The sequence below is a fragment of the Streptomyces albireticuli genome (assembly GCF_002192455.1).
Taxonomy (GTDB): domain Bacteria; phylum Actinomycetota; class Actinomycetes; order Streptomycetales; family Streptomycetaceae; genus Streptomyces; species Streptomyces albireticuli_B.
The window spans coordinates 6,586,779-6,642,082 of the sequence record NZ_CP021744.1 but is presented as its reverse complement, the minus strand read 5'-3'; the positions used below and the strand labels follow the sequence as shown (position 1 = coordinate 6,642,082).

At 74.6% G+C, this 55,304-nt stretch carries 52 protein-coding genes, 2 pseudogenes and 1 riboswitch (2 of these 55 cut by a window edge); of the genes and pseudogenes, 28 read left to right on the top strand and 26 right to left on the bottom strand.

Going from position 1 to position 55,304, the window contains the following annotated elements:
• The 7 genes from SMD11_RS28835 to SMD11_RS28805 all read right to left on the bottom strand — a co-directional run.
• Window positions 1-1,003: the 5' portion of an alpha/beta hydrolase gene (locus SMD11_RS28835; protein ID WP_234366198.1), read on the bottom strand. The gene continues 596 nt to the left of window position 1, outside the view; 1,003 of the gene's 1,599 nt are visible here — the first part of the coding sequence; its start codon is at window positions 1,001-1,003; the stop codon falls past the left edge of the window.
• A gap of 165 nt (window positions 1,004-1,168) precedes the next feature.
• Entirely contained in the window at window positions 1,169-1,966 is a 798-nt protein-coding gene (locus tag SMD11_RS28830; protein ID WP_234366197.1) for an urease accessory protein UreD, read from the bottom strand.
• Window positions 1,963-2,655: an urease accessory protein UreG gene (ureG, locus tag SMD11_RS28825; RefSeq protein ID WP_087929228.1), complete on the bottom strand. Its 693-nt coding sequence runs from the start codon at window positions 2,653-2,655 to the stop codon at window positions 1,963-1,965. Before ureG ends, SMD11_RS28830 begins: the two co-directional genes overlap by 4 nt.
• A gap of 87 nt (window positions 2,656-2,742) precedes the next feature.
• On the bottom strand, window positions 2,743-3,516 hold the full coding sequence (locus tag SMD11_RS28820) for an urease accessory protein UreF (protein WP_087929227.1): 774 nt from the start codon (window positions 3,514-3,516) through the stop codon (window positions 2,743-2,745).
• A 10-nt stretch (window positions 3,517-3,526) separates the two neighbouring features.
• Window positions 3,527-5,248 carry an urease subunit alpha gene (locus tag SMD11_RS28815; RefSeq protein ID WP_087929226.1) on the bottom strand — a complete coding sequence of 574 codons (1,722 nt, stop codon included), beginning with the start codon at window positions 5,246-5,248 and terminating at the stop codon, window positions 3,527-3,529.
• Window positions 5,241-5,552 carry an urease subunit beta gene (locus SMD11_RS28810; RefSeq protein ID WP_087929225.1) on the bottom strand — a complete coding sequence of 104 codons (312 nt, stop codon included), beginning with the start codon at window positions 5,550-5,552 and terminating at the stop codon, window positions 5,241-5,243. Before SMD11_RS28810 ends, SMD11_RS28815 begins: the two co-directional genes overlap by 8 nt.
• Window positions 5,553-5,565: 13 nt before the next feature.
• Window positions 5,566-5,868, bottom strand: coding sequence for an urease subunit gamma (locus SMD11_RS28805; protein WP_087929224.1), 303 nt, complete (start codon window positions 5,866-5,868; stop codon window positions 5,566-5,568).
• Between the two features lie 828 nt (window positions 5,869-6,696).
• Window positions 6,697-6,896, top strand: a riboswitch (cyclic di-AMP (ydaO/yuaA leader).
• 4 nt (window positions 6,897-6,900) lie between these two features.
• On the opposite strand from SMD11_RS28805, the gene SMD11_RS28800 reads away from it, so the two are divergent.
• The gene (locus SMD11_RS28800; RefSeq protein ID WP_087929223.1) at window positions 6,901-7,371 is read left to right on the top strand and encodes a C40 family peptidase; all 471 of its coding nucleotides are present in this window, start codon (window positions 6,901-6,903) and stop codon (window positions 7,369-7,371) included.
• 111 nt (window positions 7,372-7,482) lie between these two features.
• Here the strand turns inward: SMD11_RS28800 and SMD11_RS28795 are convergent, their stop codons facing one another.
• The gene (locus SMD11_RS28795) at window positions 7,483-7,920 is read right to left on the bottom strand and encodes an ATP-binding protein (RefSeq protein WP_087929222.1); all 438 of its coding nucleotides are present in this window, start codon (window positions 7,918-7,920) and stop codon (window positions 7,483-7,485) included.
• Between the two features lie 273 nt (window positions 7,921-8,193).
• On the opposite strand from SMD11_RS28795, the gene SMD11_RS28790 reads away from it, so the two are divergent.
• Together SMD11_RS28790 and SMD11_RS28785 are read left to right on the top strand one after the other, a co-directional pair.
• Window positions 8,194-9,063, top strand: coding sequence for a helix-turn-helix domain-containing protein (locus SMD11_RS28790; RefSeq protein WP_087929221.1), 870 nt, complete (start codon window positions 8,194-8,196; stop codon window positions 9,061-9,063).
• 9 nt (window positions 9,064-9,072) lie between these two features.
• The gene (locus tag SMD11_RS28785) at window positions 9,073-9,315 is read left to right on the top strand and encodes a DUF397 domain-containing protein (protein ID WP_087929220.1); all 243 of its coding nucleotides are present in this window, start codon (window positions 9,073-9,075) and stop codon (window positions 9,313-9,315) included.
• Between the two features lie 19 nt (window positions 9,316-9,334).
• Here the strand turns inward: SMD11_RS28785 and SMD11_RS28780 are convergent, their stop codons facing one another.
• Complete coding sequence (locus SMD11_RS28780) at window positions 9,335-10,504, bottom strand: 8-amino-7-oxononanoate synthase (RefSeq protein WP_087929219.1); 1,170 nt, start codon at window positions 10,502-10,504, stop codon at window positions 9,335-9,337.
• Between the two features lie 245 nt (window positions 10,505-10,749).
• Between SMD11_RS28780 and bioB the strand changes: the two genes are divergently transcribed.
• The 11 genes from bioB (at window position 10,750) to mug (ending at window position 22,220) form a co-directional block, all read left to right on the top strand.
• Window positions 10,750-11,985 carry a biotin synthase BioB gene (gene bioB / locus SMD11_RS28775; RefSeq protein WP_087929218.1) on the top strand — a complete coding sequence of 412 codons (1,236 nt, stop codon included), beginning with the start codon at window positions 10,750-10,752 and terminating at the stop codon, window positions 11,983-11,985.
• Window positions 11,978-13,279, top strand: coding sequence for an adenosylmethionine--8-amino-7-oxononanoate transaminase (locus tag SMD11_RS28770; RefSeq protein WP_087929217.1), 1,302 nt, complete (start codon window positions 11,978-11,980; stop codon window positions 13,277-13,279). The genes bioB and SMD11_RS28770 overlap by 8 nt, the downstream gene beginning before the upstream one ends.
• 46 nt (window positions 13,280-13,325) lie before the next feature.
• The gene (gene bioD / locus SMD11_RS28765; RefSeq protein WP_087929216.1) at window positions 13,326-14,066 is read left to right on the top strand and encodes a dethiobiotin synthase; all 741 of its coding nucleotides are present in this window, start codon (window positions 13,326-13,328) and stop codon (window positions 14,064-14,066) included.
• Window positions 14,067-14,292: 226 nt separating this feature from the next.
• Window positions 14,293-14,985, top strand: a complete 693-nt coding sequence (locus SMD11_RS28760; protein ID WP_087929215.1) for a class I SAM-dependent methyltransferase — start codon at window positions 14,293-14,295, stop codon at window positions 14,983-14,985.
• Between the two features lie 159 nt (window positions 14,986-15,144).
• The gene (locus SMD11_RS28755) at window positions 15,145-16,026 is read left to right on the top strand and encodes an LLM class F420-dependent oxidoreductase (RefSeq protein ID WP_087929214.1); all 882 of its coding nucleotides are present in this window, start codon (window positions 15,145-15,147) and stop codon (window positions 16,024-16,026) included.
• A 219-nt stretch (window positions 16,027-16,245) separates the two neighbouring features.
• Window positions 16,246-17,601: a hemolysin family protein gene (locus tag SMD11_RS28750; RefSeq protein ID WP_087929213.1), complete on the top strand. Its 1,356-nt coding sequence runs from the start codon at window positions 16,246-16,248 to the stop codon at window positions 17,599-17,601.
• Window positions 17,598-18,611: a hemolysin family protein gene (locus SMD11_RS28745; protein WP_087929212.1), complete on the top strand. Its 1,014-nt coding sequence runs from the start codon at window positions 17,598-17,600 to the stop codon at window positions 18,609-18,611. The genes SMD11_RS28750 and SMD11_RS28745 overlap by 4 nt, the downstream gene beginning before the upstream one ends.
• Before the next feature lie 99 nt (window positions 18,612-18,710).
• Window positions 18,711-19,484 (top strand): SGNH/GDSL hydrolase family protein, encoded by a 774-nt coding sequence (locus tag SMD11_RS28740; protein ID WP_087929211.1) that lies wholly within the window; start codon window positions 18,711-18,713, stop codon window positions 19,482-19,484.
• 72 nt (window positions 19,485-19,556) lie between these two features.
• A complete protein-coding gene (purB, locus tag SMD11_RS28735; protein WP_087929210.1) occupies window positions 19,557-20,999 on the top strand; it encodes an adenylosuccinate lyase in 1,443 nt (480 codons plus the stop codon).
• A gap of 171 nt (window positions 21,000-21,170) precedes the next feature.
• Entirely contained in the window at window positions 21,171-21,614 is a 444-nt protein-coding gene (locus tag SMD11_RS28730) for an MscL family protein (protein ID WP_087929209.1), read from the top strand.
• Window positions 21,615-21,716: 102 nt separating this feature from the next.
• A complete protein-coding gene (gene mug / locus SMD11_RS28725; protein WP_087930784.1) occupies window positions 21,717-22,220 on the top strand; it encodes a G/U mismatch-specific DNA glycosylase in 504 nt (167 codons plus the stop codon).
• 31 nt (window positions 22,221-22,251) lie between these two features.
• Here the strand turns inward: mug and SMD11_RS28720 are convergent, their stop codons facing one another.
• A complete protein-coding gene (locus SMD11_RS28720; RefSeq protein ID WP_087929208.1) occupies window positions 22,252-22,995 on the bottom strand; it encodes an ABC transporter permease in 744 nt (247 codons plus the stop codon).
• A gap of 84 nt (window positions 22,996-23,079) precedes the next feature.
• A pseudogene (locus SMD11_RS28715) lies at window positions 23,080-23,730 on the bottom strand (ATP-binding cassette domain-containing protein); the annotation flags it as partial.
• Window positions 23,731-23,838: 108 nt separating this feature from the next.
• Here SMD11_RS28715 and SMD11_RS28710 point away from each other — a divergent pair.
• From SMD11_RS28710 to SMD11_RS28700, 3 genes are all read left to right on the top strand, one after another.
• Window positions 23,839-25,119 carry a sensor histidine kinase gene (locus SMD11_RS28710; RefSeq protein WP_087929206.1) on the top strand — a complete coding sequence of 427 codons (1,281 nt, stop codon included), beginning with the start codon at window positions 23,839-23,841 and terminating at the stop codon, window positions 25,117-25,119.
• Window positions 25,120-25,128: 9 nt separating this feature from the next.
• On the top strand, window positions 25,129-25,779 hold the full coding sequence (locus SMD11_RS28705) for a response regulator transcription factor (protein WP_087929205.1): 651 nt from the start codon (window positions 25,129-25,131) through the stop codon (window positions 25,777-25,779).
• Between the two features lie 104 nt (window positions 25,780-25,883).
• The gene (locus SMD11_RS28700) at window positions 25,884-27,050 is read left to right on the top strand and encodes an ROK family protein (RefSeq protein WP_087929204.1); all 1,167 of its coding nucleotides are present in this window, start codon (window positions 25,884-25,886) and stop codon (window positions 27,048-27,050) included.
• A gap of 316 nt (window positions 27,051-27,366) precedes the next feature.
• On the opposite strand, the gene SMD11_RS28695 is transcribed toward SMD11_RS28700, so the two are convergent.
• Window positions 27,367-28,101 carry a GntR family transcriptional regulator gene (locus SMD11_RS28695; protein WP_087929203.1) on the bottom strand — a complete coding sequence of 245 codons (735 nt, stop codon included), beginning with the start codon at window positions 28,099-28,101 and terminating at the stop codon, window positions 27,367-27,369.
• Window positions 28,102-28,267: 166 nt separating this feature from the next.
• Here SMD11_RS28695 and SMD11_RS28690 point away from each other — a divergent pair, with 166 nt between their 5' ends.
• A complete protein-coding gene (locus SMD11_RS28690) occupies window positions 28,268-29,014 on the top strand; it encodes an SDR family oxidoreductase (RefSeq protein ID WP_087929202.1) in 747 nt (248 codons plus the stop codon).
• Window positions 29,015-29,028: 14 nt separating this feature from the next.
• On the opposite strand, the gene SMD11_RS28685 is transcribed toward SMD11_RS28690, so the two are convergent.
• On the bottom strand, window positions 29,029-29,913 hold the full coding sequence (locus SMD11_RS28685) for an RNA polymerase sigma-70 factor (protein ID WP_087929201.1): 885 nt from the start codon (window positions 29,911-29,913) through the stop codon (window positions 29,029-29,031).
• Window positions 29,914-30,098: 185 nt separating this feature from the next.
• Between SMD11_RS28685 and SMD11_RS28680 the strand changes: the two genes are divergently transcribed.
• On the top strand, window positions 30,099-30,929 hold the full coding sequence (locus SMD11_RS28680; RefSeq protein WP_087929200.1) for an alpha/beta fold hydrolase: 831 nt from the start codon (window positions 30,099-30,101) through the stop codon (window positions 30,927-30,929).
• Between the two features lie 46 nt (window positions 30,930-30,975).
• Here SMD11_RS28680 and SMD11_RS36580 read toward each other — a convergent pair.
• Window positions 30,976-31,392: pseudogene (locus SMD11_RS36580) on the bottom strand (VOC family protein); the annotation flags it as partial.
• Between the two features lie 148 nt (window positions 31,393-31,540).
• Between SMD11_RS36580 and SMD11_RS28670 the strand changes: the two are divergent.
• From SMD11_RS28670 to SMD11_RS28655, 4 genes are all read left to right on the top strand, one after another.
• Window positions 31,541-33,121, top strand: coding sequence for an alkaline phosphatase D family protein (locus SMD11_RS28670; RefSeq protein WP_087929199.1), 1,581 nt, complete (start codon window positions 31,541-31,543; stop codon window positions 33,119-33,121).
• 63 nt (window positions 33,122-33,184) lie between these two features.
• Window positions 33,185-34,570, top strand: coding sequence for a dihydrolipoyl dehydrogenase family protein (locus SMD11_RS28665; protein WP_087929198.1), 1,386 nt, complete (start codon window positions 33,185-33,187; stop codon window positions 34,568-34,570).
• A gap of 134 nt (window positions 34,571-34,704) precedes the next feature.
• Window positions 34,705-36,096 (top strand): GNAT family N-acetyltransferase, encoded by a 1,392-nt coding sequence (locus tag SMD11_RS28660; RefSeq protein ID WP_087929197.1) that lies wholly within the window; start codon window positions 34,705-34,707, stop codon window positions 36,094-36,096.
• A gap of 75 nt (window positions 36,097-36,171) precedes the next feature.
• Window positions 36,172-37,857 carry a DUF885 domain-containing protein gene (locus tag SMD11_RS28655; RefSeq protein ID WP_087930783.1) on the top strand — a complete coding sequence of 562 codons (1,686 nt, stop codon included), beginning with the start codon at window positions 36,172-36,174 and terminating at the stop codon, window positions 37,855-37,857.
• 86 nt (window positions 37,858-37,943) lie between these two features.
• On the opposite strand, the gene SMD11_RS28650 is transcribed toward SMD11_RS28655, so the two are convergent.
• Together SMD11_RS28650 and SMD11_RS28645 are read right to left on the bottom strand one after the other, a co-directional pair.
• Complete coding sequence (locus tag SMD11_RS28650; protein ID WP_087929196.1) at window positions 37,944-38,315, bottom strand: toxin Doc; 372 nt, start codon at window positions 38,313-38,315, stop codon at window positions 37,944-37,946.
• The gene (locus SMD11_RS28645) at window positions 38,315-38,545 is read right to left on the bottom strand and encodes a hypothetical protein (protein WP_087929195.1); all 231 of its coding nucleotides are present in this window, start codon (window positions 38,543-38,545) and stop codon (window positions 38,315-38,317) included. Before SMD11_RS28645 ends, SMD11_RS28650 begins: the two co-directional genes overlap by 1 nt.
• A 218-nt stretch (window positions 38,546-38,763) precedes the next feature.
• On the opposite strand from SMD11_RS28645, the gene SMD11_RS28640 reads away from it, so the two are divergent.
• Both SMD11_RS28640 and SMD11_RS28635 read left to right on the top strand, forming a co-directional pair.
• A complete protein-coding gene (locus SMD11_RS28640; RefSeq protein WP_087929194.1) occupies window positions 38,764-39,855 on the top strand; it encodes an isoaspartyl peptidase/L-asparaginase family protein in 1,092 nt (363 codons plus the stop codon).
• A 99-nt stretch (window positions 39,856-39,954) separates the two neighbouring features.
• Window positions 39,955-41,001: an aldo/keto reductase gene (locus SMD11_RS28635; RefSeq protein WP_087929193.1), complete on the top strand. Its 1,047-nt coding sequence runs from the start codon at window positions 39,955-39,957 to the stop codon at window positions 40,999-41,001.
• Between the two features lie 30 nt (window positions 41,002-41,031).
• Here the strand turns inward: SMD11_RS28635 and SMD11_RS28630 are convergent, their stop codons facing one another.
• Entirely contained in the window at window positions 41,032-41,535 is a 504-nt protein-coding gene (locus SMD11_RS28630) for a rhodanese-like domain-containing protein (RefSeq protein WP_234366196.1), read from the bottom strand.
• A gap of 94 nt (window positions 41,536-41,629) precedes the next feature.
• On the opposite strand from SMD11_RS28630, the gene SMD11_RS28625 reads away from it, so the two are divergent.
• A complete protein-coding gene (locus tag SMD11_RS28625; protein WP_087929192.1) occupies window positions 41,630-42,076 on the top strand; it encodes an Lrp/AsnC family transcriptional regulator in 447 nt (148 codons plus the stop codon).
• A 218-nt stretch (window positions 42,077-42,294) separates the two neighbouring features.
• On the opposite strand, the gene SMD11_RS28620 is transcribed toward SMD11_RS28625, so the two are convergent.
• The 4 genes from SMD11_RS28620 to SMD11_RS28605 all read right to left on the bottom strand — a co-directional run bounded on the left by SMD11_RS28620 (window position 42,295) and on the right by SMD11_RS28605 (window position 49,463).
• Window positions 42,295-45,375 (bottom strand): AAA family ATPase, encoded by a 3,081-nt coding sequence (locus SMD11_RS28620; protein ID WP_087929191.1) that lies wholly within the window; start codon window positions 45,373-45,375, stop codon window positions 42,295-42,297.
• Window positions 45,372-46,538, bottom strand: a complete 1,167-nt coding sequence (locus tag SMD11_RS28615) for an exonuclease SbcCD subunit D (RefSeq protein ID WP_087929190.1) — start codon at window positions 46,536-46,538, stop codon at window positions 45,372-45,374. The genes SMD11_RS28620 and SMD11_RS28615 overlap by 4 nt, the downstream gene beginning before the upstream one ends.
• 263 nt (window positions 46,539-46,801) lie before the next feature.
• Window positions 46,802-47,950, bottom strand: a complete 1,149-nt coding sequence (locus SMD11_RS28610; protein WP_087929189.1) for a L,D-transpeptidase family protein — start codon at window positions 47,948-47,950, stop codon at window positions 46,802-46,804.
• A 229-nt stretch (window positions 47,951-48,179) separates the two neighbouring features.
• Window positions 48,180-49,463, bottom strand: a complete 1,284-nt coding sequence (locus SMD11_RS28605; RefSeq protein WP_087929188.1) for an MFS transporter — start codon at window positions 49,461-49,463, stop codon at window positions 48,180-48,182.
• Window positions 49,464-49,740: 277 nt separating this feature from the next.
• Between SMD11_RS28605 and SMD11_RS28600 the strand changes: the two genes are divergently transcribed.
• Complete coding sequence (locus tag SMD11_RS28600; RefSeq protein ID WP_087929187.1) at window positions 49,741-50,982, top strand: ATP-grasp domain-containing protein; 1,242 nt, start codon at window positions 49,741-49,743, stop codon at window positions 50,980-50,982.
• A gap of 70 nt (window positions 50,983-51,052) precedes the next feature.
• Window positions 51,053-51,823 carry a class I SAM-dependent methyltransferase gene (locus SMD11_RS28595; RefSeq protein ID WP_087929186.1) on the top strand — a complete coding sequence of 257 codons (771 nt, stop codon included), beginning with the start codon at window positions 51,053-51,055 and terminating at the stop codon, window positions 51,821-51,823.
• A 30-nt stretch (window positions 51,824-51,853) separates the two neighbouring features.
• On the opposite strand, the gene SMD11_RS28590 is transcribed toward SMD11_RS28595, so the two are convergent.
• From SMD11_RS28590 to SMD11_RS28570, 5 genes are all read right to left on the bottom strand, one after another.
• The gene (locus tag SMD11_RS28590) at window positions 51,854-53,266 is read right to left on the bottom strand and encodes an aldehyde dehydrogenase family protein (protein WP_087929185.1); all 1,413 of its coding nucleotides are present in this window, start codon (window positions 53,264-53,266) and stop codon (window positions 51,854-51,856) included.
• Window positions 53,263-54,090 (bottom strand): DUF3050 domain-containing protein, encoded by an 828-nt coding sequence (locus tag SMD11_RS28585; RefSeq protein ID WP_087929184.1) that lies wholly within the window; start codon window positions 54,088-54,090, stop codon window positions 53,263-53,265. Before SMD11_RS28585 ends, SMD11_RS28590 begins: the two co-directional genes overlap by 4 nt.
• 70 nt (window positions 54,091-54,160) lie before the next feature.
• A complete protein-coding gene (locus SMD11_RS28580; RefSeq protein WP_234366195.1) occupies window positions 54,161-54,733 on the bottom strand; it encodes a cupin domain-containing protein in 573 nt (190 codons plus the stop codon).
• On the bottom strand, window positions 54,730-54,993 hold the full coding sequence (locus SMD11_RS28575; RefSeq protein ID WP_087929183.1) for an indolepyruvate ferredoxin oxidoreductase subunit alpha: 264 nt from the start codon (window positions 54,991-54,993) through the stop codon (window positions 54,730-54,732). The genes SMD11_RS28580 and SMD11_RS28575 overlap by 4 nt, the downstream gene beginning before the upstream one ends.
• A gap of 49 nt (window positions 54,994-55,042) precedes the next feature.
• A protein-coding gene (locus tag SMD11_RS28570; protein ID WP_087929182.1) for a Rieske (2Fe-2S) protein crosses the window boundary here: on the bottom strand, window positions 55,043-55,304 show its 3' portion. Its footprint extends 14 nt past the window's final position; the window shows 262 of its 276 coding nt (coding positions 15-276); its start codon lies off the right edge, out of view; it ends in the stop codon at window positions 55,043-55,045.

Genomic DNA, 55,304 nt, shown 5'->3' with positions numbered 1-55,304 from the left:
AGAAGTTGATCAGCTCGGCCGGGCCGACGACCCCGCCGATGGGCTTCTTCTTGGCGGTGGCCCGGATCTTCTCCCAGCCCTTCTGGACCTCGGCCTGGGTCTTGCCGAGGTGGAAGACGCTGTCGTACTTGGCGACCCACGCCTCCCAGTCCTTGAAGCGGCCCTCGAAGGCGACGTCCTGCTCCAGGTTCGCCTCGTACCAGATGTTGTCCGTGGCCGGGTTGACGACGCTGTCGACGACCATGCGGCGGACGTGGGACGGGAAGAGGGTGCCGTAGACGGCGCCCAGGTAGGTGCCGTACGAGACGCCCAGGTAGTTCAGCTTCTTCTCACCGAGCGCGGCGCGCACGACGTCGAGGTCGCGGGCCGTGTTCGGGGTGGTGAGGTACGGCAGCAGGTCGCCGCTGCGCTCGGCGCAGCCGTCGGCGTACTGGCGGGCCAGCTTGCGCTGGGCGCGCTTGTCGGCCTCGCTGCCGGGCACCGGGTCGGCCTTGGGGGCGGAGACGAACTTCTGCGGGTCGACGCAGGAGATCGGCGCGGAGTGGCCCACGCCGCGCGGGTCGAAGCCGACGAAGTCGTAGGCCTTCGCGGTCTTGGCCCACAGCGGGCTCTTGGTCGTGATCCGCTTCGGGAAGCGCATGCCCGAGCCACCGGGGCCGCCCGGGTTGTAGATCAGCGAGCCCTGGCGCTCGGCCGAGGTGCCGGTGGAGCGCGCGCGGTCCACGGCTATCTCGATCTTCCGGCCGTCGGGCTTGGCGTAGTCGACCGGGACGGTCACGAAACCGCACTGGATCGGCTTCTCCAGGCCCCAGGCGGCCGGGCAGTCCTGCCACTTGATGCCGGTCTTGGCCGCGCGCTCGGCGGCTATGCGCACACCGCGCGCCTCGGCGGCGCCGCCCGGCACGCGCTCACCGGCGCTGGCGGCCGGGGCGGTCAGAAACCCGGCCACCAGCGCGCCGGTCACCAGAGTGCCGGCCGCGCCGAGTATGGATGTAGCTCTCACGTAGGAATCCCCCTGCTGGGTGCGCCGCTTGGAGCGGCGTGATCGCAATGCACTGCTGGCGGGGATCCTTCCGTCTCCCATGCCACATAGGACAGGTCGCACGGGTGTTTCTTTACTAATTCGTAAGGATGACGTCACAAAAAGCGGCACACGTGCCGCTGTTCATCACTCCTGCTCCCAAATACCCCCATCGCGGCATTCCCCGGCAAACTCCCCCCATCCCCGCTCCAGGGCCCCGCGCAGCTCCAGACCGTCCCGCGCCACCGCGGCCACCACCGCGGCCGGGCCCGCGAGCGGCATCAGCGCGGCGCCCTCGCCCAGCGCCCGGGACGTCATCGGACGCGCCTCGAAGGCCGGGTCGACGACGAGCAGTTGGCCGGCCGCCCGGAGGCCGCCCAGGACCGCCCCGCCGTCCCAGCCGGGCACCCCGGGCCCGTACGCCAGCTCCTGGTCGTACAGCACCCGCCCGGCCCGGAGGACGGTCAGCCGGGACCGGAGCCGCCCCGGCTCCTCCCCCGCCCGCCCGAGGATCTGCTCCTCCCGCAGCGCCAGCCGGGCCGTCGGCGCGAGCTCGACGCGGGTGGTGGCCCGCAGATCGCTGCCGCGCGCGGAGATCAGCGGCTCCGGCAGCCAGCGCAGCGTGGCACCGTCGCCGACCCGGATCCGGGTGTCGTACGTGGCCGGTTCGCCGGTGCGGCCGGGCAGGGCGAGGGTGGCGGCTGTGGTGGTGAACGTCAGCGCCGTGCCGTCCCCGGCCTCGGCGGTGAGCGCGAGCCGGTCACCGCCCAGCGGCGCGCTCATCGCCCCGACGAGCGCGACCCGCGCCCCCGGTCCGTACGGCCGCAGCCTGCGCAGCGCGAACGGGCCCGCGCCGTCGAGGACGGGCAGCGCCGTGCCGCCCCGGCCGTCCGCGGCGGCGACGATCCGGGCCGTCGCCCGGAGTCCGGCGCCGGGGCCCGTCACGGCTTGACGGCCCAGTCCGCGAGCCGCGCGCGCACCCACTCGACCACCGGTGCCACGCCGCCCTCGGTGACGAGGGAGGTGAAGGCGACGGGCAGGTCGCCGCGCTGCGCCTTCGCGTCGCGCGCCATGCCCGCCAGGTCGGCGCCGACGTAGGGGGCGAGGTCCGTCTTGTTGACGACGAGCAGATCGGCGGTGGTGACGCCGGGGCCGCCCTTGCGGGGGATGTCGTCGCCGCCCGCGACGTCGATGACGAAGATCTGCGCGTCGACCAGGCCCTTGGAGAAGGTCGCCGTGAGGTTGTCGCCGCCGGACTCGACGAGGATCAGGTCCAGCGGGCCGACCGCGTCCTCCAGGTCCTCGACGGCTTCGAGGTTGGCGGAGATGTCGTCGCGGATCGCGGTGTGCGGGCAGGCGCCGGTCTCCACGGCGGTGATGCGCTCGGGCGGCAGCACGGCGTTGCGCAGCAGGAACTCCGCGTCCTCACGGGTGTAGATGTCGTTGGTGACGACCGCGAGCGAGAGGCCGTCGCGCAGTTCGCGGCAGAGCGCGGCGACGGTCGCGGTCTTGCCGGATCCCACGGGCCCGCCGAGACCGATGCGCAGGGCGCGGCGGGTGCCGTCGGGGCGGTGGGGGTCGGCGGCGCTGTAGGTGTGCCGGTGGGGGAAGGCGTCGGCGTGGTCGAGGTGCACGGGGGTCTCCCAGGGGTCGGGTGAGGTGGGTGGGATCGGGGCCGGGGTCGCGGACGGGAGGGGCCGGGTGTCCGCCGCGTACGCCCGCTACGAGGCGAAGAGCCGTACCGGCCAGGCCGCGTGCTGCTCCGCCATGAGGTCCAGGAGCGGCGCCGAGGCCGCCGGGAGGGCGTCCGGGCCCTCACTCAGGGCCCGCCGCGCGGCCTCGGCGGCCCGGGCCGCCACATGATCGAGTTCGGGCGCGAGGCGGGCCAGCACGGCCGTCGCGTCGAACGGGTCGAGGCCGAGCAGCCGTACGGCCGCCGTGGTGGCGCCGCTGACCGTCTCGTGGCCGGCGGCGAGGGCGGCGTCCGGCGGCCCCAGGCCCGCGGCGCGCGCGGCGAGGCCGAGGACGACCGGCTGGTGGGCGCCGCGCGGCCGGGCGGCGGCCAGGGCGTCCAGTTCGGGCGACGGCCAGGTGGCGCGGGCGGCGCGCATCAGCTGGCGGCCGAGCCTGCGGGCCGCGGTCCGCAGGGCGGGCGCGGGGGTGCGGGCGTCGGCGGCGTCGTCCAGGCCGAGCGGGTCGGCGCCGGCGGCCGCCGCGGCGGCGAGGGCCGCCGCCGTCAGCCCGGCCGTGTGCAGGCGCCCCCGGCAGAACTCCTCCAGCGTCCGGGCGTCGTGGATCCGCCCGGCCCGGACGGCCGCCTCGGCGCCGCCGGAGTGCGCGTGGCCGCCGGCGGGGAACCGGCCGTCGGCGAGGACGAGCAGCGCGGCGCGGGCCCCGGCGGACGCGGAAGCCGGTGCCGGTACGGGCACGGGTACGGGTACGGGTACGGCCGCCGGCGCGGGCGCGCCGTACAGGACGCCGTGAGGAAGACCCATCAGTCCCCCATCAGAAGAGGAAGTAGCGCTGGGCCATGGGCAGTTCCGCCACGGGGTGCGGGTCGACGGGATCGCCGTCGATGGAGACGGTGAAGGTGTCGGGGTCCACCTCGACGCGCGGCCGGGCGTCGTTGTTGCGCATGTCCGCCTTGGTGAGGCCGCGGGTGCTGCGTATGGGGACGAACCGCTTGCCGAGGCCGAGCCGCTCGGGCAGGCCGTCGTCCAGGGCCCACTGGGTGGTGAAGTTCAGCGAGTTGGCGGCCGGGGCCCTGCCGAGGGCGCCGAACATGGGGCGCGGCAGCACCGGCTGCGGGGTGGGGATCGAGGCGTTGGCGTCGCCCATCTGCGCGTACGCGATCTGCCCGCCCTTGAGCACCAGCAGGGGGCGGACGCCGAAGAAGGCCGGTTCCCACAGCACGAGGTCGGCGAGCTTGCCGGACTCGACGGAGCCGATCTCGTGGTCGAGGCCCTGGGCGACGGCCGGGTTGATGGTGTACTTGGCGACGTAGCGGCGCGCCCGCCTGTTGTCGGCCGGCCCGTCGCCCGGGAGCGCGCCGCGCCGCCGCTTCATGACGTGGGCGGTCTGCCAGGTGCGCAGCACGACCTCGCCGATGCGGCCCATGGCCTGCGAGTCGGAGGAGATGATCGAGATGGCGCCGAGGTCGTGCAGGATGTCCTCGGCGGCGATGGTGCCGGGCCGGATGCGGGACTCGGCGAAGGCGAGGTCCTCGGGGACGGCCGGGTTGAGGTGGTGGCAGACCATCAGCATGTCGAGGTGTTCGTCGACGGTGTTGACGGTGTGCGGGCGGGTCGGGTTGGTCGAGCTGGGCAGGACGTTGGCCGCGGAGACGACCGTGATGATGTCGGGCGCGTGCCCACCGCCCGCGCCCTCGGTGTGGTACGCGTGGATGGAGCGGCCTGCTATGGCGGCGAGGGTGTCGCCGACGAAGCCCGCCTCGTTGAGGGTGTCGGTGTGGATGGCGAGCTGGGCGCCGCTCTCCTCGCACACGGCCAGACAGGCGTCGATCACGGCCGGGGTCGCGCCCCAGTCCTCGTGGATCTTGAAGCCGACGGCCCCGGCGCGCAGTTGGGCGCGCATGGAGTCGTACGAGACGGTGTTGCCCTTGCCGAGGAGGCCGATGTTGACGGGGTACCCCTCCATCGCCTCGAACATCCGGGCGAGGTGCCAGGAGCCCGGGGTGACGGTGGTGGCCTTGCTGCCCTCGGCGGGGCCCGTGCCGCCGCCGACGAGCGTGGTGACGCCGGAGGCGAGGGCCTCGTCGGCGAGCTGCGGGCAGATGAAGTGGACATGGGCGTCGACGGCGCCCGCGGTGAGGATCCGGCCGTTGCCCGCGATGACCTCGGTCTCGGGGCCGATGACGAGGTCGGGGTGGACGCCGTCCATGGTGTCGGGGTTGCCGGCCTTGCCGATGCCGGTGATCCGGCCGTCGCGGATGCCGATGTCGGCCTTGACGACGCCCCAGTGGTCGAGGACGACGGCGCCGGTGACGACCGTGTCGGGGGCGCCCTCGGCGCGGGTGACGCGGGACTGGCCCATCGACTCCCGGATCACCTTGCCGCCGCCGAAGACCGCCTCGTCGCCGGCGTGGCCGGGGCCGCCGCTGCGGTCCTCCTCGATCTCGACGAACAGATCGGTGTCGGCGAGCCGGATCCGGTCGCCGGTGGTCGGCCCGTAGAGCTCTCCGTAGGCGGCGCGGCCGAGCTCAGTCATCGAGCGGCCCCCCGCACTCGCCGCGCAGCCCTTCGACGACGCGCTTGCCGCCGATGGGCACGAGCTCGACCTCGACGGGGATGCCGGGCTCGAAGCGCACGGCGGTGCCGGCGGCGACGGAGAGCCGCTTGCCGTGCGCGGCGGCACGGTCGAAGACCAGGCCGGGGTTGGCCTCGGCGAAGTGGTAGTGGGAGCCGACCTGGACGGGCCGGTCGGCGGCGTTGAGGACGGTGAGCCGGGTGCGCGGCAGTCCTTCGTTGAGGCGTACGGGCGCGTCGGCGGCCAGGATCTCGCCGGGAATCATCGCGGTGCCCCCGTCAGCCGATGGGGTCGTGGACGGTGACGAGCTTGGTGCCGTCCGGGAAGGTGGCCTCGACCTGCACCTCGTGGATCATCTCCGGGATGCCCGCCATGACCTGGGCCCGGGTGAGCACCTTGCGGCCGGAGGACATCAGCTCGGCCACGGTACGTCCGTCGCGGGCGCCTTCGAGGACGTGGACGGTGATGAGGGCCACCGCCTCCGGGTGGTTGAGGAGCAGCCCCCGGGCACGGCGCTTGTCCGCCACGTCGGCGGCCACATGGAGGAGCAGGCGTTCCTGCTCATGCGGGGAGAGTTGCATGGGTCCACCTCACTGACGAACCGGGGTCCCGGCCGAACGCACCAGGGGCACAGTCGAGTTCAACACACTGTTGACCTGGGGTTCTTCTTCCGGTGACCAGGGATTGCAGATTAGGGCGGAACCTTTTCCAACGCGTTAACTGACCCTTTGCACATCCATGGCCAGAGCTATCCCGCCCGCCCCGGTCCGGCGGAACGCCCCACGGAGCCGGCGCGGACACGGGACACTCTCACCCCACCCCTCTCCCCCGCCCGTCCCGCCCCGGGCGGAAGCGAAGTGATCGGCTGCCGTCTGCAACTACGGGATCTCCTGGGCCGGATCAACTCCGCACGCGCGCATGACACGTACGGCCGTCTACGGGCCGCGCAGACCTTGGTCGTCGCCGCCGCGCGGCCGCCGGACGCGCCCGAACCGGCGTTCGCCCGGGGCCGTCGGGAGTGGCGCGCGGTGCGCCCTGACGCGGACGGTGCCGGTGCCGGCCGGGGTGCGACGGGCGCGTCAGGGCGCCGTCCCGCTCACGCTCCCGCCCGCGCCCACGGCACCCGGGTCGGCGGGCGGATAAACACCGCTCCCGCAGACGCCGGACGGTGTCGTAGACGGCGCGCGGTGATCGATTTCAACCGGGCACGCACACCGCGCCGGAGCAGGTGCGACGGCCCGCAGGCCAGGACCTCAACAGGGGAACCCGGACATGATCAAATCGCCGCGTGTCCACCGGAATCACCCAGGAGTGATCAGGCTCACATACCTTTGGTTCCGCTCGGAATCCGTACCAGGGCTGCGCCAAGATCCGGTCGACGACAAGACCCCGCCATCCCGGCGGGGCGGTCCAGGCGGACGCCGAACCCCGCCGCTGTCTGGATGCCGGGTCGACCGAACGCATCGGTGGGGATGGAGGACCCAAGCACGGTGGGACGACCAAGAGTAGTGCGGTCGGCCCTTGGGGTGAAGCCGTTGACACGGCCGGGCAACCTTCGCCTGCCCGAACCCGACAGGTCATCCTTCACAGGCGGCTGACGAAGGGTTGGCACCATGGGCGCGCACAAACGTCCGTCAAAGCTCTCCAAGGCCGGCGCCGCCTCGGCCCTCACGCTCGCCGCCGTCGGCGCCACAGTGCTGGTACCGGGTGGCGCGGCCGACGCGGAAGCCTCGTCCGTCTCGACCCAAGCGCTGAGCATCGCGGCCTCGAAACAGGGCTCCCCCTACCAGTGGGGCGCGACCGGCCCCCACCGCTTCGACTGCTCGGGCCTGACGCTCTACTCCTTCAAGCGGGTCGGGAAGTCCCTGCCCCGCACCGCCGCCCAGCAGTACAACGGGACCAGCCACATCCCGCGCGCCGCCCGGGAACGCGGCGACCTCGTGTTCTTCGTCTCCGGCCGGGGGATCTACCACGTCGGGATATACGCGGGGAACGGCAAGATCTGGCACGCTCCCAAGACCGGCACCGTCGTCCGCCTGGAGCGGATCTGGACGAACAACGTCCTTTACGGCCGGGTGAACTGACCGACGACGGCCCCGCCCCGGCCCGCCCGGCGACCAGGCGTCGCCCCGGCCCCCGCGCGCCACGCGGGGGCCGGCCCCGGCGGGGCGGGGCCTCGCCCCGCGCCGCGGGGCTCAGCGCTCGGCGACGACCGACGCCGTCCAGGGCAGCGAGATCCAGACCGTCTTGCCGCCGTCCGAGGTCGGGGTGAAGAACAGCCTCCCGCCGTACTCCGCGGTGAGACAGCGGATGATGACCAGACCGCGGCCGTTGTCCTGCTGGACGGCCGCGGGCAGCCGGCGCGGGTAGCGCGGATGGCTGTCGGTGACGCCGATGCGCAGCTGCTGCTCCTGGTCGAGCCGGATGTCGACGGTGAAGGTCGGCGACTGGCCGCGGGTGTGCTGAACGGCGTTGGTGGCGAGCTCCGAGACGATCAGCCGTACGGTCTCCGCGGTTTCCGTGCCACCCGGCAGCCCCCAGTCCGCGAGCACACCCGCCACATAGCGGCGGGCCGTGGAGACCGAGGCGGGAGCGCTCGGCAGAGTGACGGTGGCTTCTTGATGGTCTGCCATGACCTGTCCCTTTCCCACCGAGACCGGGCTCCGACGCATCGCGTAGCGACGATTGCCGAAAGTGGAGAGCGGTTCTCGGACGGCTCTTCGCGACAGAGTGCCACTGATAACAGCAGTGATGGGAGCGATCCACCGAGATATGCATATATCTGTCGCCCGAAGCGGTGAACTCTGGGCCGGAAGACCGGATTTGGACGGCACACTGGTCTATCGACACCGACGTGACGTGTTCACCCCGTTCACCTCATTCACCTCGGGCGGTAGGGAGGGCAGATGCGATACGGACCCGCGGTACGCCGCCGCAAACTCGGTGCGGAGCTGCGCCGCCAGCGCGAGCTCGCCGGGCTGACGAGCCTGGAGGCCGCGCGTGCGGTGGGCTGGCACCAGTCGAAGGTCAGCCGGATCGAGACAGGCAGCAGCGGGGTGAAGTCCGCGGACGTCGCCCTGTTGCTGGACGCCTACGGAGTGACGGACCCCGAGCTGCGCGCCCTGCTGGGGGCGCTGTGCGGTGCCGGGTCGGCCGATGCCGAAGGCGCCCGCCGGGGCTGGTGGTACGCCTACCGCAATCTGCTGCCGTCCGCCTATCTGGACTTCATCAGCCTGGAGTCGGAGGCCTCGCGGTTACGGACCCTGGAGACCACGGTGGTGCCGGGGCTGTTGCAGACTCCCGCCTACGCCCGTGCCGTCACCCGCGCCGCCCTCCACGACCCACCGCCGGAACAGGTGGAGGAACTGGTGCGGGTGCGCATGGCGCGGCAGTCGGTGCTGCGGGGCAGGCAGCCGCTGGAGCTGTGCGCGGTGCTGGACGAAGCGGTGCTGCGCCATGAAGTGGGCGGACGGCAGGTGATGGCCGGGCAGTTGCGGCACCTGGTGGAGACGGGGGCGCAGCGGCATGTGCGGCTGCATGTCCTGCCGTTCACCAGTGGTGGCCATCTCGGCATCACCGGACCTTTTGTTATCTTCTCATTTCCGCGCATTGCTGATCTGGATGTGGTTGTTCTCGACCACTTGACGAGTAGCCTCTACTTGGAGCGGAAAGAAGACCTCCGGGCGTACGCCACGGCATTCACCACGCTTCAGGCGCACGCCCTCTCGCACGAGAAGTCGTTGGAATTCATCGCCGGGATCAACGACGGCGCGTAAGGAGGCACCATGTCCGCAATGCCTCGGTACGTTCCCTCTACACCGACCCTGGGCGCCGCAGCGTGGCGGCGCAGCAGCTACAGCACCGGAATGAACAACTGCGTCGAGACGGCGGAGCCCGCCCCGGGGTTCCTGGCCGTGCGCGATTCCAAGCGCGCGGCGGGCCCCGCCCTGCTGTTCACCCCGACGGCCTGGTCGGCGTTCGTCGGAGGGCTGAGCGAAGGGGTGCTCCGCCCCCTCGCCGGTCACTGAGCGAGCGGCTCCGGGCACCTCAGGCGGCCGGCGCGGTCCTCACGACCGTGGCGGCCGCCTCTTCGATCTGCCGGTCCGACAGGTCCGCGCGGGCGGTGAGCCGCAGCCGGGAGACGCCGTCGGGCACGGACGGCGGCCGGAAGCAGCCCACCGCGAGCCCCTCGGCCCGGCAGTCGGCCGCCCAGGCGACCGCGGCCTCCGGTGACGGCGCCCGCACGGACACCACCGCGGCGTCGGGCCGTACGGACACCCGGCCCGCCGCCGTCACCGCGCCGTGCAGCGCGTCGGCCACGTACCGGGCGCGGGCCGCCCGTTCCGGCTCGCGGCGCAGCACCGCGAGGCTCGCGAGTGCGGCGCCGACGGCGGCCGGGGCGAGGCCGGTGTCGAAGATGAACGTCCGGGCGTTGCTGACGAGGTGGCGGATCACCCGGGCGGGGCCGAGGATCGCGCCGCCCTGGCTGCCCAGCGACTTCGACAGGGTGACGGTCGCGACGACGTCCGGGGAGCCCGCGAGGCCCGCGGCGTGGACGGCGCCGCGGCCGCCGGCCCCGAGGACGCCCAGCCCGTGCGCGTCGTCGACCAGGAGCGCGGCGCCGTACGCGCGGCAGGCGTCGGCGAGGGCGGCGAGCGGCGCGGCGTCACCGTCCACGGAGAAGACGGAGTCGGTGACGGCGAGCGCGGGACCCCCGTGGGCCTCCAGCGTCTTGCGCACCGCCTCCGGGTCGGCGTGCGGGACGACGGCCGTGCCGGCGCGGGCGAGCCGGCAGCCGTCGATGAGCGAGGCGTGGTTGCCCGCGTCCGAGACCAGCAGGGTGCCGGGCCCGGCGGCGTCGGCGGGGGCCGCGAGCGCGGTGACGGCGGCGAGGTTGGCCGCGTAGCCGGAGGAGAAGACGAGCGCGGCCTCGAAGCCGCAGAAGTCGGCGAGCTCCGTCTCCAGGCGGGCGTGCAGTTCGGTGCTGCCGGTCACCAGCCGGGAGCCGGTCGCGCCGGCGCCCCAGCGGCGGGCGGCCTCGGCGGCCGCGGCGGTGACCTCGTGGTGGCGGGTGAGGCCCAGGTAGTCGTTGCCGGCCAGGTCGATCAGGGGCGAGTCGGCGGGGCGCGGGCGGAGGGTCCGCACCAGCCCGGCGGCGCGGCGCCGCGCGTGGTGCCGGTCGATCCAGTCGAACGGGTCCTGAGCCAGCGGAGCCATCTGCCGCCCTTCGCGTCGTGTCGTGCCCGGCCGTGCCCCGGCGCCTTCCGTGCCGCCGCGCTGTCGCGATCTTCGTGGTGGACCGGGTCGCGTTCTGTGCGGTCCCACCAGAACGCACGGGATCTTCCTAGAACCTAGCCCCGGTCCCGCCTGGTCAGGGTGTGGCAATACACACACCTCGAACACCGGGTGTTGTGTGATTCCTCCCTGGCCCAGGGTGGTGGGGGTGGGGAAGGATCTCCGTCATGGACCTGCTGAACACGCTGGTGGACAAGGGGCTGCGGCGGGAGCTGCCGACCCGCGAAGAGGCGCTCGCCGTGCTGGCGACCTCCGACGACGAGCTGCTCGATGTGGTGGCCGCCGCGGGCAAGGTGCGCCGCAGGTGGTTCGGGCGCCGAGTGAAGCTCAACTATCTGGTCAACCTCAAGTCCGGGCTCTGCCCCGAGGACTGCTCGTACTGCTCGCAGCGGCTGGGCTCCAAGGCCGAGATCCTGAAGTACACCTGGCTCAAGCCGGACGAGGCCTCGAAGGCCGCGGCCGCCGGTGTCGCCGGTGGCGCGAAGCGGGTCTGCCTGGTGGCGAGCGGGCGCGGCCCGACGGACCGGGACGTCGACCGGGTGTCGAAGACCATCGCGGCGATCAAGGAGCAGAACGAGGACGTCGAGGTGTGCGCGTGCCTCGGCCTCCTCTCCGACGGGCAGGCCGAGCGGCTGCGCGCGGCCGGCGCCGACGCCTACAACCACAACCTCAACACCTCCGAGGCCACCTACGGCGGCATCACCACGACCCACACCTACGCGGACCGGGTCGAGACCGTGCAGCAGGCCCAGGCGGCGGGCATGTCCGCCTGCTCCGGGCTGATCGCGGGCATGGGCGAGAGCGACGCGGACCTGGTGGACGTGGTCTTCTCGCTGCGTGAGCTGGACCCCGACTCGGTGCCGGTCAACTTCCTGATCCCCTTCGAGGGGACGCCGCTGGCCAAGGAGTGGAACCTCACCCCGCAGCGCGCGCTGCGCATCCTGGCGATGGTCCGGTTCGTCTGCCCCGACGTCGAGGTCCGGCTCGCGGGCGGCCGCGAGGTGCACCTGCGCTCGATGCAGCCGCTCGCCCTGCACCTGGCCAACTCCATCTTCCTCGGCGACTACCTCACCAGTGAGGGCCAGGAGGGCAAGGCCGACCTGGCGATGATCGAGGACGCGGGCTTCGAGGTGGAGGGCGCGGGCACCACGACGCTCCCGAAGCACCGGGCCGACGTGGCCGCCGAGGCGGCCGGTTCGCCCTGCGGCGGGCACGGCGGTGGCGGCTGCGGGCCGTGCGGTGACGGTGGCGCGGAGTCCGCCGGGACCGCTGAGGCCCCCGAAGCCGCCGAGGTCGCGGTCGCCGAGGCGGCCGAGGTGCCCGTGCCGGCCGGTGAGGTCCGTACGGACCTGGTCGCCGTGCGGCGCCGGGGCGCGGGGACGGACCTGCCGCCCAATGCCTGACCTCACCCCCCGGCAGCTGCTCGCCCTCGACCGGCAGCACGTCTGGCACCCCTACGGCCCGATGCCGGGCCGGCAGGAGCCGCTGGCCGTCGCCTCCGCGTCGGGGGTGCGGCTGCGGCTCGCCGAGCCCGCCGCCGGGCGGTCGGAACTGATCGACGGGATGTCGTCGTGGTGGTCCGCCGTCCACGGCTACAACCACCCGGTGCTCAACGAGGCGGTGCGGGCGCAGCTGGGGCGGATGAGCCATGTGATGTTCGGCGGGCTCACCCATGAGCCCGCCGTGCGGCTGGCCGCCCGGCTGGTGGAGATCACCCCCGAGGGGCTGGAGCACGTCTTCCTCTCCGACTCCGGCTCGGTGTCGGTCGAGGTGGCCGTGAAGATGTGCCTCCAGTACTGGCGCTCGCTCGGCCGGCCCGCCAAGCGCCGCCTGATGACCTGGCGCGGCGGCTACCACGGGGACACCTGGCAGCCGATGGCGGTGTGCGACCCGGACGGCGGGATGCACGAGCTGTGGTCGGGGGCGCTGCCCCGGCAGGTCTTCGCGGACGCCCCGCCGGACGGTTTCGACGCCGGTACGGACCCGGCGTACGCGCAGCACCTGTGGGACCTGGTCGGCCGGCACGCCGACGAGCTCGCGGCCGTCATCGTCGAGCCGGTGGTGCAGGGCGCGGGCGGCATGCGCTTCCACGACCCGGGGTACCTGCGGGTGCTCCGGGAGGCCTGCGACGCGCACGACGTGCTGCTGGTCCTCGACGAGATCGCGACCGGCTTCGGCCGTACGGGCGCGCTGTTCGCGGCCGACCACGCGGGCGTCACCCCCGATGTGATGTGCGTGGGCAAGGCGCTGACCGGCGGTTATCTGTCGATGGCGGCGACCCTGTGCACACCGCGCGTGGCGGACGGCATCTCGCGCGGCGAGGTCCCGGTGCTGGCGCACGGCCCGACGTTCATGGCCAACCCGCTGGCGGCCGCCGTGGCGAACGCCTCGATCGAGCTGCTGCTGTCCCAGGACTGGCGCGCGGAGGTCGAGCGGGTCGGGACCGGGCTGCGGGACGGTCTGGCGGACGTCGCCGGCCTGCCCGGCGTACGGGACGTCAGGGTGCTCGGCGCGATCGGCGTCGTCCAGCTCGACCACCCGATCGACATGGCGGCGGCGACCGCGGCCACGGTCCGCGAGGGCGTCTGGCTGCGGCCGTTCCGGGACCTGATCTACACCATGCCGCCCTACGTCACGGCCGACGAGGACGTGGCGCGGATCTGCGCGGGCGTCCGCGCGGCGGCACAGGCCGGCTGACGGCGCCCGGGCAAGGGACACGGACCGGAGAACGGGAGCGGAGAGCGTGAGCGCAAAGGGAATTCTGATCGTCAGCGGCACCGGCACCGAGGTCGGCAAGACCGTCGTGACGGCGGCGGTCGCGGCGGCGGCGCTGGCCGCGGGCCGCACCGTCGCGGTGCTCAAGCCCGCCCAGACCGGGGTCGCGCCCGGCGAGGACGGTGACGTCGCGGAGGTGCGGCGGCTGGCCGGCGAGGTCACCGGCGTCGAACTCGCCCGCTTCCCGGAGCCGCTCGCCCCGGCGACCGCCGCCCGCCGGGCGGGCCTCCCGCCCGTACGCCCGGAAGAGGTGGCGAAGGCGGCGGCCGCACTCGCGGACACGCACGACCTGGTGCTCGTCGAGGGCGCCGGCGGCCTGCTCGTGGAGATGGACGAGGCGGGGTCGACGCTCGCCGACGTCGCACGGCTGCTGGACGCTCCCGTACTGGTCGTCGCCCAGGCCGGGCTGGGCACGCTGAACGTGACGACGCTGACCGCGGAGGCGCTGCGCTCGCGCGGGCTGCGCTGCGAGGGCGTCGTCATCGGCAGCTGGCCGTCCGGGCCCGACCTGGCGACCCGCTGCAACCTGGCGGACCTGCCCCGGTCGGCGGGGGCCGCGCTGCTGGGGGCGGTGCCGGAGGGGGCGGGGGCGCTGGGGGCCGCCGAGTTCCGCGCGGCGGCGCCGGGGTGGCTGGCGGCGGGGTTGTCGGGGACGTGGTCGCGGGAGCGGTTCGCTTCGCGGTACGCGGAGGGGCCGTTCGGCGGGTGATAGGCGGGGGCCCGTACGCGGCTGAGGCCGGGGAGCTTTCCCCAGCCCCGCCCCTTCCCGGAACCGGGGCTCCGCCCCGGACCCCGGTCCTCAAGCGCCGGACAGGCTGGAAAATCCAGCCTGTCCGGCGCTTGAGGACATTCGGGAAGGGGCGGGGAGGGGAAAACACCCCCCGTCGCGGGAACAATCGCCGTAGCCGTCGGTTCCCTTCACGAAAGGGTGTGCCATGCCGCTCCGCCCCCGCACCTCGAACGACCTCGTCCATCACCCCGTCTTCGCCCGCGCCTACGCCGCCCTCAGCCCCCTCGTCGACGCCCGCGCCGGTGTCGCCGCGCACCGGCGGGAGTTGCTGTCCGGGCTGTCCGGCCGGGTGATCGAGATCGGTGCGGGCAACGGGCTGAACTTCGCGTACTACCCGGGGACCGTCTCCGAGGTGGTGGCGATCGAGCCCGAACGGCGGCTGCGGAGACTGGCCGTGGAGGCCGCGGTGCGGGCCGGTGTGCCCGTGGACGTGGTGCCGGGCGTGGCGGAGGCCCTGCCGGTGAAGAGCGAGGCGTTCGACGCGGCGGTGCTGTCGATGGTGCTGTGCTCGGTCCGGGACGTGCGGCGGGCCCTCGCGGAGTTGCGACGGGTCGTCAAACCCGGCGGTGAGCTGCGGTTCTTCGAGCACGGCCGGGCGCCGGGGCAGGTGCTGGCGACGGTTCAGCGGGCGCTGGACGCCACGGTGTGGCCGACCCTGTTCGGCGGCTGTCACACGGCGCGGGACCCGCTGCGGTCGATCACCACCGCCGGGTTCGACATGGGGGCGTACCGGCGGCTGCGGGTGCCGGAGAGCAGGGTGCCGCTGCCCGCGTCGGTGTTCGTGCTGGGCACGGCCCGGCGGCCGGTCGCCGGGCCGGAGGATCCCCGGTCGCCGTGAGCGGCCCCTGTCCGTGAGTTCGGTCACGGCGTTTTCGGGCGAACGGCGGGAATACGGATCGTGAGCGCACGCCTCCGCGAGGGCCGGCGGACCCGGGCGACCTAAGCGGAGTGACCCTCCGATAAATTGGCCGCAGCATTGTCGATCTTGGGGGACCCGATGACACGACCGTTCCGCTTCGCCGTCAACATGCTCACGCCCGGCTCCGCCGCCGAGTGGCGCGAGAAGTGCCGCAAGGCCGAGTCCCTCGGCTACGACGTCATCCTCGTGGCCGACCACCTCGGCATGCCGGCGCCCTTCCCCTCCCTGGTCGCCGCCGCGGAGGCCACCGAGCGCCCGCGCCTCGGCACCTTCGTGCTCAACGCCGGTCTGTGGAACCCGACCCTGCTCGCCCGCGAGGTGGCGACCACGGACCAGCTCACCGGCGGGCGTCTGGAGCTCGGCCTCGGCACGGGCTATGTGAAGGAGGAGCACGACCGGGCGGGGCTGCCCTTCGGCTCGCCGCGCGAGCGCGTGGACCACCTGGAGCGCACGGTCACGGAGCTCGACCGCGTACTGGCCGACCCCGGGCACGTACCGGCGCCCGCGCAGGCGCCGCGCCCGCCGCTGCTGCTCGGCGGCAACGGCAAGCGCATGCTGCGGCTGGCCGCGCGGCACGCCGACATCGCCGCGTTCAGCGGGGCCGGGACCTCGGCCTCGGGTGCGCTGAGCCTGCTGCGGCCGTCCGTCCTGGAGGAGCGGATGGCCCTCTACCAGAGCTTCGCCGCCGAGCGCGCGACGCCCGCCGAGCTGAACATCCTGGTGCAGGTCGTGGCCGTCGACGCGGACCGCCGGGCCACCGCGCGCGAGCTCGCCGAGCACGGCCAGGACCTCACCGAGGACGAGCTGCTGGAGCACCCGGTCGTGCTGGCCGGTTCGGTCAAGGACATCGCCGACCAGGTGCGCGCCCACCGGGAGCGGTACGGGTTCACCTATCTGACCGTCCTGGAGCCGAACCTGGAGGCGTTCGCGCCGGTGATGGAGGAGCTGCGGGGCTCCTGACCGGGCCCCCTGCCGCCCGGGGCGCGGAGCCGTCCGCCCGCGCCCACGGCGACCTGGCGTTTTGCTGGTCCTTTACCATGGGTGGCAGTCATTGCCACCCGGTACCCCCGAGTACCCCCCGTTTGAAAGGTGTGAGCGTCCGCCCATGGGCGAGCCTCCCAGTAGCCGACACCGCGCGATCCTTCCGCCTCTGCCCGACCATGGGACGGAGGTGAACCGATGACCGAAGTGCTCCTTCTGGTGGCGGCCCTGGTGCTGACCCTGGCCTGCGCCGTCTTCGTCGCGGCGGAGTTCTCGCTCACCACCGTCGAGCGCGCCGAGCTGGAGCGGGCCGTCGAGAACGGCGACCGGGGCGCGGACAGCGCCCTCAAGGCCGTCCGCAGCCTCACCTTCCAGCTCTCCGGCGCCCAGCTCGGCATCACCGTCACCGGCCTGATCATCGGCATGATCTCCAAGCCGTCCATCGCCGCCCTGCTCACCGGGCCGATGGAGGCACTCGGCCTCGGTGCCTCGGCGGCGTCCACCACCGCGCTGGTGCTGGGCACCGTGCTGTCCACCGTCGTCCTGATGGTGGTCGGCGAGCTGGTCCCGAAGAACTGGGCGATCTCGCGGCCGCTGCCCATGGCGAAGAAGGTGTCGGGCGCGCAGCGCGCGTTCAGCGCCGCCTTCGGGCCGCTGATCCGGCACCTGAACAACACCGCGAACCGCACCCTGCACCGCATGGGCCTGGAGCCCGCCGAGGAGCTGGCCACCGCGCGCGGCCCGCAGGAGCTGGCCGCGCTCGCCCGGCACTCCGCCAAGGAGGGCACGCTGGAGGCGGACACCGCCGAGCTCTTCGTGCGGACCCTGAGCCTGGCCGGGCTGACGGCCGAGAACGTGATGACCCCGCGGGTCCAGGTCACGGCGCTGGACGCGCAGTCCACCGCCGAGGACGTCGCGAACGCCACGCGCGCGACCGGCCTGTCCCGCTTCCCGGTGTACCGCGGCAATCTGGACACCGTCATCGGCATCGCGCACATCAAGGACGTCCTGGCGATACCCGCCGAGCGGCGCCCGCACCACCCCGTCACCACGATGCTGCGCGAGCCGCTGCTCGTACCGGAGTCGCTGACCGTGGACCGGCTGCTGGACCGGCTGTCCGGCCGGCGGACCATCGCCGTCGTCATCGACGAGTACGGCGGCACGGCCGGGGTCGTGACCCTGGAGGACATCGTGGAGGAGGTCGTCGGCGAGGTCCGCGACGAGCACGACCCCGACGAGCTGCCCGACCTGGCACCGGCCGGCACGGACGCCGAGGGGCGCCCGCTGTACGACGCGGACGGCGCCGCCCGCACCGACCAGCTGGAGATCATCGGCCTGCGCGCGCCGCACGGCCCGTACGAGACGCTGGCCGGTCTGGTCGCCACCGAGCTCGGCCGGATCCCGGCCGAGGGCGACACCGTGGAGGTGGCGGGCTGGCGGATCGACGTCGTCGACGCCTCCGGCCGGCGCGCCGCGCGCGTGCGGCTCACCGCGCCCCGCCCGGAGACCGGCGCGGACGGCCCGGGCACGACGGACGGGGAGGCCGGCCGATGACCTTCGTGCAATTGCTCATCGGTCTGGCGACGCTCGTCGTCAACGCCTTCTTCGTGGGCGCCGAGTTCGCCATGATCTCGGTGCGCCGCAGTCAGATCGAGCCGTACGCCGACCAGGGCGACCGGCGGGCCCGCAGCGTGCTGTGGGGCCTGCGGCACGTCTCGGCCCTGATGGCCGCGGCCCAGCTCGGCATCACCCTGTGCACACTGGTGCTCGGTGTCGTCGCCGAGCCGGCCATCGCCCATCTGCTGGCGCCGGTCTTCGACGTGGCGGGGGTGCCGGACGGGCTGGTGCACCCGGCGTCGTTCGTGATCGCCCTGGCCGTGGCGACCTATCTGCACATGCTCTTCGGCGAGATGGTGCCGAAGAACATCGCGCTGGCCGAGCCGGTGCGCACCGCCCTGCTGCTCGGCCCGCCGCTGGCCGCGCTGGCCCGGGCCCTGCGCCCGGTGGTCTTCACCATCAACTCGCTGGCGAACGGGCTCCTGAAGCTGATGCGAGTGGAGCCCAAGGACGAGGTCGCCGCGACGTACTCGGACGACCAGCTGGCCCGGATCGTCGCCGACTCCAGCGCGGCGGGGCTGCTCGACGACCGGTCCACCGAGCGGCTGCGGGACGCCCTGGAGCTGGGCACCCGGCCGGTCATGGACGTGGTGACGCCCGTCGAGCGGGTCGTCTCGGCCCGGCTCGGGGTCACCCCGGAGCAGCTGGAGCTGCTGTCCGCCGAGTCCGGCTTCTCCCGCTTCCCGGTCATCGACGGCGCGGGCCGGATCCTCGGCTATCTGCATGTGAAGGACGCGCTGGACGCCAAGCCGCGCGACCTGCCGTTCCCGCTCCAGCGGATGCGCCGGATCGCGACCGTGCGGGCGTCGACCCCGCTGGACGACGTGATCACGACGATGAGCGGCACCGGTACGCACCTCGCGGCGGTCATCGGCGAGGACGACCGGCTCGCGGGCCTGGTCACCCTGGAGGACGTGCTCCGGGAGCTGGTCGGGCGGCGGTCGTAGGGGTGACCGGGGTCCGGGGCGGCGCCCGGGACCCCGGTCCGTGCGGCGTGCGGAAACGCCGCGCGGAGCGCGCCGGTTTCGGAGTAGGATCTCCGCGCCATGCAGATGAATGCCACGTACACCAGTTTTGTCGCGGTCGGTGACTCGTTCACCGAGGGCATGTCGGACGGCCTCCCGGACGGCACCTACCGCGGCTGGGCCGACCTGCTCGCCGCCCGCCTGGCCGCCCGTACGCCCGGCTTCCGCTACGCGAACCTCGCGGTGCGCGGCAAGCTGATCGGGCAGATCGCGGACGAGCAGGCGACGGCGGCCGCCGGGATGGGCGCCGACCTCGTCACCCTGGTCGGCGGGCTCAACGACGTGCTGCGGCCCAAGTGCGACGTGGACCTGGTGTGCGCCCGGCTGGAGGAGGCCGCCGGCCGACTGGCGCCGAACTGCAAGCAGCTGGTGCTGATGCGCAGCCCGGGGCGCCGGGGCCCGGTGCTGGAGCGGTTCCGGCCCCGCATGGAGCAGCTGTTCGACTTCATCGAGGAGCTGGCCAGGCGGCACGACGCGCTGGTCGTGGACCTCTACGGCGCCGCGGCGCTGGGCGACCCGCGGCTGTGGGACGAGGACCGGCTGCACCTGAACGCCGAGGGCCACCGCCGGGTGGCCGAGGCGGTGTGGCAGGCGCTCGGGTACGAGCCCGAGGAGGACTGGCGGCGGCCGCTGCCGCCGGCCGCGCGCCCGGGCTGGGCCAGCCGCCGCGCCTCCGACGCCCGCTTCGCGCGCGAGCACCTCGGGCCGTGGATCGGCCGCCGGCTCACGGGCCGCTCGTCGGGCGACGGCCGCCCGCCGAAGCGCGCCGAGCTGCTGCCCTACGACGCCTCCTGACCGGCCTTCGTAGCTACCTACGAACCGGGGCGCGGCGCGGACCTGCGCGAACCGCCAGTAGAATCCGGTCACGTGACTGCTGCGTCTTTGAAGCCCCGCATCCCGAACGTCCTCGCCGGCCGCTACGCCTCCACCGAGCTTGCCGTCCTCTGGTCCCCCGAGTACAAGGTCAAGCTGGAGCGCAAGCTGTGGCTCGCCGTGCTGCGCGCCCAGAAGGACCTGGGGATCGAGGTGCCGGACGCCGCCCTCGCCGACTACGAGCGGGTCCTGGACCAGGTCGACCTGGCGTCGATCGCCGAGCGCGAGAAGGTCACGCGCCACGACGTGAAGGCCCGGATCGAGGAGTTCAACGCCCTCGCCGGCCATGAGCACGTCCACAAGGGCATGACCTCCCGCGACCTCACCGAGAACGTCGAGCAGCTCCAGATCCGGCTCTCGCTGGAGCTGGTGCGCGACCGCGCCGTCGCCGTCCTGGCCCGGGTGGGCCGGCTCGCCGGCGAGCACGCGGAGCTGGTCATGGCGGGCCGCTCGCACAACGTGGCCGCGCAGGCCACCACACTCGGCAAGCGCTTCGCCACCACGGCCGACGAGCTGCTGGTCGCCTTCGGCCGGCTGGAGGAGCTGCTCGCCCGCTACCCGCTGCGCGGCATCAAGGGCCCGGTCGGCACCGCCCAGGACATGCTCGACCTGCTCGGCGGCGACGCCGCGAAGCTGGACGAGCTGGAGGGCCGGATCGCCGCGCACCTCGGCTTCGCGCACGCCTTCACCTCGGTCGGCCAGGTCTACCCGCGCTCGCTGGACTACGACGTGGTGACCGCGCTGGTGCAGCTGGCGGCCGCACCGTCCTCGCTCGCCAAGACGATCCGCCTGATGGCCGGGCACGAGCTGGTGACCGAGGGCTTCAAGCCGGGCCAGGTCGGCTCGTCCGCGATGCCGCACAAGATGAACACCCGCTCCTGCGAGCGCGTCAACGGCCTGATGGTCATCCTGCGCGGCTACGCCTCGATGACCGGCGAGCTGGCGGGCGACCAGTGGAACGAGGGCGACGTCTCCTGCTCCGTGGTGCGCCGCGTGGCCCTGCCGGACGCCTTCTTCGCGCTCGACGGCCTGATGGAGACCTTCCTCACCGTCCTCGACGAGTTCGGCGCCTTCCCGGCGGTCGTCGCCCGTGAGCTGGACCGCTACCTCCCCTTCCTCGCCACCACCAAGGTGCTGATGGGCGCGGTGCGCGCGGGTGTCGGGCGGGAGGTCGCGCACGAGGCGATCAAGGAGCACGCGGTGGCGTCCGCGCTGGCGATGCGCGAGCGGGGCGCCGAGCGCAACGAGCTGCTCGACAAGCTGGCGGCCGACGAGCGGATCCCGCTGGACCGCGCGGGCCTGGACGCCCTGATGGCCGACAAGCTGTCCTTCACCGGTGCCGCCGCCGCACAGGTCGCCCAGGTCGTCTCCCGCGTCGAGGAGATCGCCAAGCGGTACCCGGAGGCGGCCGCCTACGCCCCGGGGTCGATCCTCTGACACCCGCGGGGGCCCGGCTCCCCCACGCGCGGCCGAGGGGCCGGTGGTTCTCCACCGGCCCCTCGGCCGTACCGGCATCCGCCCGCCCGCGCGTGCCGCACCCCTTGCCCACCATGTCCGGAATGTAGCGTTCTGCGTGCCTCATCGGACGCCGACGCTAGGGAGCCGACCGTGCTCAAGGGTTTCAAGAACTTCGTCATGCGCGGTGACATCGTCACCGTGGCCGTCGGTCTGGTCATCGCCTTGGCGCTCAGCACCCTCATCAAGGCGTTCACCGACTTCGTGATCAACCCGATCATCACCCGCGCCCAGGGCGGCCGTTCCATGGGCCTGGGCTGGCAGCTCGGGAAGCCCGGGAACAGGTCGACCTATCTCGACCTGGGGTCGTTCCTCTCCGCGGTGATCTACTTCCTGATCTTCATGGCCGTCGTCTACTTCTGCGTCGTCATGCCCTACAAGCATGTGCAGGCCCGGCGCGGCCAGGTCGTCTTCGAGGAGCCCGGCGCCCTCAAGACCTGCCCGGCCTGCCTGTCCGAGGACCTGCCCGAGGCCGCCTCCAAGTGCCTGCACTGCGCCTCGGACCAGCCCCCGGCCGGCCCGGCCCGGACGGTCTAGGGGCACACCCCCGGCGCCCGGGGCCCGCCCGGGGCGGGTGCGCCGCCCTGCGTATCATCGGGACGACCGTCTTCCCGAGGAGCCAGGAGGGGCCGTCCCGTGATCGGTGACGTGATCGCCGAGGACCTCCGGGTCCTGTTCTGCGGCATCAACCCCGGGCTGATGTCCGAGGCCACCGGCCACCACTTCGCCCGGCCCGGCAACCGCTTCTGGCCCGTCCTGCACCTCTCCGGCTTCACCCCGCGCCGGCTCGCGCCCGCCGAGCAGGAGGAGCTGCTGGAGTACGGGCTCGGCATCACCAACGTGGTGGCCCGCCCCTCCGCGCGGGCCGACGAGCTGAGCCGCGAGGAGTACCGCGAGGGCGGCGTGGTCCTCACCGAGAAGGTCACCCGGCTGCGCCCGCGCTGGCTGGCCGTCGTCGGCGTCACCGCCTACCGCGCCGCCTTCGACGACAAGCGCGCCGTGATCGGCCGGCAGGAGCGGACGATCGGCGACACCAGGATCTGGGTGCTGCCCAACCCCAGCGGCCTCAACGCCTCCTGGTCGCTGCCGAGGATGACCGAGGAGTACGAGCGGCTGCGCGCCGCCGCCGACGGCGAGGGCTGAGCCCGGCCGCACCGGTCCGCACCGGTCCGGCTCAGGCGTCCCGGCGGCACATCGCCCACCAGCCCGCGCCGGCCGCCGCGGCCGCCCACAGCGCCGTCACCCCCAGCCCGGTCCACGCGCCGAGCAGCCCCTCGGGCGCGGCGTGCAGGATCTGCTGGCCCGCCCGGTCGGGCAGGAACTGCGCCATTCCGCCGACCGCCGACCCGGAGTCGCCGCCGAGCACCGGGGACAGGAAGCAGACGGCGGGGACGAGCAGGCCGATCGTGCCGACCGTGCTGCGCAGGACGGCCGCCGCCCCGGCGGACAGGGCCGCCAGCAGCGCCAGGTGCAGCCCGCAGCCGAACACCGCGCGCGGCGCCCCGGCGGCACCGGGGCCGACACCCCGGTCGCCGAGCACGCCCTGGCCCGCGAAGAAGGCGCACACCCCCGCGAACAGCCCGGCGGCGAGCACGAGTCCGGTGACGAGCGCCAGCTTGGCCCCGTACAGCAGGCCGCGGCGGGGCACCGCGGTGAGCGAGACCCCGATGGCGCCGCGGCCGTACTCCCCGGCCACCATCAGGGCGCCGAAGCAGACGGCGGCGATCTGGCCGAAGGAGATGCCGAAGAAGGACGCGAAGAGCGGCTCGAAGGCGGGGTCGTCGCTGTCGCGCTGGAGCGCGCAGACGAGGACCGAGACGCCCGCGGTGGCCACGAAGGCGCTCGCGAGGGCGAGGACGGACGACCGGACCGAGCGGAACTTCGTCCACTCGGAACGGAGTACGGCGGTGAAGGACATGGTTCAGGCCCTCTCGGTGGTGGTGTACTCGGCGGCCCCGGCGGTGAGGGCGAGGTAGGCCCGCTCCAGGGATCCGTGGCGCCCGACGAAGCCGGCCAGCGGCCCGTCCGCGAGGAGCCGGCCCCGGCCGAGGACGAGCACGTGATCGGCGGCCTGCGCCGTCTCGGCCATCAGATGGCTGGAGACGAGGACGGTCCGGCCCTCCGCCGCGAGCCGCCGCATCAGCTCGCGGACCCAGATGACGCCTTCCGGGTCCAGGCCGTTGGTCGGCTCGTCGAGCATCAGGACGGGCGGGTCGCCGAGCAGGGCGGCGGCGATGCCGAGCCGCTGGCGCATGCCGAGCGAGAAGGTCCGTACCCGCCGCCGGGCGGCCTTCGCCAGCCCGGCCTCCGCCAGGACCTCGTCGACCCGGCGGACCGCCAGGCGGTTGCTGTGGGCGAGGGCGAGCAGATGGTCCCGGGCGGTGCGGGCGGGGTGGGCCGCGCCCGCGTCGAGCAGCGCGCCGACGTGCCGCAGCGGTTCGCCGAGGAGGGCGTACGGGCGGCCCCCCACGGTCGCGGTGCCCGAGCTCGGCCGGTCGAGGCCGAGGACGAGCCGCATGGTGGTGGACTTGCCGGCGCCGTTGGGGCCGAGGAAGCCCGTCACCCGGCCGGGCTCGACGGTGCACGTGAGGTCGTCCACGGCGCGGACCGGGCCGTAGCACTTGGTGAGGCGGACGAGGTCGATCGAGGTCATGCCCCCAGGCTGGCGCCCCGGGGGTGCCCCCGGCCTCCCTCCCGGGCGGGTACCGCCTCCCCCACGCGGGGGAGGCCCCGGCCGGTGGCGGGTTGAGAGGATGCGGGCATGTTCGCTCCGCTGCGGCCGTACGCCCGGGCCATCACCTTCACCCGCTGGCTGCACCTGGTCATGGCCTGTGTCGTCGGCACGCTCTTCGCGTTCGTCGCCCCCGGGCTCGCGCGCATGGACGAGGTGCGGGGGCTGTGGCTGCTGGTGCTGCCGCTGCCGTTCCTGTTCGCGGCCGCGACGGTGCCGGGCGTCCGGCTGTCCGAGGGCACGCAGGCCCGCCTGCTCCTCTTCCCCCACGACCGGGACGGGCGGCCGCCGGCGGTGGCCGCGAGCGCGTCCGCCTCCTGGGGCGACCGGTGGCGCACGGGGCTGTGGATGGCCCTGCGCTACGAACTGGGCATGCTGACGGCGTTCCTGAGCGTGCATCTGCCGTTCCTCGCCGCGGCCCTCGTCGCCTCGGCGGGCGGCACCGAGGCGCCCGAGAAGCCGCCGGTCTGGCCGTCCCCGCTGTGGCCCTCCGGCGGCGAGGCGTGGCACGCGGCGCTCGCCCCGCTGCCCCTGGCCGGTCTGGCGGCGTTCGTCGTCGCGGCCGGCGCCCTGACGGCCGGGGCCGCCCGGCGGCTGCTCGGTCCGTCGGCGGCCGAGCGGATCGCCGCGCTGGAGGAGCGCACCGACCGGCTGCTGGAACACAACCGGCTCGCCCGGGAGTTGCACGACTCCATCGGGCACGCCCTGACCGTGGCCGTGGTGCAGGCGGGCGCGGCGCGGGCCGCGGGGTCCGAGGAGTTCACCCGGCTCGCGCTGACCGCGATCGAGGAGACCGGCCGGCACGCGCTGGAGGATCTGGAGCGGGTGCTCAGGACCCTGCGGGAGGACGCCCCGGGCCCCGGCGGCCGCCCGACCCTCGCCGACACCGAGCGGCTGCTCGCGGCGGCCCGGGGCTCCGGCGCCCACGTCACGGCGGAGGTGACCGGCCCGCTGGAGGCCGTCCCCGGCCCGGTGTCCCGGGAGGGCTACCGCATCGTGCAGGAGGCCCTTACCAATGTGGTGCGGCACGCGGGCCCGGTGCCCGTGTCCGTGCGGATCGCGGTGCGGGAGGGCGCCCTTGAGCTGGACATCCGCAATCCGCTGCCGGAGCGCCCGGCGGCGGCCGGCGGCCCGGGCGGCGGCAGCGGGCTGCGGGGGATCCGGGAGCGGGCGGCCCTGCTCGGCGGCCGGGCGGAGACGGGCGAGCACGACGGCGGCTGGCGGGTACGGGCGCTGCTGCCGGTCCCCGCTCCCGGGGCGCCGCCCCGGGCCCCGGCCCTCAAGCGCCGGACGGGCCGGGCCGTTGCCTAGGCTGACCCGATGCCGATAACCGTCCTGCTCGTCGACGACGAGCCCCTCGTCCGCGCCGGTCTCCGCGCCGTCCTCACCGCCCAGCCCGGCATCGACGTCGTGGGCGAGGCCGCCGACGGTGCCGCCGTCCTGCCCCTGGTGCGGTCACTGCGGCCGGACCTCGTGGCCATGGACGTCCGGATGCCCCTGATGGACGGCATCGAGGCGACCCGGCTCGTGCTCCGCACGGTGGCTCCGCCGCCGAAGATCATGGTCGTGACGACGTTCGAGAACGACGACTACGTCTACGACGCGCTGCGCGCCGGCGCGGACGGCTTCCTGCTCAAGCGGGCCGCCCCGGCCGAGATCGTGCGGGCGGTGCGGACGGTGGCCGCCGGGGACTCGCTGCTCTTCCCGGCCGCGCTGCGCCGGCTCGCGGCGGCGCGCGGCAACGAGCGGGCCCGCGCCGCGATGGAGCGGGCCGGGCTGACGGCCCGGGAGGAGGACGTCCTGCGGCTGATGACGCGCGGGATGTCCAACCCGGAGATCGCGCGGAGCCTGCTGCTGGGCACCGAGACGGTGAAGTCGCACGTCAGCGCGGTCCTGGCGAAGCTGGGGGCGCGGGACCGCACCCAGGCGGTGATCGCCGCGTACGAGTCGGGATTCGTCGCCCCGGGATGACGGCGCGGCGCGGTCCCGGACCTCGCCGCCCCGGCCGCCACCCGATACGATCCCGCCAGACAGCAAAGAGCGCGCAAAGCGGCGCGGAACGAGGAGGCGGCACGTTGGGGCGGCTCACCGGTGGGGACCCGTCCCTGCTGCGGCGGATCAATTCGGCCGTGGTGCTGCACGCGCTGCGCACGGCGGCTCCGGCCGTCTCCCCGACGCTCACGGACCTGGTCAAGGTGACGGGGCTGTCCCGGCCGACCGTGGAGGGCGTGGTCGAGGGGCTGATCGACGCCGGTCTGGTGGTGGAGGCGGCGGCCGAGGAGGGCGAGGCGCGGCGCCAGGGGCGTCCGGCGCGGCGCTTCCGGTTCCGCCGGGAGGCCGGCCATCTGCTGGGCATCGAGATCGGGCCGCACCGGATCGCCGCCCTGATGGCGGACCTGGGCGGCCGGGTGATGGGCTCGGCGGCCCAGGAGATCGCGGCGACGGCACCGGCGGACGAGCGGCTGGACGCCGTGCTGGCCACCGTCTCCGACCTGTTGCGGCGTTCGGGCGTGCCGCGCGCCCAGCTGCGCGCGGTGGGCGTCGCCACGCCCGGCATCGTCGAGGCCGACGGGACCGTGCGGCTGGGCACGGCGCTGCCGGGGTGGACCGGGCTGCCGCTCGGCGAGCGGCTGCGGCGCTCGTTCCGGTGTCCGGTCCTGGTGGAGAACGACGCGAACGCCGCCGCGGTGGCGGAGCACTGGAAGGGCGCGGCCACGGCCTCGGACGACGTGGTGTTCGTGCTGGCGGGGCTGAGCCCCGGGGCCGGTTCGCTGATCGGCGGCCGGCTGCACCGCGGGTACGGCGGCGCGGCCGGCGAGATCGGGGCGCTGCACCTGCTGGGCCGGGAGGCCACCCCGGAGGAGGTCCTGTCCACGACGGGCGAGCCGCTGCACCCGCTGGACGAGGCGCAGGTGGCCCGGGTCTTCGCGCTGGCCCGCGCGGGCGACGAGCGGGCCGAGGCGGCCGTGGAGCGCTTCATGCGGCGGCTGGTGCACGACGTGGCCGCGCTGGTGCTGGCGCTCGATCCCGAACTGGTCGTGGTGGGCGGCTGGGCCGCCGGCCTGAGCGGCGTCCTGGGACCCCTCCGCGCCGAGCTCGCCCGCTACTGCCTGCGCCCGCCGCAGGTGGTGCAGTCGCTGCTGGGCGAGGCGGCGGTGGCGACGGGCGCGCTGCGGCTGGCCCTCGACCACGTGGAGGAGCAGCTGTTCGCGGTGGAGAGCACGGTCACGGCCCGGCGCTGAACGGCCGGGCCGCGCGTTCCCGCTCCCGGGGCTCCGCCCCGGACCCCGGTCCTCAAGCGCCGGACGGGCTGAGTGGTTGCCCGGAACCGGGCGAAGTGGCAGCCCTGTCCAGGCGGGAAGTAACAGCCGTGTACGGGCGGAAAGCCGAGCTCGGACCGGGCGGGAATCCAGCCCTGTCCGGGGCGCAAGCCGAGCTCGGACCGGGCGGAAATCCAGCCCTGCCCGGGGTGAAAGAGCTCAGACCGGGCGGGAATCCAGCCCGTCCGGCGCTTGAGGACACCGCGCGGTGGCGGGGAAGGAGTCGGCCGACGGCCCGTCAGCCCGCCAGCAACTGCATCCCCGCGTCGCCGAACGTCAGCCGGCACGTGTCCGCCCGATAGGTCGCCACGGCGACCGCCGCGGTGCGGCCGGCCACGATGTAGCGGGTGGTGACGAGGAGGACGGGCGCGCCGGGCAGCCGGTCGAGTTCCTTGGCGTCGTCGGCGCGGGCGGAGCCGAGCTCGACGGACTGGTCCTGGCCCTCCAGCGGCAGGCGCTGGAGCTCGCGGAGGACCAGGCGGGCGCGGGCCGGGCCGGTCGGGGCGTCGATCCCGGTGAGGCCGGGCACGGAGCGCGCCGGGACGTACAGCAGCTCGGCGGCGACGGGCTGGCCGTGGCTGCGCCGGATGCGGCGGACGGTGTGCGCGACCTCGTCGGGGGCGGTGTCGAGGAGCCGGGCGACGGCCGCGGGCGGGACCGCGGCGACGCTGTCGACGGGCTCCCATGTCTCGGTGCCGGGCCAGGTCTGCCCGGTGTCGCCGACGGCGACGCCCACCCGGGGCGGGGCGACGGTGGTGCCGACGCCGCGGCGGCGCTGGAGGCGCCCTTCCAGCTCCAGTTGTTCGAGGGCCTGGCGGAGCGTGGCCCGCGCGACGCCGAAGCGGGCCGCGAGCTCGCGCTCGTTCGGCAGGATCTCGCCCACGGCGAACTCGGAGTCGAGTGCGTCGGTGAGCACGGTCTTCAGGTGCCAGTACTTCGGCTCCGGCACCGATTCCAGCTGCGTGGTCCCCACCCTGATCCTCCGCAAAGGCTTTTCGCGCGCTTCTTTATTAAAGGTTGTTGCAGTATGCCTGCGACCATAGGACGGCGCACAGACTTGGTCAAGACCAATGCCTTTCCTTCCCCGGAGGGTCGGATACGGTCACTGATCATCCGATGGTGCGACAAGGAGTGTGCGCATGGGCCAGGTCACCGTGGTCACGGGCGGCAGCAGGGGCATCGGCGCGGCGGTGGCGCTGCGCCTGGCCCGGGACGGCCACGCCGTCGGCATCGGCTACGAGCGGGCGCGGGAGGCCGCCGAGGCGACGGCCGAGGCGGTCCGCGCCCTGGGCGTCGGCTGTGTGGCCGTCCGGGCCGACACCAGCGTCGAGAGCGAGGTCGACGCCCTCTTCGACGAGGTGCGGGAGAAGCTGGGGCCCGTCACCGGCCTGGTGAACAACGCGGGGATCACCGGCCTGCTGGGCCGGTTCACCGAGGCGCCCGTGGAGCGGATACGCCGGGTCGTGGACGTCAACGTCACGGGCGCGCTGATCTGCGCCCGGCGCGCGGCCCTGGAGCTGTCGACCCGTCACGGCGGACCGGGCGGGGCGATCGTGAACATCTCCTCGGGCGCCGCCACGCTGGGCTCCCCCGGTGAGTACGTGCACTACGCGGCGAGCAAGGCGGCCGTGGACGCGATGACCATGGGCCTGTCCAAGGAGCTCGCCGCGGAGGGCGTCCGCGTCAACTCCGTGCAGCCCGGGATGATCGTCACCGACATCCACGCGGCGATGGGCGACCCGGAGCGGCCGTGGCGGAACGCCGGCCGGGTGCCGATGGGCCGGCCGGGCGAGCCGGAGGAGGTCGCCGGCGCGGTCGCCTGGCTGCTGTCCCCGGAGGCGTCGTACACCACCGGGGCCGTCCTGCGGGTGGCCGGCGGGCTGTGACCGGCGGGCGCGGCCTATGGGAGGAGCCCCATGAGCTTGTCGGGATTGCGCTGGAGGTAGACGGCGGTGACGCGGCCGTCGGCCACGTCGAGGCCGAGGACGGTGTCCGGCCGGCCGCGGGACAGGACCAGCAGCGCCGGACCGCCGTTGATCTCCATGAGGCGGTACTCCGGCTCGGGCGGCGCCGGCCGCGCCACGGCGAGGAGGAAGCGCGCCACCTTGTCGGCGGTCTCGATGACGCGCAGGGGGCCCTTGGCCTTGCCGCCGCTGTCGCCGACCAGGCGCACGTCCGGGGCGAGGAGCTCCAGCATCCGCTCGATGCTGCCGCCGGTGGCGGCGGCCAGGAACCGCTCGGTGAGGTCGCGCCGGAGGCCCGGGTCCGCGGTGAAGCGCGGCCGGCGCTCCTCGACGTGGCGGCGGGCCCGGCCGGCGAGCTGGCGGACGGCCGCCTCCGAGCGGTCGAGGACCTCGGCGATCTCCTGGTGGGGGAAGCCGAAGGCCTCGCGGAGCACGAAGACCGCGCGCTCCAGCGGGGAGAGGGACTCCAGGACGACCAGCACGGCGAGCGAGACGGAGTCGGCCAGCACGGCCCGCTCCGCGGTGTCGGGCACGGTCGTGCCGAGGTCGGTGGCGACCGGCTCGGGGAGCCACGGCCCGACGTAGGCCTCGCGGCGGACCCGCGCCTGCCGGAGCCGGTCGAGGGCCAGCCGGGTGGTGACCCGTACGAGATAGCCGCGGGTGTCGCGCACGTCGTCGCGGTCGGCGGCGGACCAGCGCAGCCACGCCTCCTGGACGACGTCCTCGGCGTCCGCGGACCCGCCGAGCATGCGGTACGCGACTCCGGTCAGCAGGGAGCGGTGCTCCTCGAAGGCGTCCAGGACGGTCTCACGTGCGGTCACGGTCCCATCCCAGCGGAACGGACGCGCGCTTGTCCAGACGAGCCCCGGCCAGGCCGCCCCGACCGCGGACCGGACGCGGACCAGGCGCGGTATCGAACAGGGTCTACCCCGCGGTAACCGTTGCTGACATCCTGTCTACAACCTGTCGCGGACGACGGATCACGAGCGGACGACGAGGAGCCTCCATGGCCGACACGGTCGCCTTCCCCATCGGCACCCCCAACGGGACACGCACGGTCGAGGTGTCCTACGAACGGCACGGCGGCGGGGAACCCCTCGTCCTGCTGCACGGCATCGGCCACCACCTCCAGGCCTGGGACCCGGTCACCTCGATCCTCGCCGCCGAGCGCGACGTCATCGCCGTCGACCTGCCGGGCTTCGGCCGCTCCCCCGCGCTGGCCGACGGGATCCCCTACGACCTCGCCCACGTGGTCCCCGTCCTGGGCGCCCTGTTCGAGGCCCTGGACCTCGACCGGCCGCACGTGGCGGGCAACTCCCTGGGCGGGCTGCTCGCCCTGCTGCTCGGCCGCGACAAGCTGGTGCGGAGCGTCACGGCGCTCTCCCCCGGCGGCTTCTGGACCGAGGGCGAGCGCCGCTACGCGTTCGCCGTGCTGCGCGCGATGCGGCTCGGCGCCGTGACGCTGCCGCCGCGGGCGGTGGCCCGGCTGGCCGGCACGGCGGCGGGCCGGGCGGCGCTCACCGGCTCCATCTACGCCCGGCCCGGCCGCCGTTCGCCCGACGCGGTGATCGCCGAGACCCGGGCGCTGCGCGAGGCCACCGGGTTCGAGGCCACGCTCACCGCGGGCAGCGAGGTGCTCTTCACCGACGACGTGCCGGATGTCCCGGTGACCGTCGCCTGGGGCACCGCCGACCGGGTGCTGCTGCGCCGCCAGGGCGTCCGCGCCAAGAAGGTGATCCCCGGCGCCCGGCTGGTGCGGTTGCCCGGCTGCGGTCACGTGCCGATGAACGACGACCCCGCGCTGGTGGCGCGGGTCGTCCTCGACACGTCACGCTGACGCGGTCAGGCCGAGGGCCCGGCGCGGCGGCGTTCTCCAGCGCGGCGGCGTTGGACCAGTCACGGGTGGAGAGCACCAGGCGGTAGCCGTCCGGGTCCTCCACCGTGACGCCCCAGGTGTCCCAGTAGGGGTTGTGGGCCGGGACGCGCTTGCCGCCGTGCGCCTCCAGCCGCTCGACCAGCTCGGGCGGCACCTCCCCGGCGACGTAGACGACGAGCAGGTCCTCCACGGTCGGCACCGGCTCCATGAACTCATGGGCCGAGACGACCAGTTCGAGGTGCCAGGAGGCGTCGGGCCAGCCGAGCATCAGCAGCGAGTGGGCCTCCCGCGGCGGCGCGTCCGCGGCGGCCTCGTGACGGAAGAGCACGGACAGGCCGAGCCCCTCGGTCCAGAAGCGCTCGGCGGCGGCGAGATCACGGGACGGGCGGGCGATGCGCACATGGGCGTGTCCGTCGACGGGCACGGTTCCCCCTCTTCCTGGCTCTTCCTGGCTCTTCCTGGCCTGGTATGCCCGTTGTTCACGGCGTGTTCCGTTGCCGGGCATGTGCCGCCGATAGTAACGAGGAGGCGGCCGGGGCCGATGGGGCGGGCCGGACACAGGAGGTTGGCTCATGGCATACGGATCCGGGCGCCCGGTCGGCCGGCGGACGGTGCTGCGGGGCTCGGCCGCGGCGGCGGCCTCGGTGGCCTCGGCAGGCGGGGTGCTGTCCGCGCCCGCCGCGCCCGCGCTGGCGCTCTCCGGCCGGCCGTCGGCCGGCTGGGGCGTGCAGGCCGGTGAGGTGACGACCTCCTCCGGCCTGGTCTGGGTGCGCGCGGACCGCCCCGCCCGGATGATCGTCGAGACCTCGGCGACCGAGTCGTTCCGCCGGGTCCGCCGCTGGACCGGCCCGCTCGTCGGCCCGGACACCGACTTCACCGGCCGTACGGCGCTGCGCGGCCTGCCGCCCGGCGAGCAGGTGCACTACCGGGTCACCCTCGCCGACCCGGACGACCCGCGGCGCACCTCCCGCCCGGTGCGCGGCACCTTCCGCACGGCCCCGGAGCGCCGCCGCGACGTGCGCTTCCTGTGGTCGGGCGACCTGGCCGGGCAGGGCTGGGGCATCAACCCCGACCTCGGCGGCTACCGGATCTACGAGCACATGCGCCGCCTGGACCCGGACTTCTTCCTGTGCAGCGGCGACAACATCTACGCCGACAGCCCGATCCCGCCGACCGTCGCCCTGCCCGGCGGCGGCGTCTGGCGGAACGTCACCACGGAGGAGAAGTCCAAGGTCGCCGAGACGCTCGCGGAGTTCCGCGGCGCCTTCCGCTACAACCTCCTGGACGACAACCTCCGGCGCTTCAACGCCCAGGTCCCCTCGATCGTCCAGTGGGACGACCACGAGGTGCGCAACAACTGGTACCCGGGCCAGATCCTGGACGACGCGCGCTACACCGAGAAGAACGTGGACGTCCTCGCCGCCCGCTCGGTGCGCGCCTTCGGCGAGTACTTCCCCCTCTCCGCCCGCCGCCCGGACGGCGACGGCCGGCTCTACCGGGTGCTGCGGCACGGCCCGCTGCTGGACGTCTTCGTCCTCGACATGCGCAGCTACCGCGACGCCAACTCCCCGAACCGGCGGCCCGACGACGCCCAGGGCATCCTGGGCGCCCGCCAGCTGGCCTGGCTCAAGCGCGAGCTGGCGGCGTCCCGGGCGGTGTGGAAGGTGATCGCCTCCGACATGCCGCTGGGGCTGGTGGTCACGGACGGCCCGGCGCACTTCGAGGCGGTGGCGCAGGGCGACCCGGGGGCGCCGCTGGGCCGCGAGCTCCAGATCGCGGAGCTGCTGCGGCACATCAAGCACCGCCGGATCACGGGCACGGTCTGGCTGACCGCGGACGTCCACTACACCTCGGCACAGCACTACGACCCGGCGCGCGCGGCGTTCAAGGACTTCGCGCCCTTCTGGGAGTTCGTGTCGGGCCCGCTCAACGCGGGCGGCTTCCCGGCCAACGCCCTGGACGCCACCTTCGGCCCCGAGCGGGTCTTCCTCAAGGCCCCCGCCACGGCGAACGTCCCGCCGGGCCGGGACAGCCAGTTCTTCGGCGAGGTGGCGATCGCGGGCGACGGCGCCGAGCTGACCGTACGGCTGCGTGACGAGCGGGGCGCGGTGCTGTTCACCAAGGTGCTCCAGCCGGGGCGCGTCGGACAGTGACGCCCCGGGGCGCCGGTGGGAAGGTGGGAGCGGCCCAGCGGTGCGAGCGGGAGGTCCGGTGTCATGGCCGAGCAGGTGGATGTCGTCGTCATCGGCATGGGGCCGGGCGGTGAGCACGTGGCCGGGCGGCTGGCCGAGGCCGGGCTGAGCGTGGTCGGCGTCGAGGCGGAGCTGGTCGGCGGCGAGTGCCCGTACTGGGGATGCGTGCCGAGCAAGATGATGATCCGGGCCGGGAACCTGCTCGCGGAGGCGCGGCGGGTGCCGGGCATGGCCGGCGCGGCGCGGGTCGAGCCCGACTGGGCGCCGGTGGCCGGCCGGATCCGGGACGAGGCCACGGACGACTGGAACGACCAGGTGGCGGCCGACCGTTTCACCGGCAAGGGCGGCCGGCTGGCCCGCGGGCGCGGCAGGCTGGCGGGCCCCGGCCGGGTGGTGGTGGACGGCCCCGGCGGCGGCGAGTTCCAGGCCCGGCTCGGGGTGGTCGTCGCCACGGGCACCAAGCCCTCCGTGCCGCCGGTGCCGGGGCTGTCCGAGGTGCCCTTCTGGACCAACCGGGACGCGATCGCCGCGAAGGAGCCGCCGCGCTCGCTGACCGTCCTCGGCGGGGGCGCGATCGGGCTGGAGCTCGCCCAGGTCTTCGCCCGGTTCGGCACCCGCGTCGAGGTCGTGGAGGCCATGGACGGGCTGCTCCCCTCGGAGGAGCCGGAGGCGGGCGAGCTGCTGGCGAAGGTGCTGCGCCGGGACGGGGTGGTCGCGCGGACGGGAGCGCGGGCGACCGGGGTGCGCCACCACGGCGACACCTTCACCGTCACCCTGGAGAGCGGCAACGACGTCACGGCCGACCGGCTGCTGGTGGCCACGGGCCGCCGGGTGGACCTCACCGGCCTGGGCCTGGAGACCGTGGGCCTGGACCCGCGGGCCCGCGCGCTGCCGGTGGACGCCCGGCTGCTGGCGGCGCCCGGGCTGTGGGGCGTGGGCGATGTGACGGGGCACGGCGCGTTCACCCATGTCGCGATGTACGAGGCGGAGATCGTGGTGCGGGCGGTGCTCGGCGAGCCGGGCCCGGCGGCGGACTACCGCGCGCTGCCGAGGGTGACGTTCACCGACCCGGAGGTGGGGGCGGTGGGCCTGACGGAGAGGCAGGCCCGGGAGAAGGGGCTGCGGGTGCGCACCGGCCTGGCCCAGGTGCCGTCCTCGGCGCGCGGCTGGATCCACAAGGCGGGCAACGAGGGCCTGGTGAAGCTGGTCGAGGACGTGGACCGCGGGGTCCTCGTCGGGGCCACCACGATCGGCCCGGCGGGCGGCGAGGTGATGTACGGCCTGGCCGTCGCCGTGCAGGCCGGGGTGCCGGTCGAGGCGCTGCGGCACATGGTCTACGCCTATCCGACCTTCCACCGAGGCGTGGAGGACGCGCTCGCCGACCTCCGTTCGGGCGACACCCCGGAGTAGGGCCGGGAAGCACGCCCCGGAAGCCCGGCCGGGGAACGCGCCGGAAACCGGACGGATACCGACAAGAGCCGTGCTTTACCCATCGGTCACAAGCTGTTTGTGATCACGCAACACCGCTCGGTCAAGGTGGGTCCATGACCGACGAGACCCGAGCGAAGCGACCCCACCGCACTCCTCACTGGCGCCGGGACGTGGTCGAGCTGGCCGCGCTGTTCACGGCGGTCGCCACCGCCGACTGCGTGGCCAACACGGTGGCGCACGGTCCGGACGGGCCGGCCGTCCTCGTCGCCTCCGCCGCGGCCCTGCTGGCCGCGACCGGCTTCCACACCTGGTGGGCGCGGCGCGACGCCGCGCGGGAACCGGCCGCCCAGGAGACCGTGGCCGTGGCGCCCGGCGCGCCCGGCGGCGGCACCGCCCTCTGGCGGATGCGCACGACCGTGCGCGACGAGCCCGGCAGCCTGGCCGCGCTCTGCCTGGCCCTCGCCCGCCACCACGTGGACATCCTCGCCCTCCAGACCCACCCGCTGGCCGACGGCGCCGTGGACGAGCTGCTGCTGCGCGCCCCGGAGGCGCTGACCGACGCCGAGCTGAAGGAGGCCGCGGCCGCCGGCGGCGGCAGCGCCACCTGGCTGGAGCGGGCCGACGCCCACGACCTCGTCGACGCCCCGACCCGGGCGCTCACCCTCGCCACCCGCACGGCCCTCGACGCCGCCGAGCTCCCGCTCGCGCTGCGGCAGCTGTTCGGCCGCTGCACCATCCGCTCCACCCCGGCCCGCTCCCCGCGCAACGGCGCGCCGGCCGACCCGGTGCCGGCCGAGGGGCTGTGGGAGGACACCGTGCTGCGGCTGCCCGACCCCTCCGGCGGAACGATCACCATCGAGCGCCCGTACCTGCCCTTCACCCCCACCGAGTTCGCCCGCGCCCGCGCGCTGGTCGAGCTGGATTCCCGGCTGGGCCCGCGGGTGCCGCCGCGCAGCGACGTGCTGACGCTGCCCGAGGGCAACGAGATCACCGTCCGGCGGGCCGGCACCGGCGACCTGGCCGCGGCGCGCGAGATGCACGACCGCTGCTCCGCCACCACGCTCGCCCGCCGCTACCACGGCCCGGTCGGCGACGCCGACCGCTATCTGCGCCACCTGCTGAGCCCCCGCTTCGGCCGTACGCTCGCCGCCCACACCTCCTCCGGCCGGCTGGTGGCACTCGGCCACCTGCTGTGGGACGGCGAGGAGACCGAGGTGGCGCTGCTCGTCGAGGACGCCTGGCAGCGCCGCGGCGTCGGCGGCGAACTGCTCGGCAGGCTGGTGGCCCTGGCGGCCGAGGCGGGCTGCGAGAGCGTCTACGCCGTCACCCAGTCCTCCAACACCGGGATGGTCGCGGCGATGCGCGCCCTGGACCTGCCGCTGGACTACCAGGTCGAGGAGGGCACGCTCGTCGTCACGGCCCGGCTCGCCCGGCCGCGCGTCCCCGTCCTGCCCGCGGCGGTGACCGGTGGCGCCACGGCCTGGCCCGTATCCCCCAAATCCTGACATGAACCCGCGTGTCAGGGGTCCGAACCACTAATGCCCATGACGCGGCAGCGCCCCGCGTACGAGGATGGCCGCATGCCCAACGACACCAGCAAGCTCCTGCCCCGTCAGGTCGCCGACGCCTACGTCGACGCCGTCATCGAGCTCGACCCCATCACCGGCACCTTCCTCGGCGTGCCCGGGTCCGCGCGGCGGCTGCCGGACTACTCCCCCGCCGGCAGCGCCGCCCTCGCCGCCCTGGCGCGGGAGACCCTCGCCCGGCTCGACGACGCCGAGAAGCTGCCGGGCGCCGACAGCGACATCGAGCGGCGCTGCGCCCGGCTGCTGCGCGAGCGGCTCACCGCCGAACTCGCCGTGCGCGACTCGGGCGAGCCGCTGCGCAACGTCAGCAACATCGAGTCACCGCTGCACTCGGTGCGCGAGGTCTTCGCGATGATGCCGGTCGACACCGCCGAGGACTGGTCCGCGATCGCCGAGCGGCTCCGCGCCGTGCCGGCGTCGCTGGAGAGCTACCGCCTCTCCCTCGCCGAGGGCCTGCGGCGCGGGCTGCCGGGCGGCCCGCGCCAGGTGGCCACCGTGCTGGAGCAGCTCGGCGAGTGGATCGGCACGGACGGCGGCTGGTTCGCCGACTTCGTCGCCCCGGGCCCGGAGGAGCTCCGCGCCGAGCTGGGAAGCGCCGCGCGGGTGGCGACCGGGGGCCTGGCCGCGCTGCGCGACTGGCTGCGCGACGTCTACGCCCCGGGCGTGGCGGGCGCCCCGGACGTCGTCGGCCGCGAGCGCTACGCCCGCTGGGCGCGCTACTGGAACGGCGCGGACCTCGACCTCAACGAGGCGTACGCGTACGGCTGGTCGGAGTTCCACCGGCTCCTCGGCGAGATGCGCGAGGAGGCCGAGAAGGTCCTGCCGGGCGCGCGGACGCCGTGGGAGGCGATGGCCCACCTGGACGCGCACGGCACCCATCTGGAGGGCGTCGAGGAGACGCGGGTGTGGCTCCAGGAGCTGATGGACGAGACGATCGCGGCGCTGGACGGCACCCACTTCGACCTCGCCGACCGGGTCAAGCGCGTGGAGTCCCGCATCGCCCCGCCCGGCGGCGCCGCGGCCCCGTACTACACGGAGCCGTCCGAGGACTTCTCCCGCCCCGGGCGCACCTGGCTGCCGACCATGGGCGAGACCCGCTTCCCCCTCTACGACCTGGTCTCGACCTGGTACCACGAGGGCGTGCCGGGCCACCACCTCCAGCTCGCGCAGTGGGTGCACGTGGCCGACCGGCTGTCCCGCTACCAGACGACGCTCGGCGGGGTCAGCGCGAACTGCGAGGGCTGGGCGCTGTACGCGGAGCGGCTCATGGACGAGCTGGGCTTCCTGACCGACGCCGAGCGGCGGCTGGGCTATCTGGACGCCCAGATGATGCGGTCGACCCGGGTGATCGTCGACATCGGCATGCACCTGGAGCTGGAGATCCCGGCGGACTCCCCCTTCCACCCGGGCGAGCGCTGGACGCCGGAGCTGGCGCAGGAGTTCTTCGGCATGCACAGCGGCCGCCCGGCGCAGCACGTCGAGAGCGAGATGGTGCGCTACCTCGGCATGCCGGGGCAGGCGATCGGCTACAAGCTGGGCGAGCGGGCCTGGCTGGCGGGGCGCGAGGCGGCCCGCCAGGCGCACGGCGAGGCGTTCGACGCGAAGGCGTGGCACATGGCCGCGCTGTCGCAGGGCTCGCTGGGCCTGGACGACCTGGTGGCGGAGCTGTCGGTGCTCTGACGGGCGAGCCACTCCGGGCGGGCCGTACGGCGGTACGGGCCCGCCCGGTGGTCCCGGGGGCGGTCCGTGCCGCCAGGCCGGATCCGTCAGATCCGCCAGGCGCGGATGCGGTCGGCGCACTCGTAGACGTCGACCCGGTACTCCTTGATGTCCCGGGCCAGGTCCACTATGGAGCCGTACGGCGGGTCGATGCCCTCGCCCGCCGCCGCCATGTAGGCCACGACGACCATGCACGCGTAGAGGCTGCTGCGCACGGGGAGCGGCTGGAGCCGGACGAGGGTGTGCATGAGGGCCGCGGCCCGCCAGGCGGCGTCGGGCTCGTGGTCGAACTTCGCGACGTCGAAGGCGTGCCGGGAGACGGCCGCGGCGAGCGCGGTGTAGTCGTGCACGGCGGGCTCTTCGTACAGCTTCTGCTCCTGTACACCCAGGAGCCAGGGCAGATCGATGAGCAGCGACATCAGGCGGCCGCACCGCCTTCGGACGTCGGCGCCTCCTCGGGGAAGGCGGCGTCGAATTCCTCTATGTGCTCGTTCCAGAATTTGGCGGCACGTTCCACGAAGCGGCGGCGCTGCTGCTCGCGCACCGACAGGTCGTGCACATACGCCTTGATGCTCTTCCCGTCGGCGGCGGCGGCCTCGCGGATGGCCGCGAGTTCCTCTTCCGTGAATTCGATGTTGAGTGCCGGCATGGCTCCAAGGTACCGGCACAGTACCGCCGTCCGCAGGGGACGGGGCGCGCGCCGTTCCCGGCCGTTTCCGCCGCGCGCCGTTCCGCCGGGGCGCCCGGCTCGGCAGAGTGAGGTCCGGCGGAAAGGAGCGGTGGAGCGGGCCGGTGGAACGGACGGTGGAACGGAGGGGACGGCGAGGGCCGTGAGAACCACGAGGACCACGACGAAAGGACGGACGCGTGCGTTCGAGACTGTGGATCGTTCCCGTGCTCACCGTGCTGGTGGCCGTGGCGGCGGCGCTGCCCGCGCTGTCGCGGCCCGCTCCGGGTCCGGCGGGCACGCCCGCCGGCGGGCCCCGGCCGGACGCCACCGGCGTGGTGCTGGCGGTGCACGGCGGGGCGGGCACCGCGCTGCGCCGGGAGGACACCGACGCCCGGACGGAGAAGGCGTACCGCGACGGCCTGGCCGCCGCGCTGCGCGCCGGCCGGAAGGTGCTGCGCGAGGGCGGCGACAGCGTGGCGGCGGTCGAGGCGGCGGTGCGCTCGCTGGAGGACGACGAGCTGTTCAACGCGGGCAAGGGCGCGGTGTTCAACGCGGACGCCGGGCACGAGCTGGACGCGTCGGTCATGCGCGGCTCGGACCGGGCGGCGGGGGCCGTCGCGGGGGTGCGGCACGTCCGCAACCCCGTCTCGGCGGCCCGGCTGGTGATGGAGAGGACGCCGCACGTGCTGCTCGCGGGCGAGGGCGCCGACGACTTCGCCGCGCGGAACGGGCTGACCCCGGTGACGCAGGACTACTTCTGGACCCAGGCCCGCTGGGACAGCCTGATGAAGGCCAAGGAACGGGAGAAGAAGAACCCCCGGAAGGCCGTCGGGGGATCCGCTCCCGGCGAGGCGGCGCTGGGCACGGTCGGGGCCGTCGCCCTCGACCGCGCCCACGGCCTGGCCGCCGCGACCTCGACCGGCGGCATGACCAACAAGATGGCCGGCCGGGTCGGCGACTCACCGCTCGTGGGCGCCGGTACGTACGCGGTGAACGGCACGGTCGCGGCCAGCGCCACGGGGGCCGGCGAGGTGTTCATCCGGGGCGCCGCGACGGCCACGCTCGCCCACCTGATCGAGTTCGGCGGCAAGGACGTGGTGGCGGCGGCCCACGAGGTCGTCGGGAAACGGCTCACCGGGCTGGGCGGCAAGGGCGGGGTGATCGCCCTCGACCCGCGCGGCGTGCTCTCCGCGCCGTTCAGCAGCGAGGGCATGCTGCACGGCTTCCTCACGGACGACGGCCGGATCGTCACCCGGGTGTTCCCCGACGAGTCACCCGGCCACCGGTGACCCGGCGCGCCGCGAGTTGCGCTGGAGCGCGCTCCAGCTCGTAGCGTCGGGAGCGCACCCGCCGGGAGGCCTGCGGGGCACGGGCGAACGGGGAGCATCGTGCGGTACACACTGTTCGGCAGGACCGGCCTGCGGGTGAGCGAGCTGGCTCTCGGCACCATGACCATGGGCTGGGGGGCCGACAAGGAGACCAGCGGGCGGATCGTCGACGCCTACGCGGACGCGGGCGGCAACTTCCTCGACACCGCCGACATCTACGCGGGCGGCGACTCGGAGACGATCCTGGGCGAGCTGCTCGACGGCCGCCGGGACGACTTCGTCCTCGCGTCCAAGTACAGCTGCGCGACCCGCGAGGGGGACGTGAACTCGGCGGGCAACCACCGGAGGAACCTGGTGCGGTCGGTCGAGGAGAGCCTCGGCCGGCTGCGCGCCGACCACCTGGACGTGCTGTGGGTGCACGCGCGGGACAACTTCACCCCGGTCGAGGAGGTCATGCGGGCGCTCGACGACGTCGTACGGGCGGGCAAGGTGCTCTACGTCGGCGTGTCCGACTGGCCGGCCTGGGAGATCGCGCAGGCGAACACGCTGGCCGAGCTGCGCGGCTGGACGTCCTTCGCGGGTTCGCAGCTGCGCTACAGCCTGCTGGAGCGGACGCCGGAGCGCGAACTGCTCCCGCAGGCGCGCGCCTTCGACCTCGCGGTGTTCGCCTGGAGCCCGCTCGCGGGCGGCAAGCTGACCGGCAAGTACCGCCGGGGCGAGGCGGGCCGGCTGACCGCCGGGGGCGGCGAGGAGGCGGTGGACCCGCGCGAGGAGGCGGTCGTCACGGCGGTCCTGGAGATCGCCGAGCAGGGCGGCTGGAGCCCCGCGCAGGTGGCGCTGGCCTGGCTGCGCGGCCGCCCCGGCAACATCGTCCCGGTCATCGGCGCGACCCGGGAGAGCCAGCTCGCCGACAACCTGGCCGCCCTGGACGTCACGCTCGACACCGGCGCCGTGGCCCGGCTGGACGCGGCGAGCGCGGTGCCGCTGGGGTTCCCGCACGACTTCCTGCGGGAGCCCGCCATCGTGCGGAACGTCTACGGCGACCGGTGGGCCGACGTGGAGGACCGCCGCTCGACGTACCGCCGGACGGTGACCGAGGTCCTCTAGCCCGGCGCCCTCCGGCGGTCCGTCGCCCGGTCAGCACCCGCAGTCGTCGGCGCCCACCGGCACGGTCAGCGGGTCGGCCGGGAGCTGCCGGGTGCCCTCCCAGGTCTCGACGGCGTAGCCCTCGCGGATCCAGTACTCGATGCCGCCGAGCATCTCCTTGACGCGGTAGCCGAGGCGCGCGAGGGCGAGGGCCGCGCGGGTCGCGCCGTCGCAGCCGGGGCCCCAGCAGTACACGACGACCGGGACGGCCGGGTCCAGGAGCCGGGCCGCGTCCTCCGGGATCCGGGCGGTCGGCAGGTGGAGCGCGCCGGGGACGTGCCCCTGGTCCCAGGACTCGGTGGAGCGGCTGTCCACGACGACGAAGTCCGCGGCACCACCGGTGAGCGCTTTACGGACATCGGCGACATCGGTGTGGAAGGCGAGCCGGGCGGCGAAGTAGGCCGCGGCCTCGGCGGGCGGTGCGGCCGGGACGGCCATGACGCCGCTGGTCAGGGGCGTTCCGGAAAGGTCATGGGGCGCGGTGGCGGTGTTCATGACGGCAAATCTACGGACCCGGTGCCGGGTCGTGAACATGTGATCCCCGGTAAAACTCTTGTTCAACCGGTGATTTCACTGCTAGACATCGCACATGACCGGCTATTCCCCTGACGCCACCGACTGGCGCATTCTCGACGCCCTCCAGGCCAACGGCCGCGCGGGCTTCGCCGAGTTGGCGCGCACCGTGAACATGTCCCCCAGCGCCGTGACCGAGCGGGTCCGCCGGCTGGAGGACGCGGGCGTCATCGGCGGTTACACCGCCGTCGTCGACCCCGAGAAGCTGGGCATGCCGGTGCTCGCCTTCGTCCGCCTCCGCTATCCGAACGGCAATTACAAGCCGTTCCACGACCTTCTGGAGACGACGCCGGAGATCCTGGAGGCGCATCACGTCACGGGGGACGACTGCTTCGTCATCAAGGTGGCGGCGCGGTCGATGCGGCATCTGGAGGAGGTGGCGGGGCGGATCGGGGCGCTGGGGTCGGTGACGACGAGCGTGGTGTACTCGTCCCCGCTGCCGCGGCGGGCGCTGGGGCGCTAGCGGCTGCCGCGCCGGGCCGCTGACGGGTGCCGCTGCGCGGGCCTGTTCCCCACCCCGCCCCTTCCCGAACCGGGGCTCCGCCCCGGACCCCGGTCCTCGAACTCCCCCGGCTACCGCTGGGAGGTGCCCCCAGACGGGCTCAAAAATCAGCCCGTCCGGCGTTTGAGGACATTCGGGAAGGGGCGGGGCCGGGGAAAAAGCCCCACGCAGCGGCACCGCTACCCCGCCGCCCCCACCGTGCGGTGCCGGACCCCCGACCCCGACCGCCCCTTCACCACCTGCAACTGCGCCGGGATCCGCTGCCGCAGATCCGCCACATGGCTCACGATCCCCACCGTCCGGTCCCGCTCGCGCAACGCGTCCAGCACGTCCAGCACCTCGTCCAGCGTCTGCTCGTCGAGGCTGCCGAACCCCTCGTCGATGAAGAGGGTGTCCAGCCGCACCCCACCGGCCTCCTCCGTGACGACGTCGGCGAGGCCGAGCGCGAGGGCGAGGGAGGCGAAGAACGTCTCGCCGCCGGAGAGCGTCGCGGTGTCGCGTTCGCTGCCGGTCCAGGCGTCGATGACGTGCAGACCGAGGCCGGAACGGCGGGATCCGGCGCGGGCGTCGGAGTGGACGAGGGTGTAGCGGCCGGCGGACATGCGCCGCAGCCGCGTGGTGGCGGCGGCCGCGACCTGTTCGAGGCGGGCGGCCAGGACGTAGGACTCCAGGCGCATCTTCCGCTCGTTGAGGGCGGACGTGCCGGCGGCGAGCCCCGCGAGGCCGGCCACCCGGTGGTGCTCCTCGCGCAGCGGTGCCAGGCGGCGGGCGTCGGTGACGGCCTGGGCGGAGAGCCGGTCGAGCTCCTCGCAGCGGGTGCGGGCCGCGGACTCCGCGGCCGAGGTCTCGCGCAGCCGCCGGGTGGCGGCCGCCAGCAGGGCGTCGGCGGCGGCCGGGTCGGCGGGCGGCAGCGCCGCGGCGGCAGCGACCGCCGGGTCGGCGAGCTCGGCGGCGGCCCCGGCCGCCTCGCCGCGCCACCGGTCGAGGCGGTCCTGGAGCTCCCGCTGGGCACCGGCCGGGAGCAGGGCCTCGGCGGCGAGCCCGGGGCTGTCGAAGCCGGCCCGCAGGGCGGCGTCGGCGAGCCGCGCGGCCGCCTTCTCCAGGTCGTCGGCGGCCGCGGCCGCGGCCCGTACGGCGTCGAGGGCGGCGCCGAGGCCGGCCAGCTCCCGCTCCAGGAGCGCGGCGCGGCGGGCGACGGTCGCCTCGCCGCCGCGCGCCAGGGAGAGCTCCTCCTCCAGCGCGCGCAGCTCGGCGTCGAGGTGTTCCCGGTGGGCGGTCCGGGCGGTGATCCGCAGCTGGGCGGCCTGCCGGGCCTCGACGCGCAGCCCGTGCTCGCGCTCGGCGCGCTCCTGGGCCTGGCGGGCGGCGTGCGTGTCGGCACCCGCCTCCCGGGCCTCGGCGAACGCGCGGAGGGTGGTGTCGAGGACGGCGGCGAGCTCCTCCGTGGTATCCGGGCCGGCCTCGGCCGTGGCCCGTTCCAGGTCGTCGCGCAGCGCCCGGAGCTCGCCCTCCGCGTGCTCGCGGGCGGTGTCGGCCTGCTGGGCGGCGTCCAGCGCCCGCTCCTCCTCGGCCCGGTCGACGTGTCCGGCGGTGGTGCGGGCGGGGGCCGGGTGCTCGGTGGCGCCGCACACCTTGCAGGGCTCGCCGGGTCCGAGCGCGGTGGCGAGCTCGGCGGCTATGCCGAGCAGGCGGCGCTCCTTGAGTTCGAGCCACTGTTCCCGGGCGCGCGCGGCGCGCTCCCGGGCGTCCAGCAGCCGGGCCTCGGCCGCACCGGTGGCCCCGGCGAGGCGGTCGCGTTCGCGGGCGGCCTCCAGCCGGCGCCGGGCGGGGGCGATCTCGCCCTCCAGGCGGGCGGCGCGGGTGGCCGCCTCGTGCGCGTCCTCGACGCGCCGCTCGTGGGCGGCGCGCAGGGTCTCCCAGCCGGCGAGCCAGTCGGTGGCGTCGGCGAGGGTGTCCTCGTCGGCGAGGGCGTCGCGGTCCAGCCCGGCCCGTTCGGCGGCGAGGGCGGCGGCCCGCTGTTCGGCGCGGCGGGCGGCGGACAGCGAGCCGAGGTCCTCGCGGAGCCGGTGCTCCAGGGCGGCGAGCCGCTCCCCGGCCGCGTCCCGGTGGTCGCCGGGGAGCCGTTCGCGGGCGGCCCGCTCGGCGGCGACGGCCGCGCGGTGGGCCCGCCCGGCCTCGTCGCGCAGCTCCAGGGCGGGGCCCACGGCCGCGGCGGCGCGGGCCCGCTCCAGGCGGGCACCGGTCTCGCGGCGCTCGTCCCGCCGGGCGTCGAGCGCCTCGGCGCGCTCCCGGGCCTCGGCGTGCCGGTGCTGGAGTCCGGCCAGCTCACGGGCCTCGTCCACCCCGGCCCGGGCGGCGCGGTGCGCCTCCTCGGCGGTGCGCACGGCCAGGGCGGCGATGTCCCGCCGCTCGCGCGCGCTCGTACGGGCCAGGGCGGCCCACTCCAGGACGGCGTCGGCCAGGCCGGGGTCGCCGGGCGCCAGGGGCTGCGGGTCCTTGCGGGCGGCCGTGCGCGAGGCGCGCTGCGCCGGCACGGCGGCGGGGGCGGCGGCCAGGTCCGCGGTGCCCGGCTCGGGCAGCGTGGGGTCGCCGGCGGCCTGGTGCATCCGGTGGGCGAGGGCGAGGAGCCGCTCGTCGCCGGTGCGGACCTGCTGCTCGGCGGCGCGGCGCAGCTCGGCGAGCCGGTCCTCGACGGCGGCGAAGCGGCTGGTGTCGAAGAGCTTGCCGAGCAGCTTGCCGCGCGCGGTGTCCTCGGCGCGCAGGAAGCGGGCGAAGTCGCCCTGGGGCAGCAGGACGACCTGGCAGAACTGCTCCCGGCTCATGCCGAGCAGCTGGCCGATCTCCTCGCCGATCTCCTGGTGGGAGCGGCTGAGGCCCTGCCAGGGGCCACCGTCGGTCCGCTCGCGCAGGGTGCTGGCCGCCTTTTCCCGGGTGAAGCCGGTGCCCCTCTTCTTGGGGCGGAGCTGCTCGGGCCGCCGGGTGATCTCCAGGCGGCGGCCGCCGACGGTGAGGTCGAGGACGACCTCGGTGGGCGTGCCGGGGTCCGCGTGGTCGCTGCGCAGGGTGAGGCCGCTGCCCTGGCGGGCGCCGGGCACGCCGCCGTAGAGGGCGTAGCAGACGGCGTCGAGGACGGAGGTCTTGCCGGCGCCCGTGGGGCCGTGCAGCAGGAACAGCCCGGCGGCGGACAGCTCGTCGAAGTCGATGTGCTGGGTGCCGCCGAAGGGCCCGAAGGCGGTGATCGTGAGCTGGTGGAGCTTCACCGGGCGACCTCGCGGGCGGTGTCGTCCAGCCGTACGGCGTCGAGGGCGGCGGTGAGCACGGCGCGCTCCTCGTGGTCGGGGCCGCGCCCGGCGCGCACGTGGGCCACGAAGTCCTCCGCGATCTGCTGGTCGCTGCGGTTCCGCAGCCGCTGGGCGTAGGAGGCGAGCGGGTCCTCCGGCGCCCGGTCGGGCTCCAGGGCGAGGCTCACGACGTGCGGGAAGCGGGCGGCGAGCCGGGCCATGGGCTCGTCGGGGCGGTGCGGGTCGGTGAGGGTGGCCTCGACCCAGGCGTCCTCGTGGCGGTCGAGGGCGGGGTCGCGGAGCAGGTCGTCGAGGCGGCCGCGGATCCGGGCGAGGCGCCGGGGCACCGGGCAGTCGAGGCGCTCGCCGGTGACGCCGCCGTGGGCGTCGAGGTCGATCAGCCACATGGTCTTGCGGTGGTCGGCCTCGGAGAAGGAGTAGGCGAGCGGGGAGCCGGAGTAGCGGACACGCTCGGTGATGGTCTGGCAGCCGTGCAGGTGGCCGAGGGCGGTGTAGTCGACGCCGGCGAAGACCTCGGCGGGTACGGAGGCGACGCCCCCGACGGTGATGTCGCGCTCGCTGTCGCTGGTGGCGCCGCCGGCGACGAAGGCGTGCGCGAGGACCACGGACCGGGTGCCGGCGGGCCGGGCGGCGAGGTCGGCCCGGACCCGCTCCATGGCGGCCTCCAGCACGGCCGTGTGCCCGCCGCGGCGGGCACCGAGCTCCTCGCGGACGAGGGCGGGCTCCAGATAGGGCAGCCCGTAGAAGGCGACGTCGCCGTGGGCGTCGGCGAGCAGCACGGGGGTGCCGCAGCCGGCCGGGTCGGTGCGCAGGTGGATCCCGGCCCGCTCGATGAGGCCGGCGCCGACGCCGAGGCGGCGCGGCGAGTCGTGGTTGCCGGAGATCATCACGGTGGGCACGCCGACGTCGGCGAGCCGGTGCAGGGCCTCGTCGAAGAGCTCGACGGCGGCGAGCGGCGGTACGGCCCGGTCGTAGACGTCCCCGGCGACGAGGACGGCGTCGACCTCGTGCTCACGGACGGTGGCGACGAGGTGCTCGACGAAGTCGCGCTGGGCGCGGAGCAGGCTGATCCGGTGGAAGGAGCGGCCCAGGTGCCAGTCGGACGTGTGCAGGATTCTCAAGAGGGGGCTCCGCCCTGCATGCTGCTCCGCTCCTCCGCGCTCCGGGTCGACACCGACCCTGCACGGTACTCGATGGGAGTGACAGAGGGGGCGGAAGCGGCGGAGGGGGGCTCCGCCCCGCGCCCGGACACCACCTCCGGCGCCGGACCACGAAGCGCCGGACGGGCTGGAAGATCCAGCCCGTCCGGCGCTCGGGGACGGTGCGCGGGAGGTGCTCGGCCGGCGCGCCGAGGTGGTGGGGGCGGGGCCCGGAACCTACGGCGCTACTTCAGCGCCGACCGCTTCTGCCACTGGTCCCACGTCTCCATCCAGACCGACAGCCCGTTCCCCGGGTCCGTCACCTTGGTGCTGGTGGTGTTCTTGACCTCGACGGTGGAGCCGATCGGCAGGAAGTCGTAGACCCGCTTCGCGTCCGACGTGGTCATGCCGAAGCAGCCGTGGCTGTTGTTCTCCACGCCGATCGACTGGTTCCAGGGCGCGGAGTGCAGGAAGGTGCCGGAGGCGGTGAGGTGGGTGACCCACTTCGAGTCGAGCATCCACTCGTTGCCGTGGCCGATGGTGGAGGAGTCCATGGTCTCGTCGGCGTTCTTGCTGCGGACGGTGTGGATGCCACCGCGGGTGGGGTCGACGGGGGAACCGGCGGAGCCCTTGATCGTGCCCACGGGCTTGCCGTCCTCGAACATCGTCAGGGTGTGCGAGGGGACGTCGATGACGGCCTTGTGGTCGGCGCCTATGGTGAAGCCGAAGTCGTAGTTCTTCGCGAACCAGCCGCCCTCGCCGGAGTTCACACCGGACAGCAGGCCCTTCACCTTGACCTTGGTCCCGGCGGGCCACGGGTCCTTGGGCCGCCAGTCGATGCGGTCCTGGCCCGACCAGTCCTTGACCCAGCCCCAGGCGCCCTCCACCTTCGGCGTGGAGTTGACCGTCAGGGACTTCTCTATGTCGGCGCGCTTGCTCTTGTCGACCGGGTGGTCGAAGAGGATGGAGACCGGCATGCCGGTGCCGACGGTCTGGCCGTTGGCCGGAGCGTTCGTCAGCTTGTTGACGCTGGGCGCCTGCTGCGTGGTGAAGGTGGCGGTCGAGGAGGTCTCCTTGCCCTTGCCGTCCTTGCCGCTCTTGGCCGTGGCGCGCACGGTGTAGGTCGTCTTCGGGCCGGCCTTGCCGTCGGAGGTCCAGGTCGAGCCGTCCTCGGCCACCCGGCCGGTGACCTCGTTGCCCTTGTCGTCCTTGGCCTCCACCTTGGTTATCCGGCCGCCGTCGGCCTTCACCGTGATCGGGGTGCCGAGCGCGACGTCCGTACCACCGCCCGGGGTGACGGTCAGTTTGGCCTCGGCCTTGGCGTCGGCGGAGTCACCACCGGAACCGCCGGAGCAGGCGGAGAGCGCCAGGGAACCGAGGAGGGCGGTTGCCATCAGGGCGGAGCGTCGACCCGATACGACGTGCACGTGAGTCGGCCTTTCTACGGCGGCGGTACGGCGGGCCCCGGCCTCGGTGCCCACCCTGCGCGACGGAGTTTCCCGTCACGTGACTACAGATGACCTGCACGCTTGTGCGGTTGCACGGAAATGGAAACATTTGTGCGTACCCTTTCTTTACGTCAGGTCTACGTCAGGTCGGGGTCGGTCCGGCGTCGGCTCCGTGTCAGGCCGCCTCGGCCACGGCGGTCGCCTCCGCCGCTCTCCGTTCGCGTACGCGCACGGCGTGTTCGTCGGTCCGCTGGTCGTACGAGAGCAGCTTCGGCAGCGCGGCGGCGAGCAGCCCCACGGACACCAGGCAGGCCAGTCCGCCGGCCCACACCGAGGCGCGGGCGCCGGTGAGCGCGGCCGTGGCGCCCGCCCTGACCTGGCCGAGCTGAGGGCCCACGGAGTAGGAGAGCAGCTCGATGCCCGCGAGCCTGCCGCGCAGTTCGTCCGGGATGCTCTGGTCCCACATGGTCGAGCGGAAGAGGCCGCTCACTATGTCGCAGCCGCCGGCAGCCGCGAGGCACAGCAGCACCAGCCAGACGTCGTGCGCCCAGCCCGCCAGCGTCATCGCGAGGCCCCAGCCGAGCGCCGAGCCGGCCACCATCCGGCCGTGCCGGTGGACGCGGGAGGCCCAGCCGCTGGTCAGGCTGACCACCAGGGAGCCGACCGCGCCGGCCGCGTACATCGGGCCGAGCGCCCAGGGCGCGCCCAGGTCGTCCGCGAGGAAGGGGAACACGGCCGTCGGGTAGGCGAAGAACATCGCCGCCAGGTCGACCGTGTAGGTGCCGAGCAGTTCCGTGCGGCCCCAGGCGTAGCGGGCGCCTTCCAGGACGCCCCGCAGCGAGGGCCGCGCGGCGCCGGGCGCGGCGGGTGAGGGGGCCAGGCCGAGGGTGAGGGCCGCCGAGAGGGCGTAGGTCGCGGCGTCCAGGGCGTAGGCGGGGCGGACCCCGGCGAAGGTGATGATCACCCCGGCCAGGGAGGGGCCGGCGATCGCGCCGACCTGCCAGCGCATGTGGTTGAGGGTGGTGGCGGCGGGCAGCTGCTCGTGGCGGACGATCCTGGGCACCATCGCCTGGAGCGCGGGGCGCTGAAGCCCGGTCAGCGCGCTGACGAGCGCGGCCACCACGTACAGCGGCCAGACCAGCGGCCGCGGCAGCAGGGTGTTGAGGAACAGGACGCAGGTCAGGACGCCGAGGCCGGCCTCGGTCCAGAGGATCAGCAGCCGGCGGTCGAGGGCGTCGGCGAGCGCGCCGCCGTACAGTCCGCAGACGATCAGGGGGACGAGCTCGGCGGCGCCGACCGCGCCGACCGCGAGGGCCGAGCCGGTCAGCTCCTTGAGCTGGAGGGGCACCGCGACGAACGTCAGGAAGCTGCCGAAGACCGTCACCAGGCCCGCCAGCCACAGCAGCCGGAAGTCGCGGGAGGCCCGCCAGGGCGTCAGGTCGGGCAGGAGCGCGCGCATCCGGCGGGGATCGGCGGGCCTGACGGATCGTACGGCCGGGGCGGCGCCGGGCTTCTCGCACGCGCCGTCAGGCGCGTCGGACGTGTCAGTCGTTTCGGTCACGTCACCCCATGCTTGACGCCCGGAAAGATCGAAACAATCGATATGTCCAAATAAACACCATTTGGTCTAGTTTGATTTAGGGACGGCCGGGACCGCCGGGGCCCTCGCCGCGCGCGGGCGGCTGGGCCATACTCGGTGTGCCCGATCCGGAAGCGCGAGCGGAGGGAGTGGGGACGTGTCGGAGGCGACGCTCCTCGTCATGGGCAACACCGCGACGACGCCCTGGGCCCGGGACCAGATCCGGCGGCTCAGCGAGCAGGCCCGGCGCCGGGGGGTGCGCCTGCTGGGCGCCGACACCGCCGCCAACCTGCGGCGGGCGGCACCCGAGGAGCTCTCCCTCGTCGACGAGGTGGTGGCACTCGACGTCTACGACGGCGACGCCTGCCGGGCCTGGGCGGCCGGCCGCCCGGCCGTCGACGCGGTGCTGACGATCCGGGAGCTCTCGGTCCTCCCGGCGGCCCTGACCGCCCGGGCGCTGGGCCTCCCCGGCAACGACCCCGAGGCCGTCCGGCGCGTCCGCAACAAGGACCTGTGCCGCCGCCGGCTGCGCGAGGCCGGGTTCCCCCAGCCGCGCACCGCCCTGTGCCGCGACGCGGCCGACGCCGGGCGCTTCATGCGCGACACCGGCCCGGGCCCCTGGATCGTCAAACCCCGGGACGGCCTGGCCGGCATCGGCGTCTCACGCGTCGACGACCCCCGGGAACTGCCCGCCGCCCTCGCCCGGTTCGCCGCGCCGCCCCCGGCCATGGGCCCGCTGCCACCGTCCCCGTACTTCCTGGCCGAGACCTTCGTGGAGGGCGCCGAGTACTCGGCGGAAGGCGTCGTGGTGGGCGGCGAACCCCAGGTCCTCGCGCTCACCCGCAAGGGCACGGCCGACGGGTTCGTCGAGGTCAGCCAGCGGGTGCCGGCCGGGCTCGACGGGCCGACGGCCGCCGCCGCCCGCGCCGCCGTCGGCCGCGCGCTGACCGCCGTGGGCGTCACCCGCGGCATCTTCCACGTCGAGTTCTGGGTGACCGCCTCGGGGATCGTCCTCGGCGAGCTCCACGACCGCGGCGGCGGCGACTACATCCACGCCCTCGTCGAACACACCCGGCCCGGCCTGGAGCTCTACGGCGCGCTCCTCGACGACCTGCTCGGCGACGCCCCCCGGCCCGTCCCCGAACCGGCCGGCAGCGCCCGCGCCGAGTTCCTCCTCGCCCCCGCCGGGCGGCTGCGCGCCGTGCGCGGCTGGGAGGAGGTCGCCCGGCACCCCGCCGTCGTCGCCGCGCACCTCCAGGTCGCTCCCGGCGACCTCATCGGCCGGGCGAACGACTCCTACACCCGCTCGGGCGTCTTCGTCGCCGTCTCCGGCACCCCCGACGGCGTCGACACCCTGGCCACGTCCCTCGCCTCACGGATCATCTTCGACACCGACTGAACCGCGACCGGCGGCCGCCGGGCAGGGCGCCGGCGACGCACCGGCACCACGGGCCCGCGGAGGGAACCTCATGGACCCCTTGCTCAGCAACCTGCTCTACGACCACCCGGAGCTGTACGAGGAGATCTACCCCGACACCGAGACGGACATCCCGGGCATGTGCCGGCGGCTCTTCGCCGAGCACGGCGCCCCGGCGCCCGGCACCCTGCTCGACATCGGCTGCGGCACCGGCCGGCACCTGGAGTACTTCACGGAAGCGGGCTACGACTGCGTCGGCGTCGACTACCAGGACGCCATGGTCACCTTCGCCCGGGGCCGCCGGCCCGGACTGGACTTCCGCGTCGGCGACATGCGCGCGCTGCGCCTCGGCCGGACGTTCGCCGCCGTCACCTGTCTGGGCTGGGCGCTCTCCAACATCCACAGCAACGCCGACCTGCACCGCGCGATGGCGGCCTACGCGGCGCACTCCGCGCCCGGCACCCTGCTGTTCCTGCACGTGCCCAACGCCATCGCCACCCCCGAGGGGCACGCCTTCCAGCAGCGCTTCACCATCGACACCCCCGCGTTCCGGGCCACGGCCGAGGCCGACTACCGCCTCGACCGCCGCAACCAGCTCCTGGTCCGCACCCGCGACTGGCGCATCCCCGGCCGACCGCCGCTGCGGGACCACGTGCGGTTCCGGCTGCTCTTCCCCAAGGAGCTGGAGGGCTATCTGACGGCACACGGGTTCACCGTGCTCGCCATGTACGACAACACGGCCGCCGCCGCGAGCGAGCTGACCGGCGAGGCGCTCTACGTCCTCGCCCGCTTCGACGGCGCGGAGGCCGCCACGCACCCGTGACGGCCCGGCCGCTCCGCCGTCACTCCGCCGTCACTCCTCCAGGCTGACGGTCACGGTCTTGGGCCGCTGGTACTCGGTGACGGCCAGCACGCTCAGGTCCGTGCCGTTGCCGGACTGCCGGCGCCCGCCGTGCGGCAGCTCCCCGGTCTGTTCCAGGTGGCAGTTGACCCACACCTCCCCCGCGTCCAGCCGGGTGGCGAGGCCGAGCACCTCCGGCACGGCCCGGCCCCACACGCTGGCGGCCAGCGCGTGCGGCACCCCGTTGGCGGCCTCGACCAGCGCGTCCGGGCCGTCGAAGGCCTGGACGGTGAGCACCGGCCCGAAGACCTCCTCCAGGACGGCCGGGTCGTCGTCCGGCAGGTCGGCGAGGATCGTGCCGGGCCGCCAGTAGCCGCCGCTCTCGTCCTCGGCCGTGGCGACGTCGCCCGCGTACCGGGCGCCGGCCCGGCTGGCGTCGACGATCCCGTCGAAGCGCTTGAGCTGCTCGGGGTTGTTGAGCGGGCCGAAGTCCCGGCCGGCCCGCCGCCGCCCCATCGCCGTGGCGAGACCGGCGACCGTCCGCTCGTAGGACTCCCGGAGCGTCAGCACCCGCGCGGGGGCGGCGCAGCTCTGGCCGGCGTTGTAGGTGACGGCGCGCACCAGCCGCTCGTAGGTGTACCCGGGGGCGTCGGGGAGGACGAGCGCCGCGCAGTTGCCGCCGAGCTCCAGGCTCACCTTGCGCAGCCCGGCGCGGGCCGCGACGTCCAGGCCGCCCGCGCGGCTGCCGGTGAAGGCGATGCCGTCCACGCCGTCGTGGCCGACGAGCAGCCGGCCGGTGGTACGGCCGCCGGGCAGCGCGGTGAGGACGTCGGCGCCCAGGGTCTCGCGGGCGTGCGCGGCGGCCAGCAGCGCGCTGTCCGGGGTGGTGCCGGCCGGCTTGAGGACGACGGTGTTGCCGGCCGCGAGGGCGGGCGCGAACCGCCACACCGCCATCAGGAGCGGGTAGTTCCAGGGGACGACCGCGGCGACGACGCCGAGCGGCTCCCAGCGCACCCAGCTCTCCCGGCCGGGCAGCCGGTGCCCGCCGCCGGGGGCGAGGTCGGCGCGGACGGCGCCGGCGTAGAACCGGACGAGGTCGACGCACTGTTCGAGCTCGCCCGCCGCCTCGGCGGCGGGCTTGCCGGTGCCGGCCCGCTCCGCGCGGACGAACCGCTCGGCGTCGTCCTCCATGGCCGAGGCCAGGCGCAGCAGCCGGCGGGACCGCTCGCCCGTCGTCAGCCCGGCCCAGGCGGGGAGCGCGGCACGGGCGGCGCGGACGGCCGCGTCGACGGCGCGCCGGCCGGAGACGGTGGGGCGCAGCCGGTCGCGGCCGTTCCTCGGGTCGGTGAGCACGGTCTCGGCCTCCAGAAAGGGGGCGGGGGCGCGCCGGCCGGGCCGGCGCACCCCCTGGGGGACGGGGTTCATCGTCGGGGCGCGGGCCCGCCGCCGGTGCGGTCGGTGTCGCGGACCGCGTCGAGGACGGCGGTCCACAGGCGGGCGCGGGCGCGGAGGGCGTCCTCGGCGGCGTGGGCGCACTCGTCCCACCGGCCGGGGTCGTCACCGCACAGTTCCACGAGCAGGTGCATGGCCATCGGGGTGTGTTCGTCGGCGTCGACCTCGATGTGGCGGGCCAGGTAGTCCTTGAAGCGGGTCAGGGTGGCGTGCGGGTCCTCGATGCGGACGACCTGTTCGAACATCTCGGGGATCAGGTCCTCCCGGCCGAAGGCGAAGACGGCCGCCTGGCAGTGCACGGGCTCGTGCTCCAGCACGCTCCAGGTGGCCGCGAGGAAGTCGGCGGAGGCCCGGGGCGCCCCGGCCTCCTCCAGGGCCTTGGTGACGGGGACGCCCTCGCGCAGGGCCTGGACGAAGGAGTCGATCGGCCCGGTGTCGGCGCCCGCGTCGGCCATGCCGGCGCGGTAGAGCTCGAAGTGGCTGAGGTAGCCGTCCCCGAGCTCGTCGCTCTCCTCCACCAGGACGATCTCGTTGATCAGCCGCCGGCCGGCCGCCGGGCCCTCGGGGACCCAGGGCACGCGGACGCAGGTGAGGAGCCGCTGGAGGCTGGTGAGCAGCGACATGAAGTCCCAGACGGCGAAGACGTGGTGCTCCATGAAGACGCGCGCGGCGGACGCGGTGGTGACGGCGCGGTAGACGGGGTGGCGGACGACCTCGGTGCGGACGGGTTCGATGCGCTTCTTGAGGGCGGTCAGGCCGGGGTGGGAGATGGGGGCGTGGTAGCGGGAGAGTGCCATGGTGTGTGCTCCCGGTGTCGGCGCGCGGCCGCGTCGGGCCGCGGCTCGGGGCGGGCGGGGGGGCCGCGGTTCAGTGCCGCGCGTGGTCCGCCCGCGCGCACGACTGGCACGGGCAGTGCGCGCACCCGACGTCGTGCAGGTAGTCGGGCGGCTGGGACTTGCTGTCGCAGATCAGGCAGTGCAGGCCGCCGATCTCGCTCAGCACCTCCTCGTAGGCCACGACCTCCATCCGGCGGTCGGAGTCGACCGGCATGTGCGGGGCGCCGATCGCGAGGATCACATGGTCCGTCAGGGCGCCGACCGCGTGCGAGACCGCGCCCTCCACGAGGTAGATCTCACCGGCCGCGGTGCGGTGCACCCGGCCGTTGTAGGTGATCGTGCCCTCCCCGCCGAGGACCACGAGCACGTGGTGGCCGGGGTGGGTGTGCGGGGGGAACCCGGCGCCGGCGGGGAGGCGGATGATGTCCGCCCCGATGGTGCCGTTGCTCACCAGGCCCAGCCCGCTGGCGGCGGCGCCGTGCATGGGCACCGGGCGCTCGTCGTGCGGGATGTGCAGCGAGGTGGCGGTGTCGCCGATCGTGGCGGCCGCCCACCGGACGATGGACAGCTCTTCCTGCCCCGGACGCTCCAGGCCCCCGCTCACGACGCCCCGTCCTTCCCGCTCTCCGTGAAGTACTCGGCGTTGACCGTCGTGAAGTGCTCCCACTCCGGTGGCAGTTCCTCCTCCCTGAAGATCGCGTCGACGGGGCACACGGTGGCGCAGAGGTCGCAGTCCACGCACCGCTCGGGGTCGATGTAGAACTGCCGGTCCTCGTTCTCACCCCCGATGCAGTCCACGGGACAGACGTCGACGCAGGCGCCGTCCTTGACGTCGATACAGGGCTGGGTGATCACATACGTCACGTGCGGTCCTCTCCTCGGTGAGCGGCCCTTGCCCCGGGCCGCCGGCCGGTCACCCGGTCCCTGGTCGCCCGGCCCCGTCCGGTCCGTCCCCGGCGATCGCCAGGTCGGCGCACTGGGGCCCGCGCACCCTGCACCCGGTGCGCAGGTCGAAGGTGGCGCCGTGCCAGGGGCATTCCAGGAAGGTGCCGGTGACGACGCCCTTCACCAGGGGGGCGCCGCGGTGCGGGCAGCGGGCGGGCACCGTGACGGTGCGGTCGCCCACCCGCACCGCCAGGGTGGCCCCGCCCGGCAGTTCCTCGATGGAGCCGTGG

Excerpts from the sequence above, each read along its gene's own strand:
- SMD11_RS28795 (WP_087929222.1), bottom strand. The coding sequence starts at position 7,920 with ATGGCAGACCATCAAGAAGCCACCGTCACTCTGCCGAGCGCTCCCGCC.
- SMD11_RS28740 (WP_087929211.1), top strand. The coding sequence starts at position 18,711 with ATGCAGATGAATGCCACGTACACCAGTTTTGTCGCGGTCGGTGACTCG.
- SMD11_RS28760 (WP_087929215.1), top strand. The coding sequence starts at position 14,293 with ATGCCGCTCCGCCCCCGCACCTCGAACGACCTCGTCCATCACCCCGTC.
- SMD11_RS28710 (WP_087929206.1), top strand. The coding sequence starts at position 23,839 with ATGTTCGCTCCGCTGCGGCCGTACGCCCGGGCCATCACCTTCACCCGC.
- SMD11_RS28815 (WP_087929226.1), bottom strand. The coding sequence starts at position 5,248 with ATGACTGAGCTCGGCCGCGCCGCCTACGGAGAGCTCTACGGGCCGACC.
- SMD11_RS28585 (WP_087929184.1), bottom strand. The coding sequence starts at position 54,090 with ATGGCACTCTCCCGCTACCACGCCCCCATCTCCCACCCCGGCCTGACC.
- SMD11_RS28670 (WP_087929199.1), top strand. The coding sequence starts at position 31,541 with ATGGCATACGGATCCGGGCGCCCGGTCGGCCGGCGGACGGTGCTGCGG.
- SMD11_RS28690 (WP_087929202.1), top strand. The coding sequence starts at position 28,268 with ATGGGCCAGGTCACCGTGGTCACGGGCGGCAGCAGGGGCATCGGCGCG.
- SMD11_RS28650 (WP_087929196.1), bottom strand. The coding sequence starts at position 38,315 with ATGTCGCTGCTCATCGATCTGCCCTGGCTCCTGGGTGTACAGGAGCAG.
- SMD11_RS28680 (WP_087929200.1), top strand. The coding sequence starts at position 30,099 with ATGGCCGACACGGTCGCCTTCCCCATCGGCACCCCCAACGGGACACGC.
- SMD11_RS28820 (WP_087929227.1), bottom strand. The coding sequence starts at position 3,516 with ATGGGTCTTCCTCACGGCGTCCTGTACGGCGCGCCCGCGCCGGCGGCC.
- SMD11_RS28810 (WP_087929225.1), bottom strand. The coding sequence starts at position 5,552 with ATGATTCCCGGCGAGATCCTGGCCGCCGACGCGCCCGTACGCCTCAAC.
- SMD11_RS28605 (WP_087929188.1), bottom strand. The coding sequence starts at position 49,463 with ATGCGCGCGCTCCTGCCCGACCTGACGCCCTGGCGGGCCTCCCGCGAC.
- SMD11_RS28750 (WP_087929213.1), top strand. The coding sequence starts at position 16,246 with ATGACCGAAGTGCTCCTTCTGGTGGCGGCCCTGGTGCTGACCCTGGCC.
- SMD11_RS28790 (WP_087929221.1), top strand. The coding sequence starts at position 8,194 with ATGCGATACGGACCCGCGGTACGCCGCCGCAAACTCGGTGCGGAGCTG.
- SMD11_RS28610 (WP_087929189.1), bottom strand. The coding sequence starts at position 47,950 with ATGGCAACCGCCCTCCTCGGTTCCCTGGCGCTCTCCGCCTGCTCCGGC.
- SMD11_RS28745 (WP_087929212.1), top strand. The coding sequence starts at position 17,598 with ATGACCTTCGTGCAATTGCTCATCGGTCTGGCGACGCTCGTCGTCAAC.
- SMD11_RS28660 (WP_087929197.1), top strand. The coding sequence starts at position 34,705 with ATGACCGACGAGACCCGAGCGAAGCGACCCCACCGCACTCCTCACTGG.
- SMD11_RS28805 (WP_087929224.1), bottom strand. The coding sequence starts at position 5,868 with ATGCAACTCTCCCCGCATGAGCAGGAACGCCTGCTCCTCCATGTGGCC.
- SMD11_RS28665 (WP_087929198.1), top strand. The coding sequence starts at position 33,185 with ATGGCCGAGCAGGTGGATGTCGTCGTCATCGGCATGGGGCCGGGCGGT.
- SMD11_RS28780 (WP_087929219.1), bottom strand. The coding sequence starts at position 10,504 with ATGGCTCCGCTGGCTCAGGACCCGTTCGACTGGATCGACCGGCACCAC.
- SMD11_RS28705 (WP_087929205.1), top strand. The coding sequence starts at position 25,129 with ATGCCGATAACCGTCCTGCTCGTCGACGACGAGCCCCTCGTCCGCGCC.
- SMD11_RS28655 (WP_087930783.1), top strand. The coding sequence starts at position 36,172 with ATGCCCAACGACACCAGCAAGCTCCTGCCCCGTCAGGTCGCCGACGCC.
- SMD11_RS28625 (WP_087929192.1), top strand. The coding sequence starts at position 41,630 with ATGACCGGCTATTCCCCTGACGCCACCGACTGGCGCATTCTCGACGCC.
- bioB (WP_087929218.1), top strand. The coding sequence starts at position 10,750 with ATGGACCTGCTGAACACGCTGGTGGACAAGGGGCTGCGGCGGGAGCTG.
- SMD11_RS28800 (WP_087929223.1), top strand. The coding sequence starts at position 6,901 with ATGGGCGCGCACAAACGTCCGTCAAAGCTCTCCAAGGCCGGCGCCGCC.
- SMD11_RS28590 (WP_087929185.1), bottom strand. The coding sequence starts at position 53,266 with ATGAACCCCGTCCCCCAGGGGGTGCGCCGGCCCGGCCGGCGCGCCCCC.
- SMD11_RS28595 (WP_087929186.1), top strand. The coding sequence starts at position 51,053 with ATGGACCCCTTGCTCAGCAACCTGCTCTACGACCACCCGGAGCTGTAC.
- SMD11_RS28785 (WP_087929220.1), top strand. The coding sequence starts at position 9,073 with ATGTCCGCAATGCCTCGGTACGTTCCCTCTACACCGACCCTGGGCGCC.
- SMD11_RS28645 (WP_087929195.1), bottom strand. The coding sequence starts at position 38,545 with ATGCCGGCACTCAACATCGAATTCACGGAAGAGGAACTCGCGGCCATC.
- SMD11_RS28755 (WP_087929214.1), top strand. The coding sequence starts at position 15,145 with ATGACACGACCGTTCCGCTTCGCCGTCAACATGCTCACGCCCGGCTCC.
- SMD11_RS28630 (WP_234366196.1), bottom strand. The coding sequence starts at position 41,535 with ATGAACACCGCCACCGCGCCCCATGACCTTTCCGGAACGCCCCTGACC.
- SMD11_RS28770 (WP_087929217.1), top strand. The coding sequence starts at position 11,978 with ATGCCTGACCTCACCCCCCGGCAGCTGCTCGCCCTCGACCGGCAGCAC.
- SMD11_RS28720 (WP_087929208.1), bottom strand. The coding sequence starts at position 22,995 with ATGTCCTTCACCGCCGTACTCCGTTCCGAGTGGACGAAGTTCCGCTCG.